Origin of the sequence: Rathayibacter sp. VKM Ac-2801, from assembly GCF_009834245.1 — a bacterium.
Lineage (GTDB): Bacteria > Actinomycetota > Actinomycetes > Actinomycetales > Microbacteriaceae > Rathayibacter.
On the sequence record NZ_CP047183.1, the window covers coordinates 3,216,025 to 3,273,511 of the forward strand.

Below are 57,487 nucleotides of genomic sequence, written 5' to 3' on the forward strand. Positions count from 1 at the left end.
CAGATGCGCGCCGGGACCCCGCTCGGCGTGCGGCGACGGATCGAGGCGGCAGCCCTTCGGCGCCCAGATCCGCGCGACCGCTCGACCGGGCGCGCCCGCGCCCTCCATCCGCAGCCCCGGAGCCTCGGTGCCGGCGTCCGGCCACTGGTCGTGGAGGTACTCGTACATCTCCGCTGTCCTCGACCCCATCGAGCGCCCCCCTCCTCGTGGGCACCCTGACGCCGCACCACGTGAAGGATTCGCAGACGTCGCACGCTCCGTTTGTCACGGAACCGGTCACAGCGGGCGTCGACGCTCCCATCGACCGCACCGGCGGAATCCCTGCGGAACGGGCGATGGCCAGAAACACCTGATCAGGGTTCCTTTCGCCTCCTCCCCGTCCCTCGGGACGGCGGTGGAGCCCACCCTCCCCTCCTCACCGGGACGCCACTTCCTCCTCACCTGGCCCCGACCGCTTGGGTCGACCGAGTGCCCGCGGGAAGACTCCCCCACGGTGCGGCGCCCGTCGCACCCGCCGAAGCAGCCGAGCTGACGATCCCCGTCCTCCGAGCAGGCCGCCGGCGAGAAGACAGACCGAGGAGCTTCACCGTGACTTCCGACACCACCCCCGCTGGACAGGGTCCGCTGACGCGACGCACCGTCGTCGCCGGCGCCACCTGGTCCCTGCCCGTGATCGCGGCAGCGACGGCCACCCCGGCCGCCGCCGCTTCGACCACCCAGACACTCGCCTTCAGCTCCGTCCCGTCGAACAGCATCGCCTGCACGGCCACGACGGCGCCGATCACGATGACGCTCACCGGCGGCACCGTCTCGAACGTGCCCGTGCGGGTGACGCTCCCGGCCGGCTTCCGGTTCCGATCGGGCGCGACCGGCACCTACCTGACCGATGGGAGCGGAGTCGCCACCATCCCGGCGGGCGACGTCATCGCCGGCCCCTCGACCGGCACCGTCACCGCCGCCGGCGGCTCCGCGCAGACGAGCACCTCGCTCCCGGTCCGGCAGACCGGCGTGCTGCAGTACGGCCAGGGACTCGCCTCCGTCCCGGAGAACTCCGGATTCGTGCGCACCTACTCGCAGGGCGCGGGCGGCAACGTCTCGATCAAGGCGAACGGCGATGTCTGGCAGTACACGAGGGCCAAGTCGTGGGAGAAGATCGGCACGGGCGCCTCGTCGGAGCCCGACACCGCCGGGATGACCCAGCAGAATTCGGACGGGTCCTTCAACGCCCACTGGATCAAGAACGGGGTCCTGCAGTACTACAAGGGCGCCGCGACGGTCCCGAGCAACTCCGGCTTCGTCCGCACCTACAGCCAGGGCGCGGACGGGAACGTCTCCGTGAAGGCGAACGGCGACATCTGGCAGTACGACGGGAGGAACTGGAACCCGATCGGCACCGGCGCCAGCACCGAGCCCAGTGCCGCCGGCATCACCCGGGACCCTGCGGGAGTCCTGAAAGCCGTCTGGATCAAGAACGGAGTGGTCCAGCTGGGTGACGGTCCCGCTGCAGTGGCGGGCAACTCCGGATTCGTCCGCGTCTACGCCCTGGGAGAGCGAGGCGCCGTCGCCGTGAAGTCGAACGGCGACATCTGGCAGTACACGCCCCGGAGGGACACTCCGTGGGTCCGGATCGGAACGGGCGCCAGCACCGAGCCGAGCGCAGCCGGCTTCACGCAGCAGCAGGACGGCACGGTCAACGTCCACTGGATCAAGAACGGGGTCCTGCAGTACAGCACCGGACTCGCGTCCGTCGAGCAGAACTCCGGGTTCGTCCGCACCTACGGCCAGGGCGCCGATGGGAACGTCTCTGTGAAGGCGAACGGCGACGTCTGGTACTTCGACCGCCTGGCGAACCGATGGCGCCGGATCGGCACCGGCGCCAGCACCGAGCCCAGCGCCGCCGGACTCACCCTGGCGCAGGACGGGACGGTGAGCGCCCACTGGATCAAGACGACGACCGCCTGCGCCTGATCCGCGCCCGGCGGCCCTCTCCGCCCGCGTCCCGCCGGACCGCGGGCGGGAGGGCCGCCTCCGCCCTTCCGCCACGTACGGGCGCCTCGTCCGCCGAGGAACGCGCCGCCCCGCACCGGCACCCCCTTTCCCTGCCTAGCGTGGTTCCCGCCCGCCCATTCCGTCCCCGCTGCGAAGGAGCCCGGTGACCGCTTCCGAGCAGCCGGCCGCCCTGCGCGGTCTCGTCGAGACGCTGCAGCTGAGCGGCCCCCGCGTGGAGGCCTGGCTGAGAAGCATCCGGTGGTCGGCCGATGGAGCTCCGCCCCTGCACCTCGCCGGAGACGTGCTCGCCGTCGACGGCTTCCGGCTGAGCCGCCTCTGGCACACGCCCGGCACCCTCCGGACGGATCCGCCCCTCCTCCCCCGCGACCGGGCCGAGGTCGACCTGATCGTGCCGGTCGCGGGCGAGGTCGTCGTCGACGGCCCTCTCGACTCCGCTCGCCTGCGGCCCGGCGGGCTCGCCCTCCTCCGGCGCGACGACTCCGCGCGGTTCCAGGCGGAGGAGGACTCCGCCTGGCTGGCGCTGAGGACGTCCTGGGGCAGACTCGGCCTCACGAGCGCGCTCGCGGACGAGCCGTCCTGCACGCTGCCCGCCGCCGACAGCTACAGCGGGGCCTTCGTCTCCCTCATCAATGCGACCCTCAACGCGGATCTCTCGGCGGGCGAACCCGGATTCGGCGAGCTGCGCCGGGCGCTCGAGGCGGCCGCATCGGCCCTCGTCAAGCAGAGCCTGCACCCCTCCCTCCCCGAGGACGGACTCGAGGGCGTGCTGCTCCGCGCGATCGCCGTCATCGAAGCGGAGGCGGGTGACGCGGACTTCACCGCGAGCGAGCTCACGAGGCGGCTCGGCGTCTCGCGGGCGACACTGGACCGCGCCTTTCACCGCCGAGGCACGACCGTGGCCGCGACCCTCCGCGAGCGGCGCGTGCACCTCGCCGCGTCGCTGCTCGCCGCGAGTCCGTCGCTCTCGCCGTCGGCCCGCGCGGCCGTGGCCGAGCAGGCCGGCTTCCGGACACTGAGGGCGATGGACCGCGCCCTGAGCCGTTCGCGCGACGACCATCGCGACTGAGCCGGCCGGACACCGGCGCCTGCTCCGCTCAGGGATGCTCGCGAGATCGTCGAACCGGTTCGCCTCCATCGGGAGTGTCGGGAAATGTTCCGGTTAGGCTCTTCACGTTGACGTCAACATAGTGTTACCGTGAACATCGCCGCGTACGAAGCCGGCACACTCCCTCCCTCAGCAATGGTGCCGACCCTGGAGCAAAGCGCGATGAAGCCTTTCCTGCGACCACTCGTCCTCGTGACGGCCGTGGCCCTCACCGTCCCTCTCCTGACGGCCCAGTCGGCGAGCGCCGATCCGTCCGACAGCCTCGTCCTGCGCTACGCGCTCGACGAGACCAGCGGCACCGTCGCTGCCGACAGCTCGGGCAACAACCGCACCGGCACGCTCGTGAACGGAGCCGCACCCCGCGGAGCCGCCGGCGTCGTGCTCGACGGCACCGACGACTACGTGAAGCTGCCCGACAACGTCCTCGCCGGCTTGAACTCGATCACGGTCAGCACCGAGGTCCTGGTGAACGCGAACCAGGGAACGCCCTACTTCATCTGGGGGCTCGGGAACACGACGAACGGCGCCGGGAACGGCTACCTCTACACGACGGGCAACGGCTACAAGGCCTCCATCGCCACCGGCAACTGGACCACCGAGCAGACCGTGAACTCGAACGCGAACCTCGCGCGCAGCGTCTGGAAGACCCTGACCTACACGCTCGACGACGCGAGCGACACCGCCCGCCTCTACCTCGACGGCACCCAGGTCGCGCAGCAGACCGGGGTGACCATCACTCCCGCCGCGATCGGCAACGGCGCCACCACCGCGAACGCGATCGGCCGCTCCGTCTACACCGGTGACAAGACGCTCGCCGGCTCGGTCCGCGACTTCCGCGTCTACAGCACCGCGCTCAGCGCGGCCGACGTCGCGACCCTCCAGGCCTCGGACAGCACCCGCGTCTCCCGCGACTCCGCGGCCCTGGACCTCGGGAATCTCTCCTCGGTCTCGGCGAACCTCACCCTCCCGACCACCGGCCCGAACGGCTCCGCCGTCGCCTGGGCCTCGAGCAACGCCGCGGTCGTCTCGACCAGCGGAGTCGTCACGCCGCCCGCGACCGGGGTCGCCTCGGTGACGCTGACCGCCACGACCACCCGCGGCTCGGCCTCGGCGACCCGCACCTTCACCGCCACCGTGCCCGCGAAGGACGTCAACGCCGACGCCCAGAAGGCGCTGGACGCCCTCTCGATCGTCAACGCCGGAGACGTCCGCGGCAACGTGACGCTCCCCGCGAAGGCCGGCGCGTACGACGTCGCCTGGTCCTCCTCGAACACCGCCGTGCTCAGCACGACCGGCGTCGTCAAGCGCCAGGTCGCCGCCACGCCGGTCACGCTCACCGCGACGATCGCCGGCACCACCGCGACCCGGCAGCTGCCCGTCACGGTCACCGCGGCTCCCGCGAACCTCGACACCGAGTACGACGCGGGCTACCTCTGGACTCACTTCGCCGCGACCGACTACGAGAAGATCTACTTCGGCTCCAGCACCGACGGTCTGCACTGGTCGAAGCTGAACAACGACAAGGCCGTGCTCGCCAACCTGGCCGGGACCCTCGGCGTCCGCGACCCGCACCTCGTCCGCTCCCCCGCGGGCGACGAGTACTGGATCCTCGGCACCGATCTGCACGCCGAGGGCAGCGCCGGCGGAGGCTCCTGGGACCAGGTCAACGCCAGCCAGAAGCTCGTCGTGTGGCGCTCCACCGACCTCGTGACCTGGAGCGACCAGAGCCTCGTCTTCGCCGGAGCGGCGAACGCGGGCAACGTCTGGGCCCCCGAGGCGATCTGGGACGAGACGACCGGCCAGTACTACGTCTACTGGTCCGGCCGCGACAAGACGCAGGTGAACACGGACGACTGGGCGCTGCGCGTCTACGTCAGCACCACCCGCGACTTCGTGAACTTCTCGACCCCGACGGTCTGGCTCGACGAGAACTCGTCGACCAACAACGCCGACGGCCCGAACATCATCGACACGACCATCGCGAAGGAGGGGAGCACCTACTACCGCTTCTCCACCTCCGACTGGCGCACCGTCGTGGACAGGGCGACCAGCCTCGCCGGCCCCTGGACCCGCGTCATCGCCCGCGGCGAGGAGAAGTCCCGCGGCCTCTCCGACCACCTCGAGGGCCTCACCGTCTACCAGCTGCCCGACGGCCGCTGGGTCGCGATGGGCGACTCGAACGGCTACACCGCCTACGTCACCGACACCCTCGCCGACATGCGCTTCACGGCGCTGCCCGTCGGCGCGACCGGAGCGAGCACCTACTCGTTCTCGAAGCCCTTCCGCCACGGATCGGTGCTGCGCCTCTCCAGCGCCGAGGAGTCGCGTCTGCTCGCCGCCTACGGGAGCACCACCGGCGGCCCCGCTCCGAAGCCGGCCAACGCGGCCGGCGAGATCCTCCGCTACTCCTTCGACGGCGGCTCGGGCACCACGGTGCGCGACAGCTCGGGCAACAGCCAGAACGGCACGCTGCCCTCGGGCGGCACCTGGAAGGACGGCGCGCTGCAGCTCGACGGCACCGACGACTACGTCAAGCTGCCGAACGACCTGCTCGCCGGCGTCACGGACCTGACGATCCAATCCGACGTGTGGATCGACCCTGCGCAGGCGAGCCCCTACTTCCTCTACGGCCTGGGCAACACCACCAACGGCGCCGGGGACGGCTACCTCTTCACCTCGGGGAACAACTACCGGACCAGCCTCGCCACGGGGAACTGGACCACGGAGCAGACCGTCGCAGGCGGGTCCGCCCTCCCCCGTGGAGCCTGGGCCCACCTGACCTACACGCTGTCCGGCACCACCGGCACGATCTACCTCGACGGCGTGAAGGTCGCCAGCGGCACGGTCACGACCGACCCGAAGGACATCGGCGGCGGATCCACCTCGGCGAACTACATCGGCCGCTCCAACTACGACGGCGACAACCGCTTCCGCGGCCAGATCCGCGAGTTCGCGGTCTACAACCGGGCGCTCAGCGCGACCGAGGTCCTCGCCGCCTCGGGCAACACGACGGCCCTGGTCGACCTGTCGCTCAGCGGCGACGTCCTGAAGACGGCCCCGATCGTCGACTCGGCCGCCAAGACGGTCACCTTCCCGGTGAAGCCCGGGACCGACCTCACGAAGCTCACCCCGACGTTCAGCACCGCGGCCGGAGTCACGGCGAGCCCCGCCTCGGGCACCGTCCGCGACCTCTCCACCCCGCAGACCGTCGTGCTCACGCCCGCCGGCGGCGGCGCGACGACCACGTGGACGCTCAAGGCGGTCACGGTGAAGTCGCCGGTCCTGCCGGGTCTCTACGCCGACCCGAACATCGCGGTCTTCGGCGACACCTACTACATCTACGCGACCACCGACGGGACTCCCGGCTGGGGCGGCAACACCTTCTACGCCTGGTCCTCGAAGAACCTCGTCGACTGGACCCGCTCGGAGAAGCCGTTCCTGACGCTGGACGGCGCGAACGGGAACGTGCCGTGGGCCACCGGGAACGCCTGGGCGCCGACGATCATCGAGAAGGGCGGGAAGTACTACTTCTACTTCTCCGGCCACAACGCCTCGCTGAACCGCAAGACGATCGGAGTCGCGGTCGCGGACAGCCCGATGGGCCCGTTCACGGCGCAGCCGACCGCGATGATCACCAACGGCGAGTCGGTGAACTCGGGCCAGGCCATCGACCCGGCCGCCTTCACCGACCCGAAGACCGGCAAGAGCTACCTCTTCTGGGGCAACGGCTCGCCCGTCTACGCCGAGCTGTCCGACGACATGCTCTCGATCAAGGCCGGCACCATCAAGCGGATCAGCGGTCTGACCGACTTCCGCGAGGGCACCTTCGTGAACTACCGCGACGGGATGTACCACCTCACCTACTCGATCGACGACACCGGATCCGAGAACTACAAGGTCGGCTACGCGACGTCGGCCTCCGTCGACGGACCGTGGACCTACCGCGGCGTGGTCCTCGAGAAGGACCCGTCGCAGGGCATCCTCGCCACCGGCCACAACTCGATCGTCAACGTGCCCGGCACGGACGACTGGTACATCGCCTACCACCGCTTCGCCATCCCCGGCGGCAACGGGACCAACCGCGAGACGACCATCGACCGGGTCACCTTCGACAAGACGACCGGCCTCATGCAGAAGGTCGTCCCGACCCTCACCAGCGTGGCGCCGCAGACGATCGTCGACACCGCGCCGCTCGCGGCCTCCATCACGGGCACGGCGACGGTGGGCAGCACGCTGACCGCCTCCGCCTCCTCCCCGTGGACGGCGACCGGCTTCCAGTGGAAGCGCGGCGGGACCGCGATCAGCGGTGCGACGGCGTCGAGCTACACGCTCACCGCCGCTGACCGCGGAGCGACGATCTCGGTGGCCGTGACCGCCGCGAAGCCGCAGTGGACGCCGGCGACGGCCTCCGCCTCCGTCGGTCCGGTGACCGACGCGGCACCCGCGATCACCGTGACCACGACCTCCACGACGCGCTGCGTCGCCGGGAAGATCGTCGTCACCGCGACCGCCACGAATCCGAACGCCTTCGCCGCGAAGATCGTGATCGGCACGACGTGGGGCTCCAAGAGCTTCGCCGACGTCGCTCCCGGTGCCACCGTCTCGGCCGCCTTCACCACCCGGGCGACCAGCGTGACCGACGGATCCGCGACCGCCACGGCGACCGCGTTCATCGGCGGGAAGCCGGCCACGGCCTCCGCGACCGCCCCCTACTCCGCGGCCGGCTGCAGCTGACCCGCGGGCACGACCCACACCCACTGAGATCGAGCCGGCGACGACGCCGGCCGGAGAACGGAGAACACCCGACATGAACACCCGATCCCTTCTGATCCGCGGAGCCGCCGGACTGGCCGGAGGCGTCCTCCTGCTCGGAGTCGCCGGAACGGCCTTCGCCGCCGAGGTCAACTACGGCAGCGACGACGTCGACGTCAACGTCGACATCGCCGACCTCCCCGGGACCGGCGCCCTCTCGATGACCGTCGCCGCGGACTCGACGACGCTGACCGAGACCGGCTCGGACAACGTCCGCCGCCAGTTCACAGGCACCCTGCCGACCGTCACCATCACCGACACCCGCGACGCCGAGGACGTCTCCCCCGACTCCGCCTGGTACGTCATCGGCACCGCCAGCGACTTCGAGTCGGCCGACGGCTCCACCATCGGCGCCGAGAACCTCGGCTGGACCCCGGACCTGGTCGACGGCGGAGAGCTCGGCGAGGTCGCCGCCGGCGACCAGGTCGACACCGCCATCGACGGCGGCACCAACGGCGTCGGACTGAAGGGCAAGGAGCTGCTCGCGATCGTCGCCAGCAACTCCCAGCAGGTCAACCCCGAGGGCTCCTGGAGCGCCGACGCCGACCTGTTCCTCCGCACCCCCGTGAACGTGGACGCCGGCGCGTACTCGTCCACCATCACCCTGTCGCTCTTCGAGTGACCCGTCGCGGCCGGAGGATGCGCTCCCTCGGCCGCGACCCCACCACGGCCGACGCGGCCGGGCCCACCCGCCCGGCCGCGTCGTGCTTCTCCCGTGCGACCATGAGGTTCTGATGACTGCTCCGCGCCGCTCCGCCGCTCCCCGCCGCCCGCTCCTCCCCGCGCTCCTGGCGCTGGTCGTCGCCCTCCTCGGCGTGGGCGCCGCTCCGCTGGCCGTCGCGGCCGACGGAGCGATCACCTGGGCGGTCAGCCCCTCCACCGACGGCGTCCCCGACAAGCGCGCGTGGGTCGAGCTCGAGCTCGCCCCCGGCGCGAGCGCCTCCGACGAGGCGGTCGTGCGGAACCTCAGCGACCAGCCCGTGACCTTCCGCATCACCAGCGCTGACGGCTACTTCACCGACACGGGCCGCTTCAACATGCTCAACTCCGACCAGGAGTCGGTCGACGCCGGGCTGTGGATCTCCGCCCCCGAGACCGTGACCGTCGACCCGGGCGGCAGCGGCGTGGTGCCGTTCACCGTGACGGTCCCCGACAACGCCACCCCCGGCGACCACGCCGCAGGCATCGCCGCCTCCGTGCTCTCGCAGGGCACCGAGGCGGGAGGCGCGAACGTCGGAGTGGAGAGCCGCATCGGCTTCCGCGTGATGACCCGCGTGACCGGCGAGGTGACCCCCTCCTTCTCCGTCGAGGACCTGGCCAGCGACTACCGCCTCTCCTGGAACCCGTTCCAGCCCGGCTCCCTCTCGCTCGTGGCCGACGTGGTGAACACCGGCAACGTGCGCCTCCTGCTCGACGGAACGGCGAGCGCCCAGGGCGCCACCGCCCCCGTCGTCGCGGCCGACGCCCCCCAGCAGGAGCTGCTGCCCGGCGACCGGCGCAGCGTCTCGGTGCAGCTCGACGGCATCTGGCCGCTCTTCGGAGTCGGCGCCGACCTGACCATCGCGCCGACCGTCGCCGCTGCCGATCAGGAGCCGGTCGCCGCCGCTCCCGTGACGGAGTCGATCACGGTCGCGGCCGTGCCGGTCCCGCAGCTGCTCGTGATCCTCGGCGTCGCGCTCATCCTCGCGGCGCTGCTCGCCGGCCGCTCGCGCTCGCGCCGCCGCATCGCCGCCCTGGTGCAGCAGGCCAAGGAGGAGGGCCTCCGCGAGGGCGCGCGCGTCTCCTCCTGAGCCCCCTCCCTTCTCCCCTCCGTCGAGGGAACCCCGAGCCGTCGAGGGAACCCGCTACACCGGGTTCCCTCGACCGTCCAGGGTTCCCTCACCGCGCGGCCATGCGTCAGAGTGAGCGGATGACCACCACCTCCCTGGAGGCGCCGACTCGGCGTCTCGGCCTCATCGCGCTCATCGCGACCCTCGGCGGCCTCCTCTTCGGCTACGACACCGGCGTCATCAACGGCGCCCTGGAGCCGATGTCGGCCGAGCTGGGCCTCACCGCGCTGACCGAGGGAGTCGTCACCAGCTCGCTGCTCTTCGCCGCCGCGATCGGAGCGGTCTCGGGCGGACGCCTCGCCGACGCCCTCGGGAGGCGGACCACGATCCGGCTGCTCGCCGTGCTCTTCCTCGTCGGCGCCCTGGTCTGCGTCGTGGCGCCGGGCTTCGGCGTGATGGTCCTCGGGCGGGCGGTCCTCGGACTGGCCGTCGGCGGCGCCTCGGTGGTCGTGCCGATCTACCTCTCCGAGATCTCCCCCTCCGAGATCCGCGGCTCGCTCGCCGGCCGCAACGAGCTGATGATCGTGATCGGCCAGCTCGCCGCGTTCGTCGCGAACGCCGTCATCGGCACCGTCTGGGGCGAGCTGCCCGGCGTCTGGCGGATCATGCTCGCCGTCGCCGCACTCCCCGCCGGCGCACTCCTGCTCGGCATGACCCGGGTCCCGGAGTCGCCGCGCTGGCTGATCGCGCACGGCCGCCGCGACGAGGCGCTCGACGTGCTCACCACCATCCGCACGCCCGACCGGGCGCACGCGGAGGCGGAGACCATCGCCCGCTCGATCGGTGCGAAGGACGGCCCGAGGATCCCCCTGCTGCAGGCGCTGCGCGAGCGCTGGGCGGTGCGCATCCTGCTGGTGGGAATCGGGATCGGAGTCGCCCAGCAGCTCACCGGCATCAACTCGATCATGTACTACGGCCAGTCGGTGCTGAAGGAGGCGGGCTTCGACCACGACGGCGCGCTCGTCGCCAACATCGCGCCCGGGGCGATCGCCGTGATCGGCGGCCTGATCGGGCTGCGGCTCATGCAGACGATGAACCGCCGCACGACCCTCCTGCTCGGCTACTCCCTGACCACCGCGATGCACTTCCTGATCGGCATCGCCTCCGTCGCGCTCCCCGTGGGGAACCCGGCGCGGCCGTACGTGATCCTGGTGCTGGTCGTCGCGTTCGTGGGGAGCATGCAGACGTTCCTCAACATCGTCACCTGGGTGATGCTGTCCGAGATCTTCCCGCTGCGGATCCGCGGCATCGGCGTCGGCATCGCGATCTTCTGCCACTGGATCACGAACGCGGTCCTCGGCCTGTTCTTCCCCACCCTCGTCTCCGGGGTCGGCATCACCGGCACGTTCTTCCTGTTCGGCGCCGTCGGACTGCTCGCGCTCGTCTTCATCTGGAAGCGCGTGCCCGAGACCCGCGGCCGCGCCCTCGAGGAGGTCGAGGCCGGCGTCGTCTCCGGCGAGCTCCTGCGCCGCTGACGCCCGTCCTCCCCTCCCCTCCGCGAGATGCCACTTCGGTACGCCTGCGTCGGCGTGTCGCGTACCCAAGCGGCATCTCGCGGGAGGGAGGACGGGGCGGCGGCTACTGGTAGGTGACGAGGTCGGGGAGGGGGCGGACCTCGGCCATGGTCTCGGCGGGGGTGAGCATGGGCGTGTCCTCGTCGTAGAAGTTCTTCCAGCCCCAGGCGATGCCCTCGGGGGCGCCCTCGTGCAGCGCGTCCCAGGTCGCCTGCTTGTCGGGCTGCGAGCCCTGGCCGTCGACGTGGATGAGGAACTCCAGCTCGGGCCGGTCGCGGCGGATGCTGTCGCGGTCCTGCAGCATCGACAGCCGGAACTGGTGCAGCACGAACATCTTCGGCGGCAGCCCCTCGCTCTGCACCAGGTCGGCCAGCCACTCCGACACGCTGTCGACCTCGGCGGCCGAGACGCGCCCGATCTGCTCCAGCGGCTTCTGACCCGGCAGCAGGCGCCACTCCGGATCGAGCGCGAGGCCGACGTTGGGCAGCGTCAGCAGGTCCGCGTACTGCTTCGCCTGGGTGAGGAAGTCGGTCAGCCCCGACTGCAGGTCGAGCACCACGTACATCCCGGCGGCCTGCGCCGCGTCGATGTAGGGGCGGATGTCGGCGGCGTCGAGCTCGTTGGAGTAGTCGCCGTCCTTACCGGGGTCGCCCGCCGCGACCGTCGTGATGATCTCGAGGCTCGGCACGACCTGCTTACCGGTGAGCGCCCGGTACGGCTCCGCCACCGCCTCCGCCCGCGCGATCGTGGGCTCGAGGCCCTGCTCCCCCAGCACGCCGAGGACGGGTGCGCCCGGAGTGCCGTAGATCGCGACGAAGAGGTGCCCGCCGAACATCCGCTGGCCGCCGCCCGGCAGCTGCCAGCCGCTCGCGGCCGCGCGCACGGCCCACTCGGGCTCGGGCTGAGCGGCGAGCACGGGACCGAGCAGCAGCGTGCAGGAGGCGTCGGCCTCGGCGATCGCGGTCACGGCGCCGCCCGAGGCGAGCAGGTCGTCGCCGTCGACCACGGTGACGGGCACGCCGGCCGCGCGGGCGGTCGCGAGCGCGGCGACGTCGGCGTCCTGCGCGCGGGCCAGGCCGTGCAGGCCGGTCAGGGCGTCGGCTCGAGCCGGGAGGGTGCCGAAGGGAGCGTCGGAGGCGGTGGACGGCGCGGCGGCGGCGAGGTCGGCGAGCGCCAGGTCGGTCACGATCACGCCGGACGCGGTGCTGAGGGCGGCCGCGTCGGAGGCGGAGGCGACGACGTCGACGCCGGCGGGCGCGGTGACGTCGCCGATCGCGAGCACGCGGGTCACGCCGAGGCGGCCGAACTCGGCGGCGAGGGCGTCGGAGGTCGGGGCGGTGGAGGACGGAGCGGCGGACGGGGTCGCGGATCCGGTCGGGTCCGCGGAGTCGGACGGCGTCGCGGAAGCCGTGGATCCTGCGGCCGCGGCGTCCGCGGTCGGGGCGGGCGTCGCTCCGGATCCCGCCGAGCCGACCAGCAGCGGCACACCCCAGGCGATGCTCACCTGGGCGGCCCGCAGACGGGACTCGGCGACGTCCTCGACCAGGACGACCAGCGGAGCCGCGGCGAACAGGGCCGCACTCGCGGCGAGCGCGTCGGGGGCGAGCACCACCGGCCCGCTCGGAGCCGCGGTGCGGGTGCGGGGCGCCTCCTGCTGGGCGTCGTCCGGAGCGGAGGAGTCGGGCGTGCAGGCGCTGAGCAGCGGGAGCACCGCGAGACCGCCGATCACGACGCTACGGCGCGAGAGCCCGGAGCGGGAGGGGACGGAACGGGGTGTCGAGGGCATGGCAGACCTCTCCTCTCGGAGCCCGATCGGGACTCTCTGGTGCGTGGCTGGTCCTCTCGACTATCGCAGGCCCGGCGGCGGCGGACGCCGAGGGGGCCGTCCCGGGCGCGCCTCCGTCGCGGTCCGGACACGCCGAAGGGGAGCGGCGCCGCAGCACCGCTCCCCTTCGAGAGGCCGGATCAGACCGTGCGGGGGGCCTTCGCGAGGTTGGCCTCGAGCTCCTCGCGGTTCTGACGGACCACGTAGGCGGGGCGGTCGCGCTCGACGCGCCACGACTCGCTCAGCGGCGTGATCGCGACGGTGTCGAAACCGATCCGGTCGTAGAGGTCGGTCACGAAGTGGATCGCCTCGGGGTAGTCGCTCGACGTCGCGAGGGCGCGGCGGTCGGGCGTGCCGGCCGGGGTGCCGTCGGTGGTGATGTCGGCGGCCATGATGTGGTTGAACGCCTTGACGACCTTCGACTCCGGGAGGTGCTGCTGGAGCATCTCGCTGGTCGTGGTCTCGCCCTTGTCGAGCGCCTCGATGCGGCCGTCGCGCTCGAAGTAGTAGTTGTTCGTGTCGAGGACGATCTTGCCGGCGAGCGGGGCGACCGGCACCTCCTCGAGGTTCTTCAGCGGCACCGTCACCACGGCGATCTCGGCGGCCTCGGCCGCCTCCTGTGCCGTGGCGGCGCGGGCCTTCGGGCCGAGCTCCGCGATGAGGTCGGCGAGGGTCTCGGGGCCGCGCGAGTTCGCGATGACCACCTCGTCCCCGAGGGCGATGACCGCCCGTGCGACCTGGCTGCCGATGTTGCCTGCTCCGATGATTCCGTACGTCGTCATGCTGAGGAGAACGCGGAGGGCGCGCAGGCATTCCGCTCTGCGGCGTTCTCCCACGCCGCACCCAGGTCGGCCCGTCCCTCCAGTAGCCTCTGTCCTCGGGCGCCGCTGCCCGAGAAGGAGTCCGTGATGCCGCAGTTCGACCTCCCGCTCGACCTCCTCGAGCAGTACGCCCCCGAGATCGCCGAGCCCGCCGGGTTCGCCGAGTTCTGGCGCGACACGATCGCCGAGGCGAGAGCCGTCGCGACCGAGCCGCACCTCGAGCGGGTCGATGCCGGCTTCTCGCTGCTCGACACCTTCGACGTCACGTACTCCGGCTTCGGCGGCCACCCGATCCGCGCATGGCTGATCCTCCCCCGCGGCGTCGAGGGCCCCCTCCCCGGGCTCGTGACCTTCATCGGCTACGGAGGCGGCCGCGGGCAGCTCGCGGAGTGGACCGCGATGTCGGCCGCCGGCTACGCCCACCTGGTCATGGACACCCGCGGCCAGGGGTCCGGGCACCGCGCCGGAGCCACGCCCGACCCGGTGGGCAGCGGCCCGCACGCCGCCGGCTTCATGACGCAGGGCATCGAGTCGCCCGCGGAGCACTTCTACCGCCGCGTCTTCACCGACGCCGTCCGCGCGCTCGACGTGCTGTGCGCGCATCCCGCGGTCGACGCCTCCCGCGTGGCCGTCTCGGGCGGCAGCCAGGGAGGCGGGATCGCCCTGGCCGTCACCGGGATCCTGGGCCTGCTCGGCGAGTCGGAGTCGGCGCGCGCCGCGATCGTGGACGTGCCGTTCCTCTCCCACATCCCGCACGCCGTGCGGCTGGTCGACACGATGCCGTACGGCGAGATCGTGCAGTACCTGCACACCCACCGCGGTGCCGAGGCGCGCGTGTTCCACACCCTCTCGTACTTCGACGGCACCTCCTTCGCCCCCTACGCGCAGTCCCCCGCGCTGTTCTCGGTGGCGCTCCGCGACGACATCTGCCCGCCGTCGACCGTCTACGCGTCCTACAACCGCTACGCCGGACCCCGCGAGATCCGCGTCTACCCGTTCAACGGCCACGAGGGCGGCGAGGCGTTCCAGATAGGCGAGCACGTGCGCTTCCTGGGGCGCGAGCTGGCCTGACGCCGCCCCGGATCTTGCGAAATTTCGCGAGATGGGCCGCTGCGGACGAGATCGTGCCGCACGGCACGGCATCTCGTCCGCAGGGGACCACCTCGAGAGGCTCCCCGCTCTCGACGGGCGCCGCTTTGTGACGTCGTGCGTCGCCCTCGGTACCCGATCGCGGCTCCGCTGGGCACTATCGACTCCATGACCCGCCAGATCCGCTTCAACGCCTTCGACATGAACTGCGTCGCCCACCAGTCCTCGGGCATGTGGCGCCACCCCCAGGACCAGTCCTGGCGGTACAAGGACCTCTCGTACTGGACCGACCTGGCGAAGCTGCTCGAGCGCGGCACCTTCGACGGGATCTTCATCGCCGACGTGCTCGGCACCTACGACGTCTACGGCGGCTCGAACGAGGCGGCGATCCGCCACGGCGCGCAGGTCCCCGTCAACGACCCGATCCTCCTCGTCTCGGCGATGGCCGCCGCGACCGAGCACCTCGGCTTCGGCATCACCGCGGGCACCGCCTACGAGCACCCGTACCCGTTCGCGCGGCGCATGTCGACGCTCGACCACCTGACGAAGGGCCGCGTGGGCTGGAACGTCGTCACCGGCTACCTCCCCAGCGCCGCCCGCAACATGGGCCACGAGGACCAGCTGGAGCACGACGACCGCTACGACGTCGCCGACGAGTACCTCGAGGTGCTCTACAAGCTGTGGGAGGGGTCGTGGGAGGACGACGCGGTCGTCCGCGACCGCGAGTCCGGCGTCTTCACCGACCCGGCGAAGGTGCACGAGATCGGGCACCGCGGCAAGAACTTCACCGTCCCCGGCATCCACCTCTCGGAGCCGTCGGTGCAGCGGACCCCCGTCATCTACCAGGCGGGAGCCTCGCCGCGCGGCATCCGCTTCGCGGCGGGCAACGCGGAGGCGATCTTCGTCGCGTCCTCGACGAAGGCGGGCCTGAAGGCGACCGTCTCGCGCATCCGCGACGCTCTCGAGGCGGCCGGCCGCGACCGCTATTCCGCGAAGATCTACACCCTGCTGACGATCATCACCGCCGAGACCAGCGAGGCCGCGCACGAGAAGCACCGCGACTACCTCTCCTACGGGAGCGAGGAGGGGGCGCTGGTCTTCATGTCGGGCTGGATGGGCATCGACCTGTCGCAGTACGACCTCGACGAGCCGATCGGCAACGTGAAGAGCAACGCGATCCAGTCGGCCGTCGCCAACTTCCAGGAGGCGAACGAGGACGGCTCGGAGTGGAAGGTCCGCGACATCGCCAAGCTCAGCGTGATCGGCGGGCTCGGCCCGTTCGTCGTCGGCTCGCCCGCGGAGGTGGCCGACCACCTGCAGGAGTGGGTCGAGGAGACCGACGTGGACGGGTTCAACCTCGCCTACGCGATCACGCCCGGCACGTTCGAGGACGTGGTGGAGTTCATCGTGCCGGAGCTGCGCCGCCGCGGCGCGTACCCGGAGGAGTACGTCGAGGGGAGCCTCCGCCAGAAGCTGCACGGCCGCGGCGACCGGCTGCCGGAGGAGCACCTCGGCGCCGGATTCCGCTACGCGCCGGCATCGGTCTGACGCGAGGGGGGGCGGCGGGTCGCCGGGCTACAGGGGTCTCGATACGCCGCTCAGCGGCTACTCGCCCAGCATGAGGCGGGGGGCGGAGTCCGGTCACCGGGCGTCCGTCTCCTGCTGATCGAGCAGCGCGCATCGCCTGAGGAGATCTCTCTCCTGCTGATCGAGCAGGGTGCGCAGCGCGCGTATCGAGATCCCTCTCCTGCTGATCGAGCAGGGTGCGCAGCGCGCGTATCGAGATCCCTCTCCTGCTGATCGAGGAGCGCGCGTCTCGAGATCCACCCCGCTCCCGCAGTCACCCCGGACGCACGAGCACCCCGCCGCGATGCGCGACGGGGTGCTCGGGACGTGCGGAGGGGCTCAGCCCTCGAAGGTGGCGTCGAGCGTGATGTCGACTCCGGTGAGCGCCTTGCTGACAGGGCAGGTCTCCTTGGCCTCGTCGGCGGCCTTGAGGAAGGCGGCCTCGTCGATGCCGGAGACCTCGCCGCTCACGATGAGCTTGATGCCAGTGAGCTTGAATCCGCCGGCCGAGTCCGGGCCGAGCGAGACGTCGGCGCGGACGTCGAGCGCCTCGACGGTGCCGCCGGCCTGGCCGAGGACGGCCGAGAACTGCATCGCGTAGCAGGCGGAGTGGGCGGCCGCGAGGAGCTCCTCGGGGCTGGTCGAGCCATTGGCGTCGTCGGCGGCGCGCTTGGGGAACGAGACGTCGTAGGTGCCGATCTTCGAGCTCGAGAGCTCGACCTGGCCCTCGCCGGTCTCGAGCGAGCCGTTCCAGGCGGTGCGTGCGGTACGAGTGGGCATGAGTCCTCCTTGGGGGGGGCGGGGAGAGCAGTAGAACGATCGTTCTCCCCTGATGCGCCGAGCCTAGGTGGAACGCGCGTCGTCCTGCAACCACCGACCTCGGACCCTCGGCGAGATGCCAGTCCGGTACGCCTCCGTCGGCGTGTCGCGTACTGAAGTGGCATCTCGCGGAGGGAGGACGGGGGTGGCGGTCAGTGCACGAGCTTCAGGCCGACGACGCAGCCGACGATCCCGAGGACCAGCAGCGTGCGCACGAGCGAGAAGCCCTCGCCGCCGAAGAACATGCCGTAGAGAACGGTCAGCGAGGCGCCGATCCCGACCCAGACCGCGTAAGCCGTGCCGGTGGGCAGCTCGCGCATCGCGTAGGCGAGGCCGGCCATGCTCGCGACGACGCCGACTCCGAAGACGACCGACGGGCCGAGCCGGGTGAATCCCTCGGACTTGCCGAGGGCGGTGGCCCATACGGCTTCGAGGACACCGGAGAGGATGAGGACGATCCAGGACATGACGACTCCTTGTCGAGTCAGTCTTGTCGCGTTCCGGGTACTGCTCCCTCGTCCGGTCGCCGTCATCGGCTCACGCCAGTCTGGCGGACCCCCCTGTGCAGGCCCTGCGCGGCGTCGTCTCGCGAGATGCCCGCCCGCGGTCGAGATGCCGCGGCAGACCGGGGCATCTCGACCGCGCCGCCCCATGTCGCGAAATTTCGCGAGATGGGGGGCGGGTCAGGAGGCGGTGCGGCGGGAGGAGCCGCGCGTGGCGAGGTGCACGAGCACGCCGACCCCGAGCAGCACCGCGGAGTAGAGCCAGACCATCGGGTCCTGCTGGCTGAGCAGCAGCACGCAGGAGGCGACGCCGAGCACCGGGATCACGGTCCAGACCCGGAAGTGGGCGTGCTCGACCCGGTCGCGCCGCAGCACGAGCACCGACACGTTGGTGCTGATGAACACCAGCAGGAGCAGCAGCACCACGGTCTCGGCGAGGGTCGCCAGATCGCCGACGAGGGTCAGGAGGCACGCGGCCACGGTGGTCACCGCGATCGCCACCCACGGCGTCCGCCGGTTCGGCAGCACCCGCCCGAGCACGTCGGGGAGCAGTCCGTCCTTCGCCATCCCGTAGGTGACCCGGCTCGCCATGATCATCGTCAGCAGCGCGCCGTTCGCGACCGCGATCAGCGCGATGAGGCTGAACAGCCAGGCCGGGACGCCCGCTCCGCTCGCTGTCACCACGTCGAGCAGCGGCGCGGAGGATCCGGCCAGCTCGTCCGCGGGCACGGCGATCGAGCTCGCGAGGCCGACCAGCACGTAGACGCCGCCGGCCGTGAGGAGGGAGCCGAACAGGGCCTTCGGATAGACGCGGCTCGGGTCGCGGATCTCCTCGGCGATGTTCGCCGAGGTCTCGAAGCCGACGAAGGAGTAGTACGCGATGATCGCCGCGCCGAGCACCGCCAGCGCGGGAGCCTGCTCCGAGCTGAGCTCGACCGTGCGCGAGAGGTCGCCGCCGCCTCCCGCCACGAGCAGTGCGACGCAGGCGATCACGATCACGAGGCCGCCGACCTCGATGATCGTCATCACCGTGTTGCTGAGCAGCGACTCCGCGACGCCCCGCGCGTTCAGGCAGGCGACGAGGATCAGGAAGACGATCGCGGTCGGCACGGTCGGCAGGTCGAGGAAGGTGCCGAGGTAGTCGCCGGCGAACGCGAGCGAGAGGCCGGCCGCGCTGGTGACTCCCGCGGCGAGCATGGCGAAGCCCACCAGGAACGAGACGATCGGGCGCTTGAAGGCCCGCTGCGCGAACACGGCCGCGCCTCCGGCCTTCGGGTACTTGGTGACCAGCTCGGCGTAGGAGCCGGCGGTCAGCAGCGCGAGCCCGAGCGCGAGCAGCAGCGGCATCCAGACGGCGCCGCCGACCTCGGCCGACAGGGTGCCCATGAGGGCGTAGATGCCGGCGCCGAGCACGTCGCCGAGGATGAAGAAGTAGAGCAGCGGGCCGGTGATGCGGCGCTTGAGGGAGGTGCCGCCGCCCTCGGTCGCGGGGGTGTGGCTCGTGGTCGCCATGTCGTCCTCTCGTCGCGCACTCGGAGCGAGCACGACGGGCAACGGTAGGCGCGGGGCTCGCCGCGACGCGAGAAGGTTGACCGGCCGGGTGCGGGAGCGCTACGCGCGCGGCCCCTGGCCGGGACGGGAGGCGTCAGTCGACGACGACGTGCTCGCCACCGCGCTGGTCGGCGATCTCGCGGCCGACCTCCTCCGCCTCCTGGCGGGAGTCGTGGTGGCTGAGCGCGACACGCGCGCGGGCGATGCGGTTGTGCCAGCCCTGCTCGTCGGAGTAGGTCTCGATGGGGAGGGACGTGGTGCTCATGGTGCTCCTTCGTGGTTGCGTGCCCCTTCAGGACACCTCGTGCTCCCGCCGCGGACGAGCGGGTCGACGCCGGGCGCACGGACCGGACGCGCAGGAGCGCCCGGAGCCGCTGGGCCCCGGGCGCTCGGTCGGGTCAGGAGATCGCGGCGCGGAGGGCGGCCGCGGCGGCTCCCACGTCCGGGGCGCTGTATATGGCGCTGCCGGCGACGGCGACCTGGGCACCCGAGCGCTGCACGGCCGCGATCGTGTCGGTGCTCACGCCTCCGGCGACGGAGAAGGGGACGCCCGAGGAGGTGCCGTCGGTCAGCAGGGAGTCGAGGGTGTACCCGTCCTCCGCCTGCTCGTCGAGGCCGGCGTGCATCTCGACGAACTCGGCGCCGAGGGCGACGACCTGCTTCGCGCGCTCGGCCTTGTCGGGCACTCCGATGAGGTCGACGACGACGCCCTTGCCGTGCTTCGTCGCGGCCGTGACCGCTCCGGTGATGGTGCTGTCGCCGGCGACGCCGAGGACCGTCACCAGGTCGGCTCCGGCCGAGAAGGCCATGTCGGCCTCGAGCTCACCGGCGTCCATGGTCTTGAGGTCGGCGAAGACGATCTTGTCGGGGTGCGCCTCCTTGACGGCCGTGATGGCCGAGACTCCGGCGCTCTTGATGAGCGGGGTGCCGAGCTCGAGGATGTCGACGTGCGGCGCGGCCTGGGCGGCGAGCTCGAGGGCGGTCTCGGTGCTGAGAGTGTCCATGGCGAACTGGAGCTTCATGGGTGCTTCTTCCTGATCGGCGGGGCGGGAGCGCGGAGGTGCGGTCCCGGGTCGTGGGGGTCGGGTCATTCGAGGTTCGCGTGACGCGGCCAGAGGTCGTCTGGTCGGGTCATTCGAGATTCGCGTGACGCGGCCAGAGGTCGTCGGCGTCGATGCCGCTGCGCTTCCACAGAGCGTGGAAGAGCGCGTCCCCGGTGAGGACGACGGTCTGCTCGAACAGCCCGCCTGAGTACTGCGCGGAGGCGGTGCCGGAGCGGTCGAGCTTCTCGGCCGCGGGCACGACGACGACGGCGGAGGCGAGCTCGGCCAGCGGAGAGGAGCCGGCGGTGGTCAGCGCGGCGACCCTGGCTCCGGCGTCGACGGCGCTCTGCGCGGCGCGGACGATGCCCGCGGTGGTGCCGGAGCCGCTCGCGGTCAGCAGCACGTCGCCAGGAGCGATGGCCGGGGTGGTCGCGTCGCCGACGACGTGGACGCGCAGGCCCAGGTGCATCAGCCGCATCGCGGTCATCCGGAGGGCGAGGCCCGAGCGGCCGGCGCCGTGCACGAAGACCCGGTCGGCTCCGGCGAGGAGCGAGGCGACCTGCTCCAGCTGCTTGCCGCCGCCGCGGACGAGGGCATCGGCCGCGGCCGAGACCTCCGCGGTGATGACGGCGAGGGCGGAGGCGGGGGCCTGCGTCGGGTCGGTGGTGTCGCTCATGTCTCCAGCGTGCGCCGCTCCGTCCCGTCCGGCTGCCCCCTGACCGAGCAGGACGGCCTACCCGGTCGGGTGGGTCACGTGACTACGGGTAGGAGGGCGGGTAGGTTCGCGGGATGGACGACTCCGCTCACGCCTCCCGCTCGGCACTGCTCGAGCACGCCCGGATGGTCGCCGACCAGGCCGACCGGCACGCGGTGACGCTGGAGGCGGTGCTCGCCGCGCTCCGCTCCCCGCGGCTCGACGACCGGGCGGCGCGGGCGGAGGTGGTGGAGATCGCGACGAACGCGCTCGTCGAGCTGCGCACGGCGAGCGACGAGCAGCGCAGCGCGATGCTGGAGCCGGTGGTGGGGGCGTTCGCGCGCCTCCGCAGCGACCTCCGACCGCTGGTGCGGTTCGCCGATCTCGATGTGCAGTTCGTGGAGCCGCCGACGACCGGGCGCGCTCTGCCGGGCGAGGTGGCGCATGCGGCGCGGGCGATCGTCCGGGCCGCGGTGCTCGCCTCCGTCGAGGCGGAGGAGACGCGGCGGGTGCGGATCCAGTGGGACTGCGACGGCCTGAACCTGCTCATCGAGATCCGCGACGACGGCAGCGGGAGGCTGAGCGCCCGCGACGAGGCGCTCCGGCCGATCGCGGAGCGGGTGCGCGGGCTCGACGGCGGCCTTGAGATCACCTCGACCGCGGGCTGGGGGTCGACCCTGTCGATCCGCCTGCCGCTCGACCCGCCGGCGCAGCCGGACGGACTCGAGCTGGCGGCGCTGAGCGCCCGGGAGCGCGAGGTGCTGCACCTGGTGACGCTCGGCGCCTCCAACCGCGGCATCGCGGAGGAGCTCGGGATCAGCGGGAACACCGCGAAGTTCCACGTGTCGAACCTGCTGCGCAAGGCCGGGGCGCGCACCCGCGCCGAACTCGCGGCCCTCGCTCGCTGAGCACGGGCCGCCGCCCTCGCGAGATGGGACCGGGCGGACGAGATGTCCCGGCAGGCCGCAGCATCTCGTCCGCCCGGGGAGATCTCGCGAAATTTCGCGAGATCGGGGAGGGGAGGCGGGGCGGGGTCAGGGGCTGACCATGCCGCCGTTGACGTTGAGGGTCTCGCCGAGGACGTAGCTCGACTCGGCGGAGGCGAGGAACACGTAGGCGGGGGCCTGCTCGGCGGGCTGCGCGGCGCGGCCCATCGGCGCCTCGCTCGAGCCGAACTCGGGCAGGCTCTCGGGGTCGACGCCGCCGCTGACCTGCAGGGCGGTCCAGGTCGGGCCGGGGGCGACGACGTTCACGCGGATGCCCTTCGCGGCGAGCTGCTGCGCGAGGCCCTTCGAGAGGTTGTTGATCGCGCCCTTGGTCATCGCGTAGTCGAGGCGGTCGGGGGCGGGCTTGTGCGCCTCCGCCGACGCCGTGTTGATGATCGTGGAGCCCGCGGGGAGGTGCGGCAGCGCCGCGCGGATGATGCGGAACGGCGCGAACACGTTGACCGCGAAGGTCGTCTCGAACTGCTCGTCAGTGAGCTCGAGGACGTCCTCCTGCCAGATCTGCTTGCCGGCGACGTTCACGACCGCGTCGAGCCCGCCCAGGCCCTCGACCGCCTCCGCCACGAGCCGGGTGCAGTACTCGGCACTCGTGAGATCGCCGGGGATCGGCACGGCGGTGCGCCCCTCCGCGCGGATCAGCTCGGTCACGTGCTGCGCGTCCTCCTCCTCGCTCGGAAGGTAGGCGAGGGCGACGTCGGCGCCCTCGCGGGCGAAGGCGATGGCCACGGCGGCGCCGATCCCGGAGTCGGCTCCCGTGATGAGCGCGCGGCGGCCCGCGAGTCGGCCCGTGCCTCGGTAGCTCTCCTCGCCGAGGTCGGGCACCGGCGTCATCCGCGACTGCAGGCCCGGCTCGGGCTGCTGCTGCACCGGCGGGGTGACGTTCGGGTACTGCGTCGCGGGGTTCGTGAACGTGTACTGATCGGGCATGGCTCCTCCGTCCGCGGACCAGGGATCGGGCCGCTCACCCTCATGCAACGCGCCCGGACGGCGCCGGACCACCCGTACCCGCCCGCGGTCCGCTGTGGTACCGGCGCTCGGAGCAGGTGAACACCGGGCGGACAGGACCCGCCCCGTCCCCCTTCGCCGCGCAGGCGTGCGAGGCTTGATGGTCGCCTTCCCGCCCCCTCGCACTCAGGACACCGTGAACCCTCAGGACACCGCGAAAGCCCCCGCCTTCCCCTGGATCGGCCTGCTCACGCTCGCCGGCGCCGTCTTCGTGTCGGTCACCAGCGAGTTCCTCCCGACCGGCCTCATCCCCGACATGTCGCGCGACCTCGGCGTGAGCATCTCGCTCACCGGCCAGCTCGTCACGATCTTCGCCGCGACCGTCGTCGTCGCGACGACCCCGCTGACCCTGGTGACGCAGCGCTTCTCGCGCAAGAGCCTCCTCCTGGTGGCGCTGTGCACCATCGCGGTCGCCAACGTCCTCGCCGCGCTCGCTCCGACCTTCGGGCTGCTCATCGGCGCACGCGTCCTCGGCGGTCTCGCCCACGGCCTCTTCTGGGCGATCGTCGCCGCCTACTCCGCGCACCTCGTCGCTCCGGAGCAGCTCGGCCGCGCGACCGCGATCACGGCGGGCGGCGGATCCGCGGCCTTCGTCCTCGGCGTCCCCCTGGGCACGGCGCTCGGGCACGCGTTCGGCTGGCGGCCCACCTTCGCGATCCTCGGCGGCGTGGTCCTCGTGCTCGCGCTGATCGTGGTGAAGTTCCTGCCCGCGGTCGACCATCACATCCCGCTGCGGACCGGCGAGATCCGCCTGCCCGCCCGGAAGGACCGCACGCTCCCCCGCATCATCGGCGTCTGCGTCGTCATCCTCCTGGTGCTGATCGGCCAGAACACCCTCTCGACCTACATCACGCCCTGGCTCGAGAACGCCTCGTTCGCCCCCGACACAGTGCCGCTCGTGCTCTTCGCTTTCGGCGGTGCGGGGGCGGTCGGACTCGTCCTGGCCGGCTTCGCGACCGACCGCTTCCCCCGCTCCGGCTTCGTGGTCGCCGCGATCGCGGTCGTGCTGGCGCTGGCGGGCCTGGCCGTCGCCGCGGGCACCGGCGCCGCCACGGCCGTGGTCGTCGCCGCCGTGGTCTGGAACATCGCGTTCGGCGGCATCCCGGCGATGCTGCAGACCCGGATGCTGCGCACCTCCTCCTTCCAGCTGCGGAGCCTCGCCGCGGCGCTGCAGACGACGGCGTTCAACATCGGCATCGGCGGCGGCGCGGTCGTCGGCGGACTGGCCATCGACGCCAGCGGCCTCGACGTGCTGCCGTGGGTCGCGATCGTCATCGTCGCGGTGGGGCTCGTCGTCAGCCTGATCGTCGACGCCCGGGCGACGGCCGCGGTGCGGGCGGAGGCGGTCCCCAGCCGCTGATCGTGTTCACAACTCAGGAAGAATGTGCTCCGGCGCGCTCCGATCCGCGCGTTCGTGCTCCTCGTGGAACGTTCTTCCTGAGTTGTGAACACAGCGGCCTTCCTGAGTCGTGGGCGCGGCGGCGTTCCAGCGTCGTGAACACGGCCGCCTGCCTCCGTCGTGAACACGGCCGCCTGCCTCCGTCGTGAACACGGTCGCCTTCTCCGTTGAACACGGGGATGTCGTCCGCAGGGACGACGCGGTGCCCCGGGGAGCAGGGGATACGGTCGAGCGATGAGAGACGGAACCCGATGAGCCCGCGCACCCTCGAGCCGCCGCTGGCACTCCCCTACTACGGAGCCCCGCCGATGGCGGCCCTCCGCCGCTTCTTCGGCAACTACCTCCGCTTCCGCGGAAGGGCGAGCCGGGCCGAGTACTGGTGGATCATCCTCCTCGGCAGCGTGGTCACCGCGCTGCTGCAGATCGCCGACGGCGGTCGGTGGGGCCTCGACCTGACGCTGACGCCGTACCCCAGCCGCGGGCCCTTCGACACCGCATGGGTCGCCGCCGTCGCCGGGATCATCGGCCTCGCGACGCTGATCCCCTCTCTGTCGCTGGTCTGGCGCCGGCTGCACGACGTGAACCGCAGCGGGCTCTGGATCCTCGCGGGGCTCATCCCGATCGCCGGCTACGTGTTCCTGCTGATCCTGTTCGTGCTGCCGCCGCGCCCCGGGGGCGCCCGGTTCGACTGAGCTCCGCGAGGCCGCGAGCCCGCGCGTCTCGGGCGGGCGCCGCGTCCGGGCCGGGAGCCCGCGGCTCGGGTCCTCTACGCGCACCAGTCGCGCGAGCGTCCGTTGACGCTGCGGGAGGTGTCGCCGGTGCCGAGGTCGACGAGCACGGTCGAGGTCGCGCTGAAGCCCGGCTCACCCGGGTAGTCGTCCGGCCGGCCCTCGACCGAGACGGTCTCGACGGCGAGGTACTGCCCGTTCGGCGAGAGGCAGACGCCGCGGATGCGCCCCGTCGGCGAGGTGCGGAACACCTCCGAGGTTCCGGACGCGTCGACGCGGACGACGGAGTACTGGGTCGCACTGGTCTCCGGCGCGTACTCGGCCTCGAGCTCCACGTAGCTCCCGGAGTCGAGGAGCAGGATCTGCACCGGCGACGCGGTCGCGCTCACCTCCGCCGGCGGGAGGGCGAGCGTCTCGACCGAGCCGTCGGCCAGGTCGATCAGCGAGCCCGCCTCGGGGTCGGCCACCACGAGCCGGTTCGCGCCGGGCACGAATCCCCGCAGCTCCGCGTGCTGCCCGAGCGGGCTGATCGAGCCGGGCGTCAGCAGGTCGAGCAGGAGCACGGTGTCGTCGAGCGAGTGGGTGACGACGGAGGTGGTGCCGGGCACGAACATCCAGTCGCGCGCCCGCAGCGGACCGCCGTCGATCCCGAGCACGGGGACCGCCTCGGCCTTCTGGTCGGTGAGGTCGTAGGAGTAGAGGGCGCGGTCGAGCGGGCCCGACGGCGCCTGCCCGGTGAAGGTCCAGCCGAGCACGCCCTTCTCGGGCGAGGAGTGCAGCTCGCGCACGGTTCCGGGACCGGGGAGCGGGATGACGCCCTCGGAGCCGGTGTCGAGCGTGACCGTGCGGAGGAGGTTCGTGTCGTCGGGCTCGATGGTCACGACCACCAGCACCGGGCCGACGACGACGTAGTCCTGGATCCGGTCGGCCGTGACGAGGACGCGGGTGTCGCCTCCCGAGAGGGGCCGCACCCGGACGGCGTCGGGCTGCGACGGATCGTCGGCGGTGCGGTCGAGGGTGAAGAGGTCGGGGTCCTTGGTGGTGAAGGAGGCGGCGAGGTCGGAGGCGGACCCCGTCGCGGCGCTGCGGGCCTCGTCGATCCCGATCTCGTAGGTGGTGGCGTAGCGGAGGGTGTCGGTGAAGGTCACCGTGAGCATGCCGCCGTCGAGCTCGGCGGTGTGCGGGGCGTCCGGAGTCACGGTGACGCGGTCGAGCGCGTCCGGCTCGAGCGCCTGGTCGAGGTGCAGGCGAGCGCGGGAGCCGTCGCGCTCGACCACTCCGTCGGTGCTGACCTCGAGGGAGGCGACCCGGGGCCCCTTCGCGACAGTGGCGGCGGTGAGACCGCCGACCGCGAGCACGAGCACGGCGACGACGGCCCAGAAGAGGCGGGGGAAGCCGCGGGACCGTGCGGAACCGAGGCCGGGAGTCCGCCGCGCGCCGCTCCGGCCCGTTCCTCCGGTCCGGACCTCGGTCGCGAACGGATCAGTAGACATACGGCATCGAGGGCTCGTCGATCGGGGTGACCGAGTCCGGCTCCAGCACGACCGCCTCGGCGCTGGTGACACTCGGATTCGCGCCGAAGCCACCGCTCGCCTCCAGCCACTGCCCCTCCGACCAGGTGTCGGCCCAGCCTGCCTGGTGGACCGGCACGCCCACCGGCTGCGCGTCCACCGCGCAGCAGGTGACCACGAAGCGGGCGATGTAGAAGACGTTCTCGGGGTCGGAGGCGTCGGGGGTCACGAATCCGCTCACCGTGGCCGTGCGGCCGGCGAGGAACTGCTCGCTCGCCCCCTGGCGCAGCAGGGTCGCCCAGTCGCGCACGCTGAAGGAGGCGGTGTCGCCGGTGGGCGCCGCGGCGGTCACCGAAGCGTCGACGGCGCTGGTGTTGACCTCGCGCTGCGTCGCGGTCGAGGCGGTGAGAGCGGCCGGCGGGAGCACGAGCAGGGCGACGGCGGCCGCGGCGATCACCGCGACTCCGGCCGCGACCGCGACCACCCGGCGCCAGGGGCGGACGGGCGCGGGGGCGTGGAGGTGCTCGACGTCGCCCTCGTGCTCGTGGGCGTCCTCCTCAGCGCCCGGCACCACCGCGAACGCCGCGATCAGCAGCACTCCGGCGATCACCGCGAGCACCACCGAGAACTCGAAGTAGCGGGGATGGATGTAGAGGCCGAGCCGACCGGTCGCCGCGAGCCACAGGGTCGAGACGACGCCGATCAGGCTGAGGACGACGCCCTTCCAGCGGGCGAGGAGCCGCTCAGAGCGCATAGTTCACCGCCAGTCCCAGCACGGCGGCGGCGAGGGCGACCAGCACGGTGACGCGCACCAGCGTCGCGGCCGAGAAGGTGGTGCGCAGCAGCGCGAGCATCTTGACGTCGATCATCGGGCCGAAGACGAGGAACGCGATGATGCCTCCCGGCAGGAACGTGGAGCCGAACGAGAGCACGAAGAACGCGTCGACGTTCGAGCAGATCGAGATGACGAAGGCGAGCACCATCAGCGCCAGCACCGACCAGAGCGGGTCGCCACCGAGCGTGGTCAGCACGTCGCGCGAGACGCCGACCTGGATCAGCCCCGCGATGGCGGCGCCGACGAACAGCGCCGGCATCATCGCCCCGGTCTCCTCGGCGAACAGCAGCACGCTGCGCCGGGAGCGGTCGCGGAGGGAGCGGGAGGGCCGCTCGCCCGCCTCGCACGCCGCGCGGAAGCGGTCGGTGAGCAGGCTCATCGGCTCGGAGTGGCGGCTGAAGATCCAGCCGACGAGGTTCGCGATCGCGAAGCCGCCGACGATGCGCCAGACGAGGATCCCGTCGGCCCAGCCGAAGGCCTGGTAGGTCGTGACGATGGTGATCGGATTCACGATCGGCGCGGCGAGCAGGAACGTCATCGACTCCGACACCGAGAGGCCCTTGACGATGAGCCCGCGGGCGAGCGGCACGTTGCCGCACTCGCAGACCGGGAGGAGCACGCCGAGCAGCGAGATCACGAGCCGCCGCGGGAGCGCCCGCTTCGGCAGGATCCTCAGCAGCACGGCCTCGGGCACCCACAGCTGCACGGCGATCGAGAGGACGATGCCGAGGAACACGAACGGCAGCGACTCGATGACGACGCTGATCGAGAGGGTGAGGAAGTCGCGCACCGCGTCCGAGAGGGCGTCGCCCGCCGCGTCCGGGGCGAGCAGGCGCGTCGCCACGAGGGCGGCGACCAGGACGAGCCCGAGGAGTGGCCCGCGCCGCGACCGCCGGGCGCCCGGGGACGCGCGGGTCGGGGCGGCGAGCGCGGATTCGGGGGACATCCCGACCCATCGTAGGCGGGGTGCGGGCGCGGGCCTCGGGCAGGCGTGCGGAGCTGCCGGGTACGCGGACAGAGGGTCTGCGCGCGAGTGTCCAGAAGTTGTCGCACTCGGTAGGCGAGTGCGACAACTCCTGGACACTCACGGGAGCAGGCACCCGCAAGCACACGCGCGCGCCGCTCCGAGGAGCGAGTGGTCAGAAGTTGTCGCACTCGAGGGGCGAGTGCGACAACTCGTGGACACTCGCGGGAGCAGGCACGTCCGGGGCGGGGCGGCCGGCGGGTGCAGGATGAGCGCATGCCCGCCTCCCCCGCGCACCCCCTCCGCGTGCGGATGCAGCCGCGCGCGATCGACGAGGCGCACCGCGTCTCGAGTCCGCTCGAGCTGCTCGTCGACCTGACCTTCGTCGTCGCGATCGCTCAGATCGCCCAGCAGCTCGCCCACGCCACCGAGGAGGGGCACCTCGCCGAGGGGCTCCTCCCCTTCGGCATGGTGTTCTTCGCGATCTGGTGGGCGTGGATGAACTTCACCTGGTTCGCGTCCGGGTACGACACCGACGACGTGCCCTACCGGCTGCTGACCCTCGCTCAGATGGGCGGCGTCCTGGTGCTCGCGGCCGGAGTCCCCGCCGGCTTCGAGGAGGGCGACTACCGCGCGATCACCATCGGCTACGCGATCATGCGTTTCGCGCTGGTGAGCCAGTGGATCCGCGTCGCCGTGTCGACTCCGGAGCACCGCACCTCCGCCGTGCGCAACGCCGTCGGCTTCTCGATCGTGCAGGTCGGCTGGCTGCTGCGGCTGCTCCTGCCCGAGGAGGTCGGGGTGGTGAGCTTCCTGCTCCTGGTCGCCTGCGAGCTGGCGGTGCCCCTCTGGGCGCAGCGGGCGGGGGACGCGAACTGGCATCCGCACCACGTCGCCGAGCGGTACGGGCTGTTCACGATCATCCTGCTCGGCGAGGGCGTCCTCGCGGCGGTGATGGGCGTGCAGCGGGCGGTGACGGAGTCGGGCGTCAGCACCTCGCTCGTGCTGGTCGCGGCCTGCGGGCTGGTGATCGTGTTCGCCCTGTGGTGGCTGTCGTTCTCGCATCCCTCCGGCGAGCTGCTGGAGCAGCGGCGCGGGCTCTCCTACCGCTGGGGCTACGCGCACTTCGCGGCGTTCGCGGCTCTCGCGGCGCTGGGATCCGGGCTGGAGGCGGCCGTCGCCGCGACCGCGGGCCACCTCGAGGCGTCCGACACGGTGATCGGCGCGGCCGTCGCGGTGCCGGTCGCCGCCTTCGTGCTGACCCTGTGGGCGGTGCACGCGCCGCTCGGCGAGCATCAGCCGATGCCCGCGCGCCTGGCGCTCCCCGGCGTCGCGCTGGCGCTCGCGACTCCGCTGCTGGCGGGAGCGCTCGGCGTGGGCGGTGTGCTGGTCGTGCTGGCCGCGGTGTCGGCGGGGCTGGTCGCCGTGGTGGTGGCGCGCGGGCGCACGGCGGACTGACGGGGCGGCGCGAGAGGCGCGTCGTGGGTGCGGAGGAGCGGCCGGCGCCTCGAGACACCGCGCTCGCCGCGAGACGCCGGAGCGGAGACGGTGTCTCGGCGTCAGCGGGACGCTTCAGCGACCGCGGCGGCTCCCCTGCGCGGCGGGGGCACGAGGCGGCACGACAGCACGTCGATCGCCGGGACACCGCGCTGACAGCCGAGACGCCGGGACGGGAGCGGTGTCTCGGCAGCGGAGGGACGGCTCGGCGGAAGCTGCGGCCGTGGCGTCAGCGGCGCGCGCGGGGCGCGGCAGCGGCTACCGCCGGCGCGGCGACGGCTCCGGCCGGCGGGGCACCCAGCAGCGGACGCGCGAGCGGTAGCGCTCGAAGTCGGCGCCGAAGCGGGCGGCGAGGTCCGCCTCCTCCAGCGGGCGCACGGCCTGGTTCCAGGCGACGGCGCCGAGGAGCGCGTACAGCACGACCAGCCACGACGAGAGCAGCAGCCCGACCGCCACCCCCTGCGCGATGCCGGCGACGGCCATCGGGTTGCGGACCCAGCGGTAGGGGCCGGCGATCACCAGCCGATTGGTCATCGCGATCGGCAGCGGCGTGCCGTCGCCGAGGAGCGACATCGTCAGCGCCGACCAGATCCCGAGCGCGCTCGCCGCGACCAGCAGCACGACGCCGAGGCCGACGACCGCGGGCGGTGCCGCTCCGGCGCCCACGCCCCAGCGCGCCTCCAGCGCAGCGATCACCAGCGGGATCACGACCAGCGCGCCTCCCCAGAACACCGCGATCTGCCCGAGGGTCGCCGCGAGGTGCGAGCCGGGCCGGCGGCCCGCGGTCGCGACGCGGAACGAGAAGGGACCGGAGGCGATCCAGCGCGTGGGCACCCGCCCGAGCAGGAGCAGGCACGCCGCGACGACGGAGCCGCCCGCCGCGGCGAGCATCGCGACGACGCCCCAGCCCGCTTCCCCCGTCAGGGTGGCCCAGACGGCCAGCGCGACGGCGACGAGGAGCGTCCAGGCCGTCGCGGTGACGGCCGCCCAGCGCATCCCGGCCGCGGCGAGAGCGGAGGCGCCGACGAACAGCGGGAGGTCGAGAGCCGCGACAGGAACGGGATCGAGGCTGCCGAGCGTCGCGATCCGCACGGCGGGGACGAACGCCACGGCGGCCCACCACGCCGCGCCGCCGAGCGCCTGCACGGCGAAGTAGAGGCGTCCCCAGGGCATGGCTGCACGGTACTTCATAGCTGAATCCGAGGAACGACCCAGGGCGTAGACGGGCTCGGCACCCTAGGCTCGGAACCAGTTCCCGCCGCCTCCACGAGAAGCGGCCCACCACGACGCCAAGGACGACGCCGATGAACCGCACGACCGTGATCACCGCACTCGCCTGCGGGCTCCTCCTCTCCGCCGCCGCAGCCACTCCCGCTGTCGCCGCGACCTCGGACACCGCCGGGGACTCCACCCGCTCCGTCGACGAGTTCGGCGTTCTCGCCGCGACCGACGGCGACACCCTGCTCATCAACGGGCGCGCCTTCCTCCTCGAGTAGGCCGGGGCCCCGACTCGAGCGGTCACTGGCCGCTGAGCGAACAGCGACCCCGGATGTTCAGACACCCCCTCTAGGGTGACGCTACCCACGCCCGGTCCGCCGGCCGTGAACCGGATCCGCACCTCGTGATCCCGCGAGGGGTGCCGCTCGGCAGACGCCTCGCCCGTTCGCGGACGCCCTCGGCTCCGCCTCCTCGTGGCCGGAGTCAGCATGGAGCACCCCTTCCCCCTCACGCACCGCGGCACCACCGTCGGCATGCTCTCGACCTTCCCGCCCACGCGGTGCGGGCTCGCGACCTTCACGGACGCGCTCGCCGGCGCCCTGTCCGCCGAGCACGGCGCCGCGATCCGCACCGTCCGGGTGATGGACGAGCTCGCCGTCCCGGGCTCGACGCCCGGCACCAGCGTCGTCGCCGAGCTCGTCGCGGGCAGCGCGGAGAGCATCGCGCAGGCCGCGGCCGCGCTCAACGCCTCGGACGTCGCCGTGATCCAGCACGAGTACGGCATCTACGGCGGCCCCGACGGCGACGAGGTGATCGCCCTGATGGAGCAGCTCGTCGTCCCGGTGGTGGTCGTGCTGCACACCGTCCTCGAGACTCCGAGCCCCTCGCAGCGCCGCGTCCTCGAGCGCGTCGCCGCCCTCGCCGATGCGGTCGTGGTGATGACCGCCGTCGCCGCCGACATCCTCGAGCGCCGCTACGACGTGGACGCCGGCCGGGTCCGAGTCATCGCCCACGGCGTGCCCGTCTGGAGCGCCGCCGCCGACCGCGCCGACGCGGCCGCGGATCCGCACGTCATCACCTGGGGACTGATCGGCCCGGGCAAGGGCATCGAATGGGGCATCCGCGCGATGGCGCACCTGCGCGACGCCGGGATCGACGCCCGCTACACCGTCTACGGGCAGACGCACCCGAAGGTCGTCGCCTCCTCGGGCGAGGCCTACCGCGACTCGCTCACGGCGCTCATCGCCGAGCTCGGGCTCGAGGGCCGCGTCGTCCTCGACGGCCGCTACCTCGACCCCGCCCAGCTCGCCGCCGCCGTCGCCGAGGCCGACGCGGTCCTCCTGCCCTACGACTCCCGCAACCAGGTCACCTCGGGAGTGCTCGTGGAGGCGCTGGCCGCCGGCCGCCGCGTCGTCGCGACCGCGTTCCCCCACGCCCTCGAGCTGCTCGGCGAGCGCCGCGGCCGCACCGTCGCCCACGAGGATCCCGCTGCGATGGCCCGCGCACTGCAGGAGGTGCTCGCCGACTCCGCCCCCGTGCTGGCGCCCGCCGCCCTGTCGTGGCCCGCCGCCGCCGGGCACTACCTCGACCTCGTCGAGCGCCTCCGTCTCGAGCGCGCGGCGTGATCGCCCCGGCGCTCCCCTACTCCCACCTCGACGCCCTCACCGACGACCTCGGACTGCACGAGCACGCCCTGAACGACGTCCCGCGCGCCGAGCACGGGTACTGCGTCGACGACGTCGCACGAGCACTGATCGTGGTGGTGCAGGAGCCGGACCAGTCGTTCCGCACCCGGCGCCTGACCGAGCAGTACCTGCGCTTCCTCGAGGCCGCGGCCGAGCCCGACGGCACGGTGCACAACCGCCTGTCGCCCGAGGGCGAGTGGGCCGACGTCTCCTCGCTCGGCGACTGGTGGGGCCGGAGCGTCTGGGCCGCCGGGGTCGTCGCCGCGCACGCCGAGCTGCCGCTGACCCGCCGCCGCGCGATGCGGCTCTTCCTCCACCTCGCGGAGGAGCGCTCACCGGACCTGCGCGCGATGACGTTCGCGGTGCTCGGCGCGGTCGAGGTCGTCGCCGTCCGCCCGCACTCGCTGGTCGCGGTCCAGCTGCTGCACGACGCCGCGCCGATGCTCCTCTCCTGCACGGATCAGGCCTGGCCCTGGCCGGAGGCGCGCCTGCGCTACGCCAACGGCTGCGTCCCCGAGGCGCTCCTGGCCGCCGGCGAGGCGCTGCAGGATCCGCCGCTGCTCGCGCGCGGGTTCGCCGCCCTCGCCTTCCTCCTGGGGCTCGAGTCGCGCGACGGCCGCCTCTCGGTGACGGGCGTGGCCGGCCGCGGGCCCGACGAGCTCGGGGTGCTCTTCGACCAGCAGCCGATCGAGGTCGCCGCCATCGCCGCCGCGTGCGCCCGGGCGCTGACGCTCGACGAGGACCCGGTCTGGCGCGACGGCCTCGCCTCCTGCTGGGCCTGGTTCCACGGGGTCAACGACTCCGCGACCGTGATGGTCGATCCGCTCTCCGGCGCCGGGTACGACGGCCTGGAGCCGCAGGGCCGCAACGAGAACCGGGGCGCGGAGTCGACGATCGCCGCCCTGCACACCTCGCTCGTGGTGCGGCGGGCCGGCCTGCAGCCGACGCGGCCGAGCGTCCCGGCGGCCCCCGCGGCCGTCGCCGCCCGATGACCGCAGCACCCGGCGATCCGGCGGCCGGGCTGCGGATCGCGATGCTCGCGCCGATCGCGTGGCGCACGCCGCCGCGCCACTACGGGCCGTGGGAGCAGGTCGCGAGCCTCCTGACCGAGGGCCTGGTCCGCCGCGGAGCCGACGTGACGCTCTTCGCGACCGGCGACTCCGTGACGACGGCCGCGCTCGAATCGGTCGCTCCGACGGGCTACGCCGAGTCGGGCCGCGACGGCCGGGTGTGGGAGGCGCTGCACATCGCGGCGGTCCTCGACCGCGCCGGTGAGTTCGACGTGGTGCACAACCACCTCGACTGGCTGCCGCTCGCCCTCGCGGCGCAGTGGCCCGTCCCGCTCGTGACGACGGTGCACGGCTTCTCCGGGCCCGAGATCCTGCCCGCCTACCGCGAGGCGCTGCGGCACCCGCGCACCGCGAACCTGGTGTCGATCTCGGACAGCGACCGCTCCCCCGAGCTCGACTACGCGGCGACGGTGCACCACGGGATCGACGTGGACGAGTTCCCCGCCGGGCCCGGAGGAGAGGATCTCGTGATTCTGGGCCGAATCCACCCCGACAAGGGCACGGCGGAGGCGGTCCGGATCGCCGCCGCGGCCGGGCGCCGCCTCCTCGTCTGCGGCATCGTGCAGGACGAGCGCTACTGGCGCGAGGAGGTCGAGCCGCTCGTCGACGGGACGCGCGTGGTCTACCGCGGCTCGGTCGGGCCGGAGGAGAGGGCCCTCGTGCTCGGCGGGGCGCTCGCGCTCCTGCATCCGATCGGCTTCGACGAGCCGTTCGGCCTCTCGGTGGTCGAGGCGATGGTGTGCGGGACCCCGGTGATCGCGTACCGCCGCGGATCGATGGCGGAGATCATCGACGAGGGGGTCACCGGGTACGCGGTGAGCTCCGCGTCGGAGGCGGTCGCGGCGGTCGAGCGGGTCGGGCTCCTCGATCGGGCGGCCGTGCGGGCGACCGCTCGCCGCCGCTTCGCGGTCGACCGGATGGTCGACGAGTACCTCGCTGTGTACGCGGGAGTGCTCGGGCGATGACGCCTGACATCGCGTCCGGATGCTCGCGTGACTCCGGTCCGCTGCACCGAGTCGCCCGAGAAGGCTCGTTCTCGACGCGGAGAACGAGCCTTCCCGGGCGACTCAGTGATGCTGATAGGAAGAGGGCGTGCCTCGACCTCATCTCTTCGTCACCCGCGGGAGCCTTCGACCGGCCGCAGATGGCGGGCCAGGCTCCGCGCAGAGCCGAGTGCTCGACCGGAATCGAGCCGGAGGGGCAGCGGCTAGGTGCGGTCAGCCCCTCAGGCCCTCCTGCAGCCGGACGAGCAGCCTCTGGTCGGCGGGGGCGGCTGCAACGAGCCCGTCCTTCGTGACCGCCAGCTGCGACTCCACCACTCCATAGGCTTTCACCTGACCCAGGAAGACCTGCTTGTCCTCGATCGACGCGAATCGATAAAGCTGAACCCGCACTCCGTCGAGCTGGCAGGTGCCGTACTCCGCTGCACCCGGCGCGACCGTCGCCGACAGTGCGTAGTCGGAGCACTCGAGATCCATGGCGATCTCCGCAAGTGCAATGCGCTCGACAGGCGCCCCGCTCGGTGTGGACACCTCGGATTCAGATGTCGCATCGGGTTCGACAGCGGTCGGCACCGAGCTCGACGGTGCGGGCTCGGAAGGCACCGACGCCTCCGAGCACCCAGCGAGAAGCGAGAGCGAGACCAGAATGACGGGGAACATCGCGAGGGTGCGCATACTGAAGCGTCCTTCGGGATCTGTTGAGGCGCGAGTCGAACGCGTCCGCACGCTCGTGCTCCAGGGAGGAACGGCTGACCCCACGGCTCAGACGGCGGCGTGAAGTCGAACGTTGTCCTGATAGTCGAAGTGCGTCAGGACGTGGTCGGACACGTCGATGTTCTGCAGCTTGCTGGACGCCGGAACGAAACCGCTCAGGCCCGCCGCCGTCTCACCTGCCTGCGCAGTTCGGTAGACGACTTTAAGGATGTTGTCGTTCCTCGAGTGGTAGTTGTAGACCGCTTCATCGACGGAGGCGGTGAGAGACTCCCACCTGCTCTTCGCACCGATGGCGGCACCGAGGAGGTGGGCCGACTGGATCCGAGGACCTCCGGGCTTCGTGCCGAGTGATTCCGCAGCGACCACCATCGCTCGCGCTCCCAGGCTGTGACCGATGAGCACGTAGGACTGCGCATCCGTGCGTGCCAGCAGGTCGCCGATGATCACGCCGGTCTTGTCCGCCCGGTTCTTCGCGACGTGCCAGGGGTTTCTCGCCAGGTCGGAGATGACCATCGCCGGACCCACGACCGCTCCGAGCAGCTTCGCTCCTGCTTTGTTGCCCACCGCTGCAGCTCCTCTCAGAGCCGCCATGGCGCCACCCTTTCCCACAGCCCCGAAGGCCATATCGGTCAAGTCCCGGAGCTCCTTCGCTCCCCACTTGACCCGGTAGACGGGCGAGTCCGGATACCGTGCATCGACGATCGACTTCCACCCACCCCATTTCTCGCCCTTGACGTCGGTGAGGAAGCCGTTTGCGACGACGACGGGGACTCCGCCCTTGCCTGGACGGAGCAATTCGATGTCGAACGACTTGTCTTCGCTCAGGTAGGCGTTCGCGACGGATGCCCCGAGGACGCCTCCCACCGCCGCTCCGACGGCCGTCACGACCGCCGTGCCGCCGGCCATGCCGAGCCCGCCCGCGGCGAGGGTGCCGCCGCCGAGCAGCGCGAGTCCGTGAGAGCTCGCCGCTGCGCCGGAGAATCCGCCGAAGACGCCGAGCGAGCCGACTGCGCCGCCGATGGCGGGAGCGGCGAGGAGAGCGACCGGCGCCGCCATCGCGAGGACCGCGATGCCGCCCACGATGATCTTCGAGGCCGCGTCGAGGTCGGGCTTCTCGTATTCAAGGAAGGCCTCGTAGTCGTGCAGCTCGCCGAAGCTCCCCTGGGCCTTCTCGAAGCCCGGGATCTCGTGCTTGTGCTCGGCGCAGAACTGAGGGACGCGGAGAGCGCCGCGCTCCCGCACCGCCATGTTGCTGCAACCGACGGCCACGCACGGGAGCGTCGCGGATCCGCAGCCCTGGCAGACGTAGACGGGAAGCTGCCCTGCGGGACGGTTCGACTTCCGGTGCTCGGTGTTGAAGAAGCACGACGAGCACCATCCGTGCTGGACGTCCAGCAGCGAGATGTCGTCCGCGACGTCCGCGATCCACTGGGCCGTCTTCGCGTACGTCTCGGCCACTTTCTGGGCCGTCCGCCGCTCCTGCTCCACCTGCTGGAGAGCGGCCTTCTGCTCGGCCGGATCCGAGTGGGCGAGAGCCTCGGCGTTGGACGTCATCCGGGCGCGATACCAGGTCTTGGCGTAGGCCCACATGTTGCTGCGCAGTGCGGGATTGCTCTCGAGCACACCACCGCTCTCCGTCACCGGCTCGAGATCGGTAAATTCTCCCGCAAGGGAGAGAGTCGCCCCCTGATCCGAGACCACATCCACTCGGAGACGGGTTCCTTCGACGACATAGGCGTGCAGAGAGCCGGGCATGGGTCGATCGTGCCACATCGGTCGGGGTCCGATTCGCCGCAGAAGAACTGTCGTCCCCTTCTCCATCGGTCGCCGTCCCGCTCGATTCTCCGCGCGTCATCGAGTCGATTCTCCGCCGCACCTCGGCCAGAGCAGTCGGACCCGAGCACAGTCGGAAACACCCGTCCTCTTTCCGGCGCGAAGAAGGGAGCCGATGCGGAGGATGTCGGTTCCGTCCGACAGACTCATCGGAACGACGAAGGGGACGAAGTGCAGTTCACGATCAACAGCACCACCTATGAACTCACGCGGGAACAAGTCGAGAGCACCCTCGCCGGAGCCGCGCCGGACGAGGTGAGCACGTACTCCGTCGAGGTGGGCGGCAACCGCTTCCCCGTCAAGCAGGTGATCTCCGAAGTCACTGATCTGCATCGGAGCGAGTTCACCTCCGGCTTGGCGCAAAGGGTTCTGACCGGGCTCGGATTCCTAGTCCTCAGCACTGCTCCCGGAGCCCGTGGCCGCATCTCCGGTTCCACGCGGTCCTTCGACGGCGTCGAGTGGGGCCTCGCCGCGTCCGAGCGCGGATACGAGGAAGCGTCGTCGGGAAAGCTGCACCTCCCTGGATGCGCCCACGGCGTGACATCTCCGATCCGCATCTGGGCTCAGGACGAGGTGTTGAAGGCCTGGGGCGCTGCACCGGATGCCGACCTCAGGACACTGACACGACCGGGATGGTGCTCGGACTGCACAGCCATCAGAGGGACCACCGACCCCGGCGTTCCAGCGGAGCGCTCGGAGACGCCCGAACGGACGGGCCGGGCGGAGCGGACGGCGATCGCGCAGGCCGGCCGCGTCGTCCTCGACGGTGGACTCCGACGTCAGGCCTCCGCGTTCGACGGCCGGACGGTGACCTGGACCGCTGATACGGCGGCGACACTCCGACAGGCGATCGAGGCACCCGGGTCGAGCGGGACTTTCCGAGAGCGGATCGCCGAGCAGCTGACCGATCAGCCGAGAGCGGTCGTCCTGCTCGCCGCTGAACTCTGCTTCCTGCAGCGCCTCCCCCTGATCAACATCCGGACGCAGACGAAGCTCGCTCTTCTGCGGGAGATCCTCGACGTGCTGCCCGACCGCCCCCGGGTCCCTGATGTGATCGTCGACGCCCTCGACACCCGCGGCGTCTTCAACGGCGGTCAGGGATTCAACCAGCAGATCGCACAGCATCTCCTCTGGTTGTGCGATTTCGTTCGCCAGTGGGACGCCCTCGGCTCCGACGATCGCGAAGCCGCGCTCGGTGACCCCTGGCTCTTCCGTGACCGGACGCTCGACGTGCAGGGCGACGCCCCACCGATCCGGAGCTCTCTGCTGGCTCTGTCCTGGCCGAGCTGCTTCGAAGCGATCGTCTCCGTCGCGCAGAAGCACGCGATCCGCAACGCCTTCGCGGCAGCGCTCCCGACTGTGACAGACGACGTCGACCGCGATCTGCTCGCTCTGCGGGACAGCCTCGACCCGAGCGGCGAGCTCGACATCGCCTGGTACTCGCCACCGTGGGACGCGGAATGGTGGCTAACGGCACCGCCGATCAAGCAGCGGGGCTGGGCCGTGCCCTCGGCCGTCTCCGGCTCACCGCTCGTCCTCCCGGGCCTCCACTTCACGCTCCCGCCGGATGTCGATCGAAGCGGCATGCGCGACGAAGCGCTTCGTTCATGGAGAGACTGGCCGACTTCCGCGGCCGGTCCGCGACCACTCATCACCGATCTCCTCACCGAGGTGGACGCGGCTGCGCAGTTCCTCGTGACGATGGCGGCCGGCGACCAGGTCTTCGTCGACGGTTCCGAAAACGTGCATTGGGGCCTGATCGGAGAACTCGATTCCCGAGGACGACGCAGCGTCGACTGGCGGACGCCGGTATCGAGGTCGGAGATACCCCACGCTGTCCTCGACGTCCTGTCCGGGAATGCTCCGATCACCGACGTCGGCTTCCTGATCTCGCCGACGACCGCACCGACGCCCGCACCTCCGCTGTCCGGCCCCCTCCGACTCCCCCGCAGCACGCCCGAACTCGCGGGACGCCTGCATTACGACTCCGTCTGGCTGAACGAGGTGCTGGGCCTCCTGGAAGAGCGTCGCCAAGCGATCTTCTTCGGGCCTCCTGGAACGGGCAAGACTTATCTCGCTCGCGCTCTTGCCGACTTCATCGCGCCGAAAGATGCAGTCCGCATCGTCCAGTTCCACCCCTCCTACTCCTATGAGGACTTCTTCGAGGGGTTCCGGCCGACGGTCGATGAGAAGGGGTCTGCGAGTTTCCGACTCGCACCGGGGCCGGTACGTCTTCTCGCTGCAGCGGCGGCGGCGAACCCGACAGTGCCGCATGTGCTGATCATCGACGAGATCAACCGGGCGAACATCGCGAAGGTGTTCGGCGAGCTCTATCTGCTCCTCGAGTACCGCGACGCCGGAATCTCACTGCAGTACTCGCCGGACGAGGATTTCCGTCTGCCCGAGAATCTCTTCGTCATCGGAACGATGAACACGGCAGACCGCTCGATCTCCCTGGTGGACGCGGCGATCAGGCGGCGATTCTCGTTCGTCGAGCTGCACCCCGCAGAGGAGCCGGTACTCGGCCTGATCGAGCGGTGGTCGAAGGCGCAGCGCCTCGAGATCAGCCGCGGCGCTCTGCTGAGGCAGCTCAACGAGCGGATCGGCGACCTCGATCGCGACTTCCAGATCGGCCCGTCGTACCTCATGGGCGCTTCTGCCCGCACGGATGCCGGATTGGCGAGGATCTGGGAGTACGACATCCTTCCACTGCTCGACGAGCACTACTACGGCCGCTTGTCTCGCGCGGAGGTCCGGGCGACGTTCGGTCTCAGCGCTCTCGAGCCCGGTGCTGTCGCGGATCCGGACGACGCGGCCGACGACGCTCCGGCCGGATGACCCGCGTCGAGTTCGACGAGAACGGCGGCTGGACGGCGGTCCCGTTCGACTCAGAGGTCATCGGTCGCGTCTGCAGCACAGGGCTGCTCGAATCCCGTGTGACAGCGTCGGGCGCCGAGGTGAAGCCGCAGCTCAACAGGATCGGGGCGATCCGGATCGATGGCGACGAGGTCGTCGTCCATCCGAAGGCCGCCTTCTCCTCGGTGCTCTTCATGCTGGGGTACGCGGCGGACCCGGGCTTCCGACCGGAAGAGGTCTCCGGCAACGGCAGGGAGATCTTCCCCGCGGTCGCCGAGACGTACGTGCGCATCGCGGAACGTGCACTCGGGCACGGCCTTCTGCAGGGTTACCGACGGTACGACGAGAGCGCCATGACGGTGCGCGGGCGGGTCCGGTTCTCCGATCAGATGTCGCGCCGCGGCGGACGACTCCTCCCGATCGAGCTGACGGTCGATGACTACTCGGCCGACATCGTCGAGAATCGGATCCTGCGTGCGGCCGGTCGGCTGCTGCTCACCGTGCCCCGAGTGTCGCCGGACGTCCGGCGGCGCCTGGCGCACCTCGACTCGAGACTGTCGGAGGCGGCCCTCCTGCAGCCAGGGACGATGACGCCGTCGTGGCAAGCGTCGCGGCTGAACCAGCGCTATCAGCCCGCCCTGCGCTTCGCCGAACTCGTCCTCGCCCGGACCACGCCCACCACGACGAGCGGCGGCCACGCCGTCGCCTCCTTCGTCGTCAATATGGCGGAGGCTTTCGAGGCGTTCGTGACCACGACGCTGAGCAGCGCTCTCTCAGAGGTCTCGCGGGGCGTCAGTTACGGTCAGTTCCCCGCTCATCTCGATCTCGAACGTCGACAGCCGATCCGACCCGATTTCGTCCACGTCGCCGGCGGCCGACCAGTGGTCGTCATCGATGCCAAGTACAAACTCGGGCCACCGAGGGTCGAGGACCTCTACCAGATGCTGGCCTACTGCACAGTGCTCGGTCTCTCCGAGGGGATGCTCGTCTACGTCTCGAGCGCCGGAGACACGAGCGACCGGACGACGACGGTGAAAGGCTCTGGTGTCGTGGTTCGGACGGCACGGATCGACGTGACGAGGCCGCCGGCCGAGATGCTCGCTCAACTGGCCGGCATCGGTCGAGCGGCTGTCAGGCGGGCAGAAATCGGTACTCCTTCCGCGCTCTGACCGACGGCCCCGTCGTAGGGCAGGCCGCTCCATCGAACGAGTCAGCGCAGCCGACCCGCCGTCCCCACCCACCCCGCACCCCACTCCCCCAGCAGCTCCCGCTCCCGCTCCTCCCCCAGCCCCGCCCCGCGCCCCGGCACGTGCGCGGCCGCCGCGTCCTGCAGCGTCTCCGCGAGCTCGCGGCGCTCGAAGCCCGCCGCCTCGGCCCGCGCCGTCGAGCGCGCGTTCATCCCCCTCCAGGCGGGATCCGCGATCCACAGCGGCAGCGAGCCCGGACCCGCCCACTGGCCGACACCGCGCTCGAGCAGCCACTCCTCCGGCACCGCGACCGCCTCGGCGGACGATCCGCCGCGCGCCACGGCCAGGTGCTCGGCGAACGGCACGGGGGTCCCGCAGACGTTCATCACGCCCTCCACACGCGCCTCGGCGGACGCCACCAGCCAGGCGGCGAGGTCCCGCACGTCGACCACCGATGTCAGCAGGTCGGGCGCGTCCGGCACCAGCACGGGCCCGGACCGCGCGGGGAAGCGCCAGGGCCAGTAGGAGGAGCGGCTCGTCGGGTCGCCGGGGCCGCCGATCAGGCCGGCGCGGGCGATCAGGGCCGGCGCGGATCCGGTCAGCACGGCCTGCTCGCAGGCGGCTTTCGCGGCGCCGTAGGAGGCGGGGTCGTCGGAGGGGGCGAGCAGCTCGGCGTCCTCGTCCGCACCGATGATCGCGTTCTCGGCGTAGACGCTCGTGGTCGAGACGAGCACGTAGGCGCCGCAGCGCAGGTCGCGGACGGACCGGCGGACGTGCTGCGGGGTCGAGGAGACGTCGATCAGCGCGTCCCACGGCGCGGCGGACACGGCGTCGAGGGCGTCCTCGCGGTCGCGGTCGGCCCGGACGAGGGACGCCCCCACCGGCACGCCCGCCCCCCGCGCGAGGCAGGTGACCTCATGGCCGCGCCTCAGCGCCTCCGCCGCGAGGTGCCCGCCGAGCCAGCCTGTGCCTCCGAGGATCAGCGTTCTCATGCCCGCATGCTCGCACGGGCCGCCTCCGCCGAGGCCTGCTGAGGTGCCCGAGGTGGTCCCGAAAACGCTGGAGAAGCTGCATTCTCGGGCACCTCACTGCGGTGGGCGCTGGGCGGGAGGCATCTCGACGCGTCGACGACGAACCCGCCCAGGACCCCCGCACACCCGACCACCCGAGCCCGCCCGCGTCCTCTGTCCGGAATCGCGCGGGCGGCTCGGGCGCTCGAGCGGCTCACACGACGACGAAGGCGTCCAGGATCAGCGAGTTGCCCGTGGAGGCGGCGTTGCGCTTGCTGCCGCGGCGGATGGTGATGGTGTGCTCGCCGGCGCTGAGGGTGCTGCTGGTGAACACGGTGCGGGCCGAGCGGTTGGTGGCGCTGTAGCGATCGACGGAGGCCACGAGCACGCCGTCGATCAGGACCTCGTTGATGCCGGAGGTCGGGGTGACCCGGCTCACCCAGCTGACCTTCGTGCCCTGGAAGCGGAGGGTCGCCGAGGCCGTGGAGGTGCTCGAGTACGAGATGCTGCCGCCGCTGTCGGCGGTGCTCGAGAGCGTCGCCCAGGTGCCGACCGTCGCGATGACAGCGGCTCCGTTCTGGTACGTCCCCGCCGCGGGAAGCGTCGAGGTCGGGGTGGGCGTGGACGTGGCCGTCGGCGTCTCCGTGGCCGTCGGCGTCTCCGTGGGCGTCGGGGTATCCGTGGGCGTCGAAGTATCGGTCGGCGTCGGCGTGCTGGTCGGCGACGCCGTCGCGGTGGGCGTGGGGGTCGACGTCGAGACGGTCCCCGCGGTCACCACGAAGGCGTCGAGGATCAGCGTGGACCCGGTGGACGCCGGGTTGCGCGTCGTCCCCCGGCGGATCGTGACCGTGTGGGTGCCTGCGGCGATCGGCCCGCTCGTCCAGACCGTCTGACCCGAGCGGGTCGTGGGGCTGTAGCGGTCGACGGTGGCGACGACGACGCCGTCGAGCAGCACCTCGTTGATGCCGGAGGTCGCCGTCATCCGGCTCACCCAGCTGACGCCCGTCCCCGAGAAGCGGAAGCTCGCGGATGCTCCGGCCGAGCTGGAGTAGCTGATGCTCCCGCCGCTGTCGGTGGCGGAGGAGATCGTGCTCCAGGTGCCCGCGGTCGTGATGAGCAGCGAGTAGTTCTGGTACGTGCCCTCGCCGGGGATCGACGAGGCGGGCTCGTCGGGCAGCGCGACGACCGGCTGCTCCGAGAGCCAGCGGTCGAACGTGTCGAGCATGTCCTTGTTCGTGGAGCTCGGCACGTTGTGGCCGTTCGGAGCGCCGTCGGTCGGCGTGTAGAGGACCACCGCCTCCTTCGCGACGGGCTTCGCGAGCGCGACCCAGGCCCCCCCGTGCACGGCGATCGGGACGAGGACGTCCTCCGTCGAGCCGGTCGTGCGGATCCGTGCACCCGCCCACGAGGCCTGCGGCAGCAGCGCGGGGTCGGTCGCCGGGATCGTCGAGGGGTCGTTGTCGTAGTCCGGCAGGACCCGCTCCGGGTCGCGGCGGGCCATGTCGGCCATGTCGTAGACGCCGGCCGCGTGGTACGCGCCGCGGATCTCGGGGACCAGCTTGTTGCCGTACGCCCAGCAGAGCAGCGCGCCGCCGCCGGAGTTCGAGCGGAGGAAGCTCGCGCCGATCCGCCACGTCTTCTGGAACCAGGCGACCGCGTCCACCTGCAGGGCGACGGCCCGCTTGTTCGTGTAGATGCTGCCGCCGTAGTTGGGGCAGATCGAGATGACGCCCTTGTCGACAGCCTGGTCGGCGCTGTACTGGTAGGCGCCGGACAAGGCCGCGTAGGTGCTCCCGTTGGCGTGGTAGTACCAGTAGACGACCTGGCCGACCCGCTGTGAGGGGACCGCGGTGTGCGGGACGAAGAGCCGGGTGCGGTCGGTGCCGATCATCACGTCGATGATCTGGTACGGCTTCTTCCCCACGCGCGAGATCGCCGTGACGCCGCGCCCGAGCTCGCCCGGCAGCGGCGGGATCGCGCTGTAGTCGGCGGCCGAGGCGGTGACGGCGTAGGTGAGGGCGGACCCGACGCCGAGAGCGGCTCCGGTGAGGACGAGACGGCGGCTGTGGCGCGCAGAAGAGGACATGGGATCCCGACGTAGTGGGGGCTGCTCGGTCGGCGGAGCCTGACCGGAAGGAGTGCGGGGGTGCTGCGGTCCGGATCGGACCACCGTGGAGGGGGCGCGGTGCGGTCCTTCGGGGGACCGTGCGGACGGGCGCGAGTGCATTCTCCCGCGTCCGCCGAGCGACCACCAGACCCGGTTCGGTGACATCCGCGGCTGCGCTCGCATCGTGCGTCGAGCGGCGGACGGATGCGGGGAAGTTCCTGGTGAGAGCGCTATCTCGCGCCACTGCTCTGGAGATGCCCGCCACGGGAGCGGATCCGCATCGTCCAGATGGCGGAACATCGGTGCGGCACGGGGCCGCGGCGGATCCCGCCCTCTCCACGCCCGGATCGATTGCTATGCGCACGTCAACATGCCGGCCGGTGCGGCCTGAGTCGGGCCCGGCTCCTGAGCGCTGGCTGAGCACTGGTTCAGCACTGGCTCTCCCCCATCTGAGTGCCCACCGGATCGGGGGCCCGTCGTCCGCCGCCCGCGTCCCGTCTCAGGGGGACAGGGCGCCTCTCGCCGCGGACCTATCGTGATCCCGCTCCACCCGGAAGGCCCGGCGAGGCGCTCCGGGGGGAGGTCGATCCGTGTCGAACGCGCATGCTCGACCGAGCCACGACCGCTCGATCGCCCTCGGCCTCGTGCTCCTCCTGCTCGCCGCCGTCCTCGTGGTCCTGCCGGCGACGAAGGCCGCAGCGGCGACAATGCTCCTCCAGGAGGGGTTCGGCGGCACCAGCGTCGCGGATCCGGCGTGGCAGGCGCTCGACGGCGCGTGCATCACCCGAGCCACCGCGGCCCCGCCGACGGGATCGTCCAACCTCGGCGTCTGCGCCAACCGGATCCAGGCGCCGGTCTCCGGGACGACTCCGGGCTTCCTCCAGCTCACCGACAACCGGACCGGGCTCAAGGGGGGCGCGGTCTTCAACCGGCCCGTCCCCTCCGTCGCCGGCCTCGACGTGCAGTTCGACCAGTATCAGTACCAGTCCCTCGCCTCCCTGCAGGGTGCCGACGGGATCGCCTTCTTCCTGACGGACGGCTCGCGGAACCTCACGGCGGCCGGGGCACCCGGGGGATCGTTGGGCTACGGGCAGTCGACCACCACCGACGGAGTCAACGGCGGCTACCTCGGTATCGGGCTCGACGTCTACGGCAACTTCTCCAGCACGGACGGAGGCCTCGGCGGTACAGGCTGCGGCGCCTCTCCCGCACCGCCCGGACGATTCGGGGGCCGGATCGTCGCCCGCGGTCCGGGCCAGGACAGAACCGGCTACTGCTACATCCAGGGGAGCAACGTTCCGAACGGTCTCGCCGGACTCCGTCCCATCCTCAACGTCTCCACCACGGGCGCGCCGGACGCGACGGTCGGCCGCACCATCCGCGTGACCGTGTCGCCGGCATCGCCGCCCGTCGTGACCGTCTACTACGGCGCCCGAGCGGGCATGTCTGCGGCCGAGCTGTCCCAGGCGATGCAGTTCACGATGCCGGCAGCGGCCCCGTCCACGTACAAGCTGGGCTTCACCGCCTCGACCGGCGGATCGAGCGACACCCACCTGATCCGCAACGTCTCCGTCTCCTCCATCAACGACCTCGACGACATCACCCTCGTCAAGCAGATCGACCGCACCACCACGCAGCCCGCGGCCTACTCCGAAGGGGCCGTCATCCCGTACCAGTTCGTGGTGACCAACGGCTCGATCAAGGCCACGCTCAGCAGCATCGCCGTCTCCGACCCGAAGATCGCGACCGTCTCCTGCGCGTCCACCACGCTCGCCCCGCTCGCCTCCACCACCTGCACGGGCTCCCATACGGTCACCGCCGCCGAAGCGGTCGCCGGGTCCCTCGTCAACACGGCGACGGCGACGGCGACGAAGACAGAGACGATCTCGAACGTCGTGACGACGACCACCGTCACCAGCAAGACGGCCACCGTCACCGCCCCCATCGCCACCCCCGCCCCGGCCGTCACCCTCACCAAGACCGCGCTGCTCACCGACACCAACGGCAACGCACAGGCCGACGCGGGCGAGCAGATCCGCTACTCCTTCCTCGCCCGCAACTCCGGCAACGTCACCCTGCAGAACGTGGCGGTCGCCGACCCGAAGGTCTCCGGCATCACGCCCGCCTCGACGCAGCTGGCCCCCGGAGCGAGCGCCACCTTCACCTCGGCGGCGTACACGGTGCTGCAGACCGACATCGACAAGAACACGGCCGTCACCAACACGGCCACCGTCTCCGGCCGCACCCTGGCCGCCACTCCCGCGACGGTCACCGCGACGTCCACGGCCACCACGCCGATCCGCTACGCGCCCTCGATCTCGCTGACGAAGAACGGCACGATCCCGACCGGGGCCGGGGCCGGCTCGACCGTCTCCTACAGCTTCACCGCCACCAACACCGGCAACACCGGGCTGAACTCCGTCGCCGTCAGCGACCCGAAGAGCGGGCTCTCCGCTCTCAGCTACGCCTGGCCGGGAACCGCCGGTCGCCTCGAGATCGGCCAGTCGGTCACCGCGACCGCCTCGTACACGCTCACGCAGGCCGACGTCGACGCGGGCCAGGTCCTCAACACGGCCACCGCGACCGGCACCCCTCCGACCGGCTCCGCCGTCAGCGCCACCGCCTCGCGGACGGTGACGATCGCCCGGACGAACGACCTCGCGCTCACCAAGACCGCGAACCCCGCCTTCATCAGCGCCGCCGGCACCGTGGTGACCTACACCTTCCGCGCGACCAACACCGGCACCACCACCCTCACCGCGGTCGCGATCAGCGACCCCAAGAGCGGGCTCTCCGCTCTCACCTACTCCTGGCCGGGCACTTCCGGACGACTGCTGCCCGGCCAGGTCGTCACCGCGACCGCCGCCTACACGACCACCGCCGCCGACGTCACCGCCGGAACGATCGCCAACACCGCCACGGCGACGGCGACCGGCCCGACCGGCGGGGCCTTCACCCGCACGGCCTCGGTGAGCATCTCGGTGATCCCCGATCCGGCCGCCGACGCCGCGACGGTCGTGCAGGGCGGCTCGGTCGTGATCGACGTGCTCGCGAACGACGGGCCCGCCGCGACCGGCGCGACCTTCTCGCGCGCTCAGCTCTCGGCGACGCCGAAGGCGATCGGAGGCGCGGCGGCACCCGCCCCCGCCACTCCGGTGCAGGGATCCGTGTCCTGCGTCGCGAGCGGAGCGACCCGCGGCCAGTGCACGTACCGCCCGATCGCCGCCTTCGTCGGCACCGACGTCTTCGACTACTCCCTCTCGGGCCAGTACGGCACCTGGAACGTGCGGGTGACGGTCACCGTCACGGCGCTCAACCGCGCGCCGGTCGCCCGGCCCGACCGCGTGGTCGCGACCACCGGCGGCCCCGCCGTCACCGTCGCTCCGCTCGCGAACGACACCGACGAGGACGCAGGCACGACCCTCGCCCTGGCCGGGACGAGCGTCCCGGCCGGGCTGCGCGGCAGCTTCTCCTGCTCAGGATCGACGTGCACCTACACGCCCGCGGCCGACGGCTGGACCGGCAGCGCGACGATCGCGTACACGGTCTCGGACGGAGCGCTCACAGCAGGCAGCACGATCACGGTCTGGGTCGATCCCGCTCCGCTCGTCCGGCGCGGCTTCTCCGGCACCGGCACCACGAGCGGAGCGGTCGGGATCGGCGCCTGGACCGGCTCCTCCGTGGTCGCCACGCCCGTCGCGAGCTGCACGGCCGGTCGGCCGAGCACCCTCGTGAGCTGGTCGGCCGCCGCCGGAGCGACCGGCTGGACCCTGGAGCGCCGTCTCGCGGGGACGACGCCCGGCCCCTGGACCGTGATCGCGGCACCCGCCGCCTCCGCGACGAGCTTCACCGACGACCGGGTCGGCGAGGGCCGCAGCTACCAGTGGCGGGTCCGCCCGGACCTGCAGCGCTGGCTCGGAGTCACATCCGCCGCCTCGACCGCCGTCGCCCAGCCGGCCGTCACCACCGCCGGAGGCTGCTGATGCCTCCCCTTCGACACCCCTCTCGTCCTGAACGTGTCCTCGTGAGGGAGACCACGCCCGCACCGGGCACCACCCACCAGAAAGGAACGGTCGCCATGACCACCACAGCACCCACCCGTCGCAGCCCCTGGAAGAAGATCGCCCTCACCGGCGGCGTCCTCCTCGCCGCGGGAGCCCTCGCCGGCGCCGGCGCCTTCGCCGTGTTCACCGACTCCGGAACCGCCGTCGGCAACGTCGACGCCGGCCAGACCGACATCGCGGTGACCGGAGCGTTCACGGTCGCGAACATCGCGCCCGGCGACACGGTCCAGCGCCCGATCAGCCTCGTGCTGCCGAACGCGACCAACGACGGCGACCTCGTCTCGTCGGTCCGCTTCTACCAGGAGGTCACCAACGACGTCGTCGGCTCGGACGCCACCGACCCGGGCCGCGTCGGCGCGTCCCTCGTCACCGGCGCGAACGGCCTCGACTACCGCCTGCTGACCTGCTCCACCGCCTGGGTCCCCGCCGCCGCTCCCGCGGAGGCCGGCCCCTACACCTGCGCGGGCACGCAGACCGTCACCGGCACCGGCAAGCTCTCGACCATCGGCGGAGTCGCCAACGCGGCGAACTTCACCCCGGCGAACTTCGGCATCACCCCCACGGCGACCGGGACCTTCCCCTCGGACGCCGGTGACGTGACGCTGAACACGCTGATCGAGCTCGTCCTGCCGACCGCGGCCGACAACGCGTACGAGAACGCCTCCGCCACGGTCACCTTCACCGCCGCCGCGATCCAGCGCGCCGGCATCCAGAAGTAGTCCGTCCCCCACCGCCTCCGCCCTGCCCGGCCGCCGCCGGCGCGGGGCGGAGGCATCCCCCTTCCACCCGGAGTCGTCCCCATGCCCCACGCCCGCGCGCTCGTCGCCGTCCTCGCGGCGGTGCTCCTCGCCCCTGCGGCGAGCGCCGAGCCCGTCGGCCTGCTCGACGTGCGCGAGCTCTCGGCACCCGGATCCCTCACCGACCTCGCTCCGGGCGACCGCGCCGAGTGGGCGGTCGAGGTGACCAGCACCGGCCTGGCGCCGCAGGGGGTCTCCGTGGCCTTCGCGGTCGACGGAGGGACGCTGGCGCAGGACCCGCGCGACGGCCTCCAGCTGTCCGTCGAGCTCTGCGACTCGGCGTTCACCGTCGCCGAGGTCGTCGACGGTGCTCGCACGGTCGAGCGCTACCTCTGCCCCGACGACGCGGTGCCTCTCGGATCCGGTCCCGCTGCGACGCTCGGCCGGCTCGACGGCGTGCGCCCGCTCGAGCGCGGGGCCACCGTGGGCGTGCGCGTCCGCGTCCTGTTCCCGGAGTCGGCCGGCAACGAGACCGAGCTCGCGGCGGCGTCGCTGCGGGTGCTCGTGGGCACGACGGAGGAGGATCCCTCCGCAGCGCCCGGCCCCGGCTCCTTCCCGGGCGCGGCGGGCGGCGGGCTGGCCGTCACCGGCCGCGACCTGGGCGCTGCGCTCCTGGGCGGGATGCTCGCCCTCGGCTCGGGCGTCCTGCTCGCCGCGGCCGCGCGCCGTCGTCACCGGAGGGAGCAGGCGTGAAGGTCCTCCGCGCTCTCCTCGGCTGCCTGGTCGCGATCGTGGCCGTCGCCGGCCTCGCCGTCTTCGTCCTCTCCGCCCTCGGTCTCGTGCGGCTCGTGCCGGTGCTGTCGAACTCGATGGCGCCCGGGATGCCCGTCGGCTCCCTCGCCGTGACCCTGCCCGTCGACCAGGCCGCGATCCGCGCCGGCGACGTGATCGTCTTCACCGACCCGGACGATCCGGGCCGCCGCGTCATCCACCGCGTCACCCTCGTCTACTCCGAGGAGGAGGCGGCGGCCCTGCGCGGGCGCGAGCCCGGCCAGCTGGCGCTCACCACCAAGGGCGACAACAACGAGTCGGCCGACCCGTGGATCGTGACGATCGCGGACGAGCGGATCTGGCGCGAGAGCTCGGTGGTGCCGCTGCTGGGCTGGCCGAGCATCGGCCTCGCCCACCCGGAGGCGCGGTTCGCGCTCTTCGCCGCGGGCGGCGCGGTCATCGTCGGCGCGCTCCTGATCGCCATCTGGCGCCGCCCCGCGGAGGTCGCCCCGTGAGCGGCGCGCACCGTTCGTCGGACGGCACGCCGCCCCCGGAGCCCCAGCGTCCGCCGGCCGAGCACGGGCGGCACAGCGCGCGGCCGTCCTCCCGCGACCGAGGAGCCCCGCGCCACTCCCCCGACGTCCGCCGCCGCGTGGTCTCCCGCGCCGGCCTCGCGGGCCTCGTGGCCGGCGCGCTGGTCCTCGGCGCCGCCGCCACCGCGACCGCCGTTCTCCTCGACCGCGCCTCTGTGAGCGCACGGGTCGCCTCCGGCACCGTCATCGCGACGTTCTCCGGCACCGGAGCGACGACCGTGCCGGTCCCCGTCGCGGGCCTCGTCCCCGGAGGCACGGCCCGACGCCTGCTCGACCTGACGAACGCCGGGACCCTGCCGATGTCGGCCCTGCAGCTGCAGGCGACCACCGGCACCGACCTCTCGGACGGCCTGCAGCTCGCGATCGAGCGCTGCTCGCAGTCCTGGTCGGCCGACGCCGCGACCTGCCCCGGCACCGTCACGACCGTCTCGGCCGACCGCCCCGCCGCCTCCCGCCTCGACCTGCCCGGCTCCCCCGCCCTCGCCGTCGGAGCGACCGACCACCTCCGCCTGACCGTGCGCCTGTCGGACTCGGCGCCGTCCGCCGCGCAGAGCACCTCTGCGACCCTCACCGTCACCGTCGTGGGCGTACAGCGGCCTGGCCGCCAGCTGTAGGTGCGGGGGCTCACGCCCCGGGCAGCACCACCGCTACGCCGTCCCCCTTCGCCCCAGCACTGAGATGCCCGAGACGGTCGTCGACACGCCGGAGAGGGCGACCGTCACGGGCACCTCAGGGGGGCCGCGGGCACCTCGGTGGAGTCGCGCTACTCGCGGAGGGCCGCCACCGCGTCGTGGAAGCTCGGCACGTCGGACAGCACGCCCTCGGGGCCCAGCACCGTCCAGGTCGCGCCCGTGCGGATCAGGACGCCCAGCTCCTCGGCCGGCCGGCGCCGGGTCCGGCGCAGCTCGAGCACGAAGACCCCGGGACGCGCCTCTCGGACCTCGGGAGTGCGCCGGTCCGGCAGCATCAGGATTCCTTCCCGAGGGTCAGCGGTAGACGCTCCACTCCTTCTTCACGATCCGGCGCTCCTCGCCGTCGACCGTGACGATCCACTCGCCGTCCTTCTTGGCCACGACCCGCCCGCGCAGGTACTCCGGCTCCCAGCCGTCGGCCTTGTTGACCCACTTCACGAACCGCGCGAAACGCCCCGGCGCCACGTCGTCTCTGGACATCTCCGGACTCCCCTCGTCGTCACCGGCCCGTCGACGACCTTCCTCAGGAGAGCACCTCGCCCAGCGCGAGGCGGACCTCCTGCGAGGTCTTGAAGCCGGTTCACTGACGGTAGAACGCACTCCTCGACATGGACGAGACCGTTGACTCATCGACGATCGTCTGGCAGTGGGGTCGGGAGTCGGCAGCGGGCTCAGGAGTCGAACAGCACGTGCGGCCGTCCGGCGTCGACGACCACGCGGGCGCGCACCCCGTAGACGTCCGCGATCAGCGCCGGAGTGAGCACGTCCTCCGGGGTGCCGCCCGCCACCACGCGCCCCTCCCGCAGCACCAGCAGCGCGTCGCAGAAGAGCGCCGCGAGGTTGAGGTCGTGCAGCGCGACGACCGTGGTCACCGGCAGCGCCCGCACCAGCGCCAGCAGCTCCAGCTGATGGCGGATGTCGAGGTGGTTGGTCGGCTCGTCGAGCAGGAGCTCGCGCGGCTCCTGCGCGAGCGCCCGGGCGATGTGCGCGCGCTGCCGCTCGCCGCCCGAGAGGGTGTGCCAGAGGTGGTCGGCCTTCGCCTCGAGGCCCACCTGCTCGAGGGCGCGCTCGATCGCGCGCAGGTCCTCGGCCGTGTCGCCGCCGAGGAGGGAGCGGTGCGGGGTGCGCCCCAGCCGGACGACGTCGCGGACGGGCAGGTCCGCCTCCGTCTCGGCCTGCTGCGTCACCGTGGCGACGGCCCGGGCGACCTCGCGGCGGCGGAGCGAGCGGAGCGGAGCGCCGTCGAGGGTGACGACGCCGGCGTCCGGAGCCGCGGTGCCCTGCAGAAGCCGCAGCAGCGACGACTTGCCCGAGCCGTTGGGCCCGAGCAGTCCGACGGTCGAGCCGGGAGCGGGGCGGAGCGAGACCCCGTCGACCACCAGGCGGCCGCCCCGGCGCCACGAGACCCGGTCGGCCTCGAGCGTCACGAGCGGCCCCTCCGCCGCAGGAGCAGCAGCATGAACACCGGCACGCCCACGAGTGCCGTGCCGACCCCCACCGGCAGCGGAGTCGGCGCGAACGCCACCCGCGACCCGGCGTCGACCCACACCAGGAACACCGCGCCGAGCAGGATCGTCGCCGGGATCACCCGCGAGTGCCGCTGCCCGAACACGAGTCGCGCGGCGTGCGGCAGCACCAGCCCCACGAATCCGATCGCGCCGGCGATGCTCACCAGGGTCGCCGTCAGCAGGGCCGTCACCACCAGCAGGAGGAGGCGGGTGCGGCGGACGTGCACGCCGAGCGACGCGGCCACGTCCTCCCCGAAGGCGAACGCGTCGAGTGTGCGCGCCGCGGCGAGGCAGACCACGGAGCCGAGCAGCACGACTCCTCCGCTCAGCGCCACGTCGTCCCAGCGCATGCCCTCGAGGGAGCCGAGCAGCCAGAACATCACGCCGCGGGTCTCGTCCGAGTCGGCGAGCGCGAACACGATCAGCGAGGTCAGCGCCGAGAACAGCTGCGTGCTCGCCACCCCCGCCAGGATCACGCCCGAGGTGCCGCCCGCCGAGAACCGGGTCAGCAGCAGCACGAAGCCGAAGGCGACCAGCGCGCCGACGAAGGCGCCTCCGGAGAGCCCGACCACTCCTCCGCCGACCCCGAGCACGCCGACGAGCACCGCGCCCGTGGACGCTCCGGAGGAGACGCCCAGCACGAACGGGTCGGCGAGCGGATTCCGCAGCAGCGACTGCAGGATCACTCCGCACACGCCGAGCCCCGCCCCGCAGGCCGCGGCCACCAGCGCACGCGGGAGGCGCTCCTGCCAGACGATCGCGTCCTCGGCCGCACGCACCGGGACGGAGGCGAGCCCGAGGTGGTTGAGGAGGATGTCGCGCACGTTCACGAGCGAGACGTCGGCCGGGCCGAGGGTCACCGCGACGCCGACCGAGAGCGCCAGCGCGAGCAGCCCGCCGACGACCAGCGCCGCGGCGACCAGGCCCCGCGGCACCCGGCGGACGAGGACCGTGCTCAGAGCGAGGCCCCGTTCTCGTCCCACCAGGCGCGGATCTTCTCGAGGCCGTCGACGAAGCGGATCGACGGGTTCAGCTCGGCGCCGTGCAGGGCGATGAAGCGCCCGTCCTGCACCGCGGGCAGGCTGCTGGTCAGCGGGTCCGAGCGGAGGAACGCCGTCTTGTCGTGGAGGCGGTCGCCGGGGAAGCGGTCGCGCTGCAGGTCGCCGAGGACCAGGAGGTCCGGGTCGGCCGCGACGACGCTCTCCCAGCCCACCGCGGCCCAGTCGTCGGTGCGCTCGGCGAAGACGTTGGTCATCCCGGTCGTGGTGCCGAGCATCGAGGCGAAGTTGTAGCCGCCGGCCATGTAGGGCGTCTTGGTGTCGGCGAACCAGAAGGCGACGCTCCGGCCGCCGAGATCGACCCCGTCGGTGGCGGCGGCGGCACGCTCCTGCAGCTGCGCGACCAGGGCGTCGCCGCGCTGCTGGACGTCGAAGACCTCGGCCAGCTCGTGGATCTCCTGGTAGAGGACCTCGACGGTCAGCGGGACGGTGCGCGTGCCGCTCCCGCCGTTGACGCTCGCTCCGCCGTCGCAGTCGGTGGGAGAGAGGTAGGAGCCGATGCCCGTCTCGGCGAGGCGCTCCCGCGAGGCGACACCCTCGGGGGCGTAGTGGCGGCCGAAGGAGGCGGTGACGAAGTCGGGGTCGGCGCCGAGCAGGACCTCGTAGGTGGGCGCGTTGTCGGCCAGGCGCGGCACGCTCTCGTTCGCGGAGGCGAGGGTCTCGAGCACGGGGTCGGTCCAGGAGGCCGTGCCGACCATCCGGTCCTCGAGGCCGAGCGAGAGCAGGATCTCGGTCGAGTCCTGGTCGAGCGAGACGACGCGCTGCGGAGGAGCGGTGACGGTGGTGCTCGCTCCGCAGTTGTCGACGGTGAGCGGGTAGGAGGTCGTGCCCTCCCCCGCGGCGGCCGTGCTCTCGGGCTCGATCGGCTCGGAGGCGCCGCAGCCGGTGAGGGCGAGCAGGGTCAGGGCGGCGAGGGCGAGGGCGGCGGGGCGCCGTCGGTGCGTGGACATGGATCTCCCGTGGTTCCGTGGTCGTGCAGCCCCGGCGATGCGGCGCCGGGGCCCGGGTAAGCCTAGCCTTACCTCACCTCGGCCCGTCGATCCGCGCCAGCAGCCCCACGCCACCGGCACGATCGACCCTCGACCGGGACGAGTAGGCGGACACCTGTCGCGCACCTCGCCCCCGCAGCCCCCAACTGGGTGGACAGCACCCCGGACACGGTTCCCCTCGGGGCGGGAGAGGGCGATCCTGGACACCGACGATCGACGGCACCCGCCCCACCGCCCGCCGACCGCCACGGAAGGATCCTGTTGTCCCGCGACTCCGCCCGCACCGCCCCCTCCGGCCGGTCCGCGCTGGTGCGCAAGGCCGACGCCTCCGGCTACCGACCCGAGATCGAGGGACTGCGCGCCGTCGCGTCCCTCCTGGTCGCGACGTTCCACATCTGGCTGGGCCGCGTCTCCGGAGGCGTCGACGTCTTCTTCGTGGTCGCCGGGTTCCTCACCACCCTCACCCTCCTCGGTCAGATCCGCCGGTTCGGGCGCGTCCGCCCGATCGCCTTCCTCCGGAGGCTCGCCTCGCGGCTCTTCCCGGCGGCCGCGGTGGTGCTGGTCGTCGTCGCGGCGCTCGCTCCGCTCCTCCTGCGCCCCTCGCAGCTGCTGCAGACCTTCACCGAGGTGCTCGCCTCGACCTTCTCCGTCGAGAACGTCGCGCTCGCGCGGGCCGGGGTGGACTACCTCGCGCAGGACGACTTCCACACGCCGGTGCAGAACTTCTGGGCGATGTCGGCGCAGGGGCAGTTCTACCTGATCTGGCTCGCTCTGGTGCTCGTCGCGAGCCTCGCCGCCGTGCTGCTGCGGCGCCGCGCGCAGCTGCCGCGGTTCCTGCTGGCGCTCGTCGCGGCACTCACCGTCCTCTCGTTCGCCTTCTCCGTCGTGCTGGTCGGGATCGACCAGCCGACCGCGTACTACAGCACCCTCGCCCGCTCGTGGGAGTTCGGGCTCGGCTCGCTCGCGGCCCTCGTGCTCCCGGGTCTGGCGATCCCGGCCGCCCTGCGGACGGTCGCCGGCTGGCTGGGGCTGATCGGAGTCGTCTCCTGCGGATTCGTGCTCCAGGTCTCGAGCGCGTTCCCGGGCGCCGCCGCGCTCTGGCCGACCCTCTCGGCTGTGCTGGTGCTCATCGCCGGGACCGGCCCCGCCCCGGAGCGCGGAGTCGGCTGGCTGCTGGCCCTGCGCCCGCTCGTGCGGCTGGGCGGCCTGAGCTACGGGCTCTACCTCTGGCACTGGCCGATCCTCGTCTTCTGGCGCGAGAGGACCGGCGAGGACCCGACCGTCCTGGCGGGCCTGGGCATCATCGCCGCCGCGATCCTCCTGGCCGCCGTCTCGAAGCGCTTCCTCGAGGACCCCCTCCACCGCCGCGCCCCCGCCGAGCGCCCGCACCGCCTCCGCGCGCTCGCCCCGGCGGCCCTGCTGGCCGTCGCCGCCCTGGTCGGAGTGACGGGCCTCACCGGCACGAACGCCGCGATCACCGCCGACCTCACCCGCGCGCACGCGCTCCCCGTCTCGACCGAGGGCTGCGTCGGAGCCGCGGCGCTCGCGAACGCCTGCCCCGACTCCTGGACCTCGAGCCTGCCCGCCGTCGACGCCTCGGAGGACGGCTCCGTGCTGAACACCGACGAGTGCAGCACCGGCAACTCGGGCACCGAGCTCAAGGAGTGCCGCTTCGGCGACCCCGCCGGCCTTCGGGTGCTGCTGATCGGCAACTCGCATGCGGCGTCCTTCTTCCCGGCGCTGCGCGGCGTGGCGGAGGAGCGCGGCTGGGACCTGCACACCTACTACAAGACGGGCTGCGTGTTCTCGACCGCGGAACGGCGCGACGACTCCGCCTCCGCCCGCCGCTCCTGCGACGTCTGGAACGAGAAGCTGCAGGAGGTGCTCGCGAGCCAGGAGCCGTACGCGCTCGCGGTCACCGCGTACTCCGCGAAGAAGTCCGTGTTCGTCGACGCGTCCGGTACGCCGGACGAGCAGGCCGGCATCGACGGCTTCCACGAGTCGTGGGCGCCGCTGATCGCCCGCGGGTCCACGGTGGTCGCGATCCGCGACAACCCCGTACTGCCCTCGCTCTCCCTGCTGGCCTGCGCCGAGGAGCCGGGCTCCGCGGCCGACTGCAGCGTGCCGCTCGACGAGGCCTTCGCGGACCGCGAGCTGATGGCCGCCGCGGCCGAGGGCTGGCCGGGCGCCGCCGCCGTCGACCTCACCCGCTGGTTCTGCGACGACCGCGGCTGCCCCCTCGTGATCGGCGGAGTGAAGGTGTACCGCGA

At 72.2% G+C, this 57,487-nt stretch carries 47 protein-coding genes and 1 riboswitch (2 of these 48 running past the window's edge); of the genes, 24 read left to right on the forward strand and 23 right to left on the reverse strand.

The features are described 5' to 3' along the window. Nucleotides 1–168, reverse strand: the start of a protein-coding gene (locus GSU45_RS15010; RefSeq protein WP_159916108.1) for a hypothetical protein. Its footprint begins 657 nt before the window's first position; 168 of the gene's 825 nt are visible here — the first part of the coding sequence; its start codon is at nt 166–168; the stop codon falls past the left edge of the window. 420 nt (nt 169–588) lie between these two features. Here GSU45_RS15010 and GSU45_RS15015 point away from each other — a divergent pair, with 420 nt between their 5' ends. The 6 genes from GSU45_RS15015 to GSU45_RS15040 all read left to right on the forward strand — a co-directional run bounded on the left by GSU45_RS15015 (nt 589) and on the right by GSU45_RS15040 (nt 11,231). After that, nucleotides 589–1,968 (forward strand): hypothetical protein, encoded by a 1,380-nt coding sequence (locus GSU45_RS15015; RefSeq protein WP_159916110.1) that lies wholly within the window; start codon nt 589–591, stop codon nt 1,966–1,968. 184 nt (nt 1,969–2,152) lie between these two features. Continuing rightward, nucleotides 2,153–3,076, forward strand: coding sequence for a helix-turn-helix domain-containing protein (locus GSU45_RS15020; protein WP_159916112.1), 924 nt, complete (start codon nt 2,153–2,155; stop codon nt 3,074–3,076). Between the two features lie 201 nt (nt 3,077–3,277). Further along, nucleotides 3,278–7,849 carry a family 43 glycosylhydrolase gene (locus GSU45_RS15025; RefSeq protein WP_159916114.1) on the forward strand — a complete coding sequence of 1,524 codons (4,572 nt, stop codon included), beginning with the start codon at nt 3,278–3,280 and terminating at the stop codon, nt 7,847–7,849. Nucleotides 7,850–7,922: 73 nt separating this feature from the next. Continuing rightward, the gene (locus GSU45_RS15030) at nt 7,923–8,549 is read left to right on the forward strand and encodes a hypothetical protein (protein WP_159916116.1); all 627 of its coding nucleotides are present in this window, start codon (nt 7,923–7,925) and stop codon (nt 8,547–8,549) included. Nucleotides 8,550–8,661: 112 nt separating this feature from the next. Next, entirely contained in the window at nt 8,662–9,717 is a 1,056-nt protein-coding gene (locus tag GSU45_RS15035; protein ID WP_159916118.1) for a DUF916 domain-containing protein, read from the forward strand. A gap of 119 nt (nt 9,718–9,836) precedes the next feature. Then, a complete protein-coding gene (locus GSU45_RS15040; RefSeq protein ID WP_244248137.1) occupies nt 9,837–11,231 on the forward strand; it encodes a sugar porter family MFS transporter in 1,395 nt (464 codons plus the stop codon). A gap of 103 nt (nt 11,232–11,334) precedes the next feature. Here GSU45_RS15040 and GSU45_RS15045 read toward each other — a convergent pair whose 3' ends face one another. Beyond that, nucleotides 11,335–13,056, reverse strand: coding sequence for a hypothetical protein (locus tag GSU45_RS15045; RefSeq protein WP_159916122.1), 1,722 nt, complete (start codon nt 13,054–13,056; stop codon nt 11,335–11,337). A 179-nt stretch (nt 13,057–13,235) separates the two neighbouring features. Continuing rightward, nucleotides 13,236–13,877 carry an NAD(P)-binding domain-containing protein gene (locus GSU45_RS15050; protein ID WP_104227021.1) on the reverse strand — a complete coding sequence of 214 codons (642 nt, stop codon included), beginning with the start codon at nt 13,875–13,877 and terminating at the stop codon, nt 13,236–13,238. A 126-nt stretch (nt 13,878–14,003) separates the two neighbouring features. Between GSU45_RS15050 and GSU45_RS15055 the strand changes: the two genes are divergently transcribed. Then, nucleotides 14,004–14,987 carry an acetylxylan esterase gene (locus GSU45_RS15055; RefSeq protein ID WP_159916124.1) on the forward strand — a complete coding sequence of 328 codons (984 nt, stop codon included), beginning with the start codon at nt 14,004–14,006 and terminating at the stop codon, nt 14,985–14,987. A gap of 186 nt (nt 14,988–15,173) precedes the next feature. Next, complete coding sequence (locus GSU45_RS15060; RefSeq protein ID WP_159916126.1) at nt 15,174–16,553, forward strand: LLM class flavin-dependent oxidoreductase; 1,380 nt, start codon at nt 15,174–15,176, stop codon at nt 16,551–16,553. A gap of 357 nt (nt 16,554–16,910) precedes the next feature. Here GSU45_RS15060 and GSU45_RS15065 read toward each other — a convergent pair whose 3' ends face one another. The 6 genes from GSU45_RS15065 to hxlB all read right to left on the reverse strand — a co-directional run bounded on the left by GSU45_RS15065 (nt 16,911) and on the right by hxlB (nt 21,163). Continuing rightward, nucleotides 16,911–17,351 carry an OsmC family peroxiredoxin gene (locus GSU45_RS15065; protein WP_104222378.1) on the reverse strand — a complete coding sequence of 147 codons (441 nt, stop codon included), beginning with the start codon at nt 17,349–17,351 and terminating at the stop codon, nt 16,911–16,913. A gap of 191 nt (nt 17,352–17,542) precedes the next feature. Further along, nucleotides 17,543–17,857: a multidrug efflux SMR transporter gene (locus GSU45_RS15070; protein WP_104222377.1), complete on the reverse strand. Its 315-nt coding sequence runs from the start codon at nt 17,855–17,857 to the stop codon at nt 17,543–17,545. A gap of 11 nt (nt 17,858–17,868) precedes the next feature. Then, nucleotides 17,869–17,932: riboswitch (guanidine-III (ykkC-III) riboswitch) on the reverse strand. A gap of 141 nt (nt 17,933–18,073) precedes the next feature. Beyond that, nucleotides 18,074–19,405, reverse strand: a complete 1,332-nt coding sequence (locus tag GSU45_RS15075; RefSeq protein ID WP_159916128.1) for an APC family permease — start codon at nt 19,403–19,405, stop codon at nt 18,074–18,076. Between the two features lie 133 nt (nt 19,406–19,538). Beyond that, the gene (locus tag GSU45_RS15080) at nt 19,539–19,709 is read right to left on the reverse strand and encodes a DUF2188 domain-containing protein (RefSeq protein WP_159916130.1); all 171 of its coding nucleotides are present in this window, start codon (nt 19,707–19,709) and stop codon (nt 19,539–19,541) included. Nucleotides 19,710–19,842: 133 nt separating this feature from the next. Further along, the gene (gene hxlA / locus GSU45_RS15085) at nt 19,843–20,466 is read right to left on the reverse strand and encodes a 3-hexulose-6-phosphate synthase (protein WP_159916132.1); all 624 of its coding nucleotides are present in this window, start codon (nt 20,464–20,466) and stop codon (nt 19,843–19,845) included. 109 nt (nt 20,467–20,575) lie between these two features. Continuing rightward, on the reverse strand, nt 20,576–21,163 hold the full coding sequence (gene hxlB / locus GSU45_RS15090) for a 6-phospho-3-hexuloisomerase (protein ID WP_159916134.1): 588 nt from the start codon (nt 21,161–21,163) through the stop codon (nt 20,576–20,578). A 113-nt stretch (nt 21,164–21,276) separates the two neighbouring features. Here hxlB and GSU45_RS15095 point away from each other — a divergent pair, with 113 nt between their 5' ends. Continuing rightward, entirely contained in the window at nt 21,277–22,089 is an 813-nt protein-coding gene (locus tag GSU45_RS15095) for a LuxR C-terminal-related transcriptional regulator (RefSeq protein WP_159916137.1), read from the forward strand. A gap of 126 nt (nt 22,090–22,215) precedes the next feature. On the opposite strand, the gene GSU45_RS15100 is transcribed toward GSU45_RS15095, so the two are convergent. Next, nucleotides 22,216–23,112, reverse strand: coding sequence for an SDR family oxidoreductase (locus tag GSU45_RS15100; RefSeq protein ID WP_159916139.1), 897 nt, complete (start codon nt 23,110–23,112; stop codon nt 22,216–22,218). Nucleotides 23,113–23,326: 214 nt separating this feature from the next. On the opposite strand from GSU45_RS15100, the gene GSU45_RS15105 reads away from it, so the two are divergent. Both GSU45_RS15105 and GSU45_RS15110 read left to right on the forward strand, forming a co-directional pair. After that, nucleotides 23,327–24,550, forward strand: coding sequence for an MFS transporter (locus tag GSU45_RS15105; RefSeq protein ID WP_159916141.1), 1,224 nt, complete (start codon nt 23,327–23,329; stop codon nt 24,548–24,550). A gap of 290 nt (nt 24,551–24,840) precedes the next feature. After that, nucleotides 24,841–25,281 (forward strand): DUF805 domain-containing protein, encoded by a 441-nt coding sequence (locus tag GSU45_RS15110; RefSeq protein ID WP_159916143.1) that lies wholly within the window; start codon nt 24,841–24,843, stop codon nt 25,279–25,281. Between the two features lie 74 nt (nt 25,282–25,355). On the opposite strand, the gene GSU45_RS15115 is transcribed toward GSU45_RS15110, so the two are convergent. From GSU45_RS15115 to GSU45_RS15125, 3 genes are read right to left on the reverse strand one after another with little or no spacing between them, the layout of a single operon-like run. Then, nucleotides 25,356–26,810 carry a hypothetical protein gene (locus tag GSU45_RS15115; RefSeq protein ID WP_159916145.1) on the reverse strand — a complete coding sequence of 485 codons (1,455 nt, stop codon included), beginning with the start codon at nt 26,808–26,810 and terminating at the stop codon, nt 25,356–25,358. Further along, nucleotides 26,800–27,582 (reverse strand): TIGR03943 family protein, encoded by a 783-nt coding sequence (locus GSU45_RS15120; protein ID WP_159916147.1) that lies wholly within the window; start codon nt 27,580–27,582, stop codon nt 26,800–26,802. The genes GSU45_RS15115 and GSU45_RS15120 overlap by 11 nt, the downstream gene beginning before the upstream one ends. After that, a complete protein-coding gene (locus tag GSU45_RS15125) occupies nt 27,572–28,609 on the reverse strand; it encodes a permease (RefSeq protein WP_159916149.1) in 1,038 nt (345 codons plus the stop codon). The genes GSU45_RS15120 and GSU45_RS15125 overlap by 11 nt, the downstream gene beginning before the upstream one ends. A gap of 294 nt (nt 28,610–28,903) precedes the next feature. On the opposite strand from GSU45_RS15125, the gene GSU45_RS15130 reads away from it, so the two are divergent. After that, entirely contained in the window at nt 28,904–30,085 is a 1,182-nt protein-coding gene (locus GSU45_RS15130) for a low temperature requirement protein A (RefSeq protein ID WP_208543451.1), read from the forward strand. Nucleotides 30,086–30,382: 297 nt separating this feature from the next. On the opposite strand, the gene GSU45_RS15135 is transcribed toward GSU45_RS15130, so the two are convergent. Beyond that, the gene (locus GSU45_RS15135) at nt 30,383–31,297 is read right to left on the reverse strand and encodes a methyltransferase (RefSeq protein WP_159916151.1); all 915 of its coding nucleotides are present in this window, start codon (nt 31,295–31,297) and stop codon (nt 30,383–30,385) included. 131 nt (nt 31,298–31,428) lie between these two features. Here GSU45_RS15135 and GSU45_RS15140 point away from each other — a divergent pair, with 131 nt between their 5' ends. The 4 genes from GSU45_RS15140 (at nt 31,429) to GSU45_RS15155 (ending at nt 35,062) form a co-directional block, all read left to right on the forward strand. Continuing rightward, the gene (locus tag GSU45_RS15140; RefSeq protein ID WP_159916153.1) at nt 31,429–31,620 is read left to right on the forward strand and encodes a hypothetical protein; all 192 of its coding nucleotides are present in this window, start codon (nt 31,429–31,431) and stop codon (nt 31,618–31,620) included. Nucleotides 31,621–31,830: 210 nt separating this feature from the next. Beyond that, nucleotides 31,831–32,967 (forward strand): glycosyltransferase, encoded by a 1,137-nt coding sequence (locus GSU45_RS15145; RefSeq protein ID WP_159916155.1) that lies wholly within the window; start codon nt 31,831–31,833, stop codon nt 32,965–32,967. Next, entirely contained in the window at nt 32,964–34,019 is a 1,056-nt protein-coding gene (locus GSU45_RS15150) for a glycosyltransferase (RefSeq protein WP_208543452.1), read from the forward strand. The genes GSU45_RS15145 and GSU45_RS15150 overlap by 4 nt, the downstream gene beginning before the upstream one ends. After that, on the forward strand, nt 34,016–35,062 hold the full coding sequence (locus tag GSU45_RS15155; protein WP_244248138.1) for a glycosyltransferase family 4 protein: 1,047 nt from the start codon (nt 34,016–34,018) through the stop codon (nt 35,060–35,062). The genes GSU45_RS15150 and GSU45_RS15155 overlap by 4 nt, the downstream gene beginning before the upstream one ends. Nucleotides 35,063–35,314: 252 nt before the next feature. Here the strand turns inward: GSU45_RS15155 and GSU45_RS15160 are convergent, their stop codons facing one another. Together GSU45_RS15160 and GSU45_RS15165 are read right to left on the reverse strand one after the other, a co-directional pair. Continuing rightward, entirely contained in the window at nt 35,315–35,773 is a 459-nt protein-coding gene (locus GSU45_RS15160) for a hypothetical protein (RefSeq protein WP_159916157.1), read from the reverse strand. Nucleotides 35,774–35,860: 87 nt separating this feature from the next. Then, entirely contained in the window at nt 35,861–37,567 is a 1,707-nt protein-coding gene (locus GSU45_RS15165; protein WP_244248139.1) for a DUF726 domain-containing protein, read from the reverse strand. Between the two features lie 249 nt (nt 37,568–37,816). On the opposite strand from GSU45_RS15165, the gene GSU45_RS15170 reads away from it, so the two are divergent. Continuing rightward, on the forward strand, nt 37,817–40,483 hold the full coding sequence (locus GSU45_RS15170) for an AAA family ATPase (RefSeq protein ID WP_159916161.1): 2,667 nt from the start codon (nt 37,817–37,819) through the stop codon (nt 40,481–40,483). Beyond that, nucleotides 40,480–41,670 (forward strand): restriction endonuclease, encoded by a 1,191-nt coding sequence (locus GSU45_RS15175; RefSeq protein WP_159916163.1) that lies wholly within the window; start codon nt 40,480–40,482, stop codon nt 41,668–41,670. Before GSU45_RS15170 ends, GSU45_RS15175 begins: the two co-directional genes overlap by 4 nt. A 41-nt stretch (nt 41,671–41,711) precedes the next feature. Here the strand turns inward: GSU45_RS15175 and GSU45_RS15180 are convergent, their stop codons facing one another. Together GSU45_RS15180 and GSU45_RS15185 are read right to left on the reverse strand one after the other, a co-directional pair. Beyond that, the gene (locus tag GSU45_RS15180; protein WP_159916165.1) at nt 41,712–42,680 is read right to left on the reverse strand and encodes an NAD-dependent epimerase/dehydratase family protein; all 969 of its coding nucleotides are present in this window, start codon (nt 42,678–42,680) and stop codon (nt 41,712–41,714) included. Between the two features lie 232 nt (nt 42,681–42,912). After that, nucleotides 42,913–44,784, reverse strand: a complete 1,872-nt coding sequence (locus GSU45_RS15185; RefSeq protein ID WP_159916167.1) for a hypothetical protein — start codon at nt 44,782–44,784, stop codon at nt 42,913–42,915. Nucleotides 44,785–45,395: 611 nt separating this feature from the next. Between GSU45_RS15185 and GSU45_RS17420 the strand changes: the two genes are divergently transcribed. From GSU45_RS17420 to GSU45_RS15210, 5 genes are all read left to right on the forward strand, one after another. Continuing rightward, complete coding sequence (locus GSU45_RS17420; RefSeq protein WP_159916169.1) at nt 45,396–48,788, forward strand: Ig-like domain-containing protein; 3,393 nt, start codon at nt 45,396–45,398, stop codon at nt 48,786–48,788. Between the two features lie 95 nt (nt 48,789–48,883). Continuing rightward, nucleotides 48,884–49,588: a TasA family protein gene (locus tag GSU45_RS15195; protein WP_159916171.1), complete on the forward strand. Its 705-nt coding sequence runs from the start codon at nt 48,884–48,886 to the stop codon at nt 49,586–49,588. An 81-nt stretch (nt 49,589–49,669) separates the two neighbouring features. Then, on the forward strand, nt 49,670–50,359 hold the full coding sequence (locus GSU45_RS15200) for a sortase (RefSeq protein WP_159916173.1): 690 nt from the start codon (nt 49,670–49,672) through the stop codon (nt 50,357–50,359). Continuing rightward, nucleotides 50,356–50,892 carry a signal peptidase I gene (locus GSU45_RS15205; protein WP_159916175.1) on the forward strand — a complete coding sequence of 179 codons (537 nt, stop codon included), beginning with the start codon at nt 50,356–50,358 and terminating at the stop codon, nt 50,890–50,892. The genes GSU45_RS15200 and GSU45_RS15205 overlap by 4 nt, the downstream gene beginning before the upstream one ends. A 137-nt stretch (nt 50,893–51,029) precedes the next feature. Continuing rightward, nucleotides 51,030–51,584, forward strand: coding sequence for a peptidase (locus GSU45_RS15210; RefSeq protein ID WP_159916177.1), 555 nt, complete (start codon nt 51,030–51,032; stop codon nt 51,582–51,584). A 149-nt stretch (nt 51,585–51,733) separates the two neighbouring features. Here the strand turns inward: GSU45_RS15210 and GSU45_RS15215 are convergent, their stop codons facing one another. From GSU45_RS15215 to GSU45_RS15235, 5 genes are all read right to left on the reverse strand, one after another. Then, on the reverse strand, nt 51,734–51,937 hold the full coding sequence (locus GSU45_RS15215) for a hypothetical protein (RefSeq protein ID WP_159916179.1): 204 nt from the start codon (nt 51,935–51,937) through the stop codon (nt 51,734–51,736). Nucleotides 51,938–51,956: 19 nt separating this feature from the next. Next, nucleotides 51,957–52,142 (reverse strand): hypothetical protein, encoded by a 186-nt coding sequence (locus GSU45_RS15220; RefSeq protein ID WP_159916181.1) that lies wholly within the window; start codon nt 52,140–52,142, stop codon nt 51,957–51,959. A gap of 191 nt (nt 52,143–52,333) precedes the next feature. After that, nucleotides 52,334–53,089 carry an ABC transporter ATP-binding protein gene (locus GSU45_RS15225; RefSeq protein WP_159916183.1) on the reverse strand — a complete coding sequence of 252 codons (756 nt, stop codon included), beginning with the start codon at nt 53,087–53,089 and terminating at the stop codon, nt 52,334–52,336. Continuing rightward, the gene (locus GSU45_RS15230; RefSeq protein WP_244248310.1) at nt 53,086–54,105 is read right to left on the reverse strand and encodes an iron chelate uptake ABC transporter family permease subunit; all 1,020 of its coding nucleotides are present in this window, start codon (nt 54,103–54,105) and stop codon (nt 53,086–53,088) included. Before GSU45_RS15230 ends, GSU45_RS15225 begins: the two co-directional genes overlap by 4 nt. A gap of 20 nt (nt 54,106–54,125) precedes the next feature. Continuing rightward, nucleotides 54,126–55,178 (reverse strand): ABC transporter substrate-binding protein, encoded by a 1,053-nt coding sequence (locus tag GSU45_RS15235; RefSeq protein ID WP_159916185.1) that lies wholly within the window; start codon nt 55,176–55,178, stop codon nt 54,126–54,128. Nucleotides 55,179–55,478: 300 nt separating this feature from the next. On the opposite strand from GSU45_RS15235, the gene GSU45_RS15240 reads away from it, so the two are divergent. Then, on the forward strand, nt 55,479–57,487 hold the 5' portion of the coding sequence (locus GSU45_RS15240) for an acyltransferase family protein (protein ID WP_159916187.1). 79 nt of this gene lie beyond the right edge of the window; 2,009 of the gene's 2,088 nt are visible here — the first part of the coding sequence; it begins with the start codon at nt 55,479–55,481; the stop codon falls past the right edge of the window.

Excerpts from the sequence above, each read along its gene's own strand:
- GSU45_RS15025 (WP_159916114.1), top strand. The coding sequence starts at position 3,278 with ATGAAGCCTTTCCTGCGACCACTCGTCCTCGTGACGGCCGTGGCCCTC.
- GSU45_RS15030 (WP_159916116.1), top strand. The coding sequence starts at position 7,923 with ATGAACACCCGATCCCTTCTGATCCGCGGAGCCGCCGGACTGGCCGGA.
- GSU45_RS15035 (WP_159916118.1), top strand. The coding sequence starts at position 8,662 with ATGACTGCTCCGCGCCGCTCCGCCGCTCCCCGCCGCCCGCTCCTCCCC.
- GSU45_RS15040 (WP_244248137.1), top strand. The coding sequence starts at position 9,837 with ATGACCACCACCTCCCTGGAGGCGCCGACTCGGCGTCTCGGCCTCATC.
- GSU45_RS15045 (WP_159916122.1), bottom strand. The coding sequence starts at position 13,056 with ATGCCCTCGACACCCCGTTCCGTCCCCTCCCGCTCCGGGCTCTCGCGC.
- GSU45_RS15050 (WP_104227021.1), bottom strand. The coding sequence starts at position 13,877 with ATGACGACGTACGGAATCATCGGAGCAGGCAACATCGGCAGCCAGGTC.
- GSU45_RS15055 (WP_159916124.1), top strand. The coding sequence starts at position 14,004 with ATGCCGCAGTTCGACCTCCCGCTCGACCTCCTCGAGCAGTACGCCCCC.
- GSU45_RS15060 (WP_159916126.1), top strand. The coding sequence starts at position 15,174 with ATGACCCGCCAGATCCGCTTCAACGCCTTCGACATGAACTGCGTCGCC.
- GSU45_RS15065 (WP_104222378.1), bottom strand. The coding sequence starts at position 17,351 with ATGCCCACTCGTACCGCACGCACCGCCTGGAACGGCTCGCTCGAGACC.
- GSU45_RS15070 (WP_104222377.1), bottom strand. The coding sequence starts at position 17,857 with ATGTCCTGGATCGTCCTCATCCTCTCCGGTGTCCTCGAAGCCGTATGG.
- GSU45_RS15075 (WP_159916128.1), bottom strand. The coding sequence starts at position 19,405 with ATGGCGACCACGAGCCACACCCCCGCGACCGAGGGCGGCGGCACCTCC.
- GSU45_RS15080 (WP_159916130.1), bottom strand. The coding sequence starts at position 19,709 with ATGAGCACCACGTCCCTCCCCATCGAGACCTACTCCGACGAGCAGGGC.
- hxlA (WP_159916132.1), bottom strand. The coding sequence starts at position 20,466 with ATGAAGCTCCAGTTCGCCATGGACACTCTCAGCACCGAGACCGCCCTC.
- hxlB (WP_159916134.1), bottom strand. The coding sequence starts at position 21,163 with ATGAGCGACACCACCGACCCGACGCAGGCCCCCGCCTCCGCCCTCGCC.
- GSU45_RS15095 (WP_159916137.1), top strand. The coding sequence starts at position 21,277 with ATGGACGACTCCGCTCACGCCTCCCGCTCGGCACTGCTCGAGCACGCC.
- GSU45_RS15100 (WP_159916139.1), bottom strand. The coding sequence starts at position 23,112 with ATGCCCGATCAGTACACGTTCACGAACCCCGCGACGCAGTACCCGAAC.
- GSU45_RS15110 (WP_159916143.1), top strand. The coding sequence starts at position 24,841 with ATGAGCCCGCGCACCCTCGAGCCGCCGCTGGCACTCCCCTACTACGGA.
- GSU45_RS15115 (WP_159916145.1), bottom strand. The coding sequence starts at position 26,810 with ATGTCTACTGATCCGTTCGCGACCGAGGTCCGGACCGGAGGAACGGGC.
- GSU45_RS15120 (WP_159916147.1), bottom strand. The coding sequence starts at position 27,582 with ATGCGCTCTGAGCGGCTCCTCGCCCGCTGGAAGGGCGTCGTCCTCAGC.
- GSU45_RS15125 (WP_159916149.1), bottom strand. The coding sequence starts at position 28,609 with ATGTCCCCCGAATCCGCGCTCGCCGCCCCGACCCGCGCGTCCCCGGGC.
- GSU45_RS15130 (WP_208543451.1), top strand. The coding sequence starts at position 28,904 with ATGCCCGCCTCCCCCGCGCACCCCCTCCGCGTGCGGATGCAGCCGCGC.
- GSU45_RS15135 (WP_159916151.1), bottom strand. The coding sequence starts at position 31,297 with ATGCCCTGGGGACGCCTCTACTTCGCCGTGCAGGCGCTCGGCGGCGCG.
- GSU45_RS15140 (WP_159916153.1), top strand. The coding sequence starts at position 31,429 with ATGAACCGCACGACCGTGATCACCGCACTCGCCTGCGGGCTCCTCCTC.
- GSU45_RS15145 (WP_159916155.1), top strand. The coding sequence starts at position 31,831 with ATGGAGCACCCCTTCCCCCTCACGCACCGCGGCACCACCGTCGGCATG.
- GSU45_RS15155 (WP_244248138.1), top strand. The coding sequence starts at position 34,016 with ATGACCGCAGCACCCGGCGATCCGGCGGCCGGGCTGCGGATCGCGATG.
- GSU45_RS15160 (WP_159916157.1), bottom strand. The coding sequence starts at position 35,773 with ATGCGCACCCTCGCGATGTTCCCCGTCATTCTGGTCTCGCTCTCGCTT.
- GSU45_RS15165 (WP_244248139.1), bottom strand. The coding sequence starts at position 37,567 with ATGCCCGGCTCTCTGCACGCCTATGTCGTCGAAGGAACCCGTCTCCGA.
- GSU45_RS15175 (WP_159916163.1), top strand. The coding sequence starts at position 40,480 with ATGACCCGCGTCGAGTTCGACGAGAACGGCGGCTGGACGGCGGTCCCG.
- GSU45_RS15180 (WP_159916165.1), bottom strand. The coding sequence starts at position 42,680 with ATGAGAACGCTGATCCTCGGAGGCACAGGCTGGCTCGGCGGGCACCTC.
- GSU45_RS15185 (WP_159916167.1), bottom strand. The coding sequence starts at position 44,784 with ATGTCCTCTTCTGCGCGCCACAGCCGCCGTCTCGTCCTCACCGGAGCC.
- GSU45_RS15195 (WP_159916171.1), top strand. The coding sequence starts at position 48,884 with ATGACCACCACAGCACCCACCCGTCGCAGCCCCTGGAAGAAGATCGCC.
- GSU45_RS15200 (WP_159916173.1), top strand. The coding sequence starts at position 49,670 with ATGCCCCACGCCCGCGCGCTCGTCGCCGTCCTCGCGGCGGTGCTCCTC.
- GSU45_RS15215 (WP_159916179.1), bottom strand. The coding sequence starts at position 51,937 with ATGCTGCCGGACCGGCGCACTCCCGAGGTCCGAGAGGCGCGTCCCGGG.
- GSU45_RS15220 (WP_159916181.1), bottom strand. The coding sequence starts at position 52,142 with ATGTCCAGAGACGACGTGGCGCCGGGGCGTTTCGCGCGGTTCGTGAAG.
- GSU45_RS15235 (WP_159916185.1), bottom strand. The coding sequence starts at position 55,178 with ATGTCCACGCACCGACGGCGCCCCGCCGCCCTCGCCCTCGCCGCCCTG.